This window comes from Streptomyces sp. NPDC034099 (assembly GCF_055575415.1).
In genome coordinates this window covers 55848-112349 of sequence record NZ_JBVISR010000019.1, presented here as the reverse complement: position 1 = coordinate 112349, position 56502 = coordinate 55848, and the positions used below count along the sequence as shown (strand labels likewise).

The 56502-nt window shown below is 72.3% G+C and carries 48 protein-coding genes and 1 pseudogene; 21 read left to right on the top strand and 28 right to left on the bottom strand.

Going from position 1 to position 56502, the window contains the following annotated elements:
- Positions 1-85: 85 nt before the first annotated feature.
- Both ACZ56V_RS35975 and map read right to left on the bottom strand, forming a co-directional pair.
- Positions 86-733, bottom strand: a complete 648-nt coding sequence (locus tag ACZ56V_RS35975; protein WP_468947812.1) for a biliverdin-producing heme oxygenase — start codon at positions 731-733, stop codon at positions 86-88.
- A gap of 130 nt (positions 734-863) precedes the next feature.
- Positions 864-1721 carry a type I methionyl aminopeptidase gene (gene map / locus ACZ56V_RS35970; protein ID WP_361007197.1) on the bottom strand — a complete coding sequence of 286 codons (858 nt, stop codon included), beginning with the start codon at positions 1719-1721 and terminating at the stop codon, positions 864-866.
- Positions 1722-1778: 57 nt separating this feature from the next.
- Here map and ACZ56V_RS35965 point away from each other — a divergent pair, with 57 nt between their 5' ends.
- Positions 1779-2021, top strand: a complete 243-nt coding sequence (locus ACZ56V_RS35965) for a hypothetical protein (protein ID WP_356362179.1) — start codon at positions 1779-1781, stop codon at positions 2019-2021.
- 69 nt (positions 2022-2090) lie between these two features.
- On the opposite strand, the gene ACZ56V_RS35960 is transcribed toward ACZ56V_RS35965, so the two are convergent.
- On the bottom strand, positions 2091-2705 hold the full coding sequence (locus tag ACZ56V_RS35960; RefSeq protein ID WP_467383228.1) for a hypothetical protein: 615 nt from the start codon (positions 2703-2705) through the stop codon (positions 2091-2093).
- Positions 2706-2836: 131 nt separating this feature from the next.
- Between ACZ56V_RS35960 and npdG the strand changes: the two genes are divergently transcribed.
- Together npdG and ACZ56V_RS35950 are read left to right on the top strand one after the other, a co-directional pair.
- On the top strand, positions 2837-3556 hold the full coding sequence (gene npdG / locus ACZ56V_RS35955; RefSeq protein WP_003976550.1) for an NADPH-dependent F420 reductase: 720 nt from the start codon (positions 2837-2839) through the stop codon (positions 3554-3556).
- A gap of 53 nt (positions 3557-3609) precedes the next feature.
- A complete protein-coding gene (locus ACZ56V_RS35950) occupies positions 3610-3810 on the top strand; it encodes a hypothetical protein (RefSeq protein ID WP_356362185.1) in 201 nt (66 codons plus the stop codon).
- 6 nt (positions 3811-3816) lie between these two features.
- On the opposite strand, the gene ACZ56V_RS35945 is transcribed toward ACZ56V_RS35950, so the two are convergent.
- On the bottom strand, positions 3817-4614 hold the full coding sequence (locus tag ACZ56V_RS35945) for a site-2 protease family protein (RefSeq protein ID WP_104630896.1): 798 nt from the start codon (positions 4612-4614) through the stop codon (positions 3817-3819).
- Between the two features lie 189 nt (positions 4615-4803).
- Here ACZ56V_RS35945 and ACZ56V_RS35940 point away from each other — a divergent pair, with 189 nt between their 5' ends.
- Positions 4804-8475, top strand: a complete 3672-nt coding sequence (locus ACZ56V_RS35940) for an AfsR/SARP family transcriptional regulator (protein WP_468947809.1) — start codon at positions 4804-4806, stop codon at positions 8473-8475.
- 12 nt (positions 8476-8487) lie between these two features.
- Here ACZ56V_RS35940 and ACZ56V_RS35935 read toward each other — a convergent pair whose 3' ends face one another.
- From ACZ56V_RS35935 to panB, 3 genes are all read right to left on the bottom strand, one after another.
- The gene (locus tag ACZ56V_RS35935; protein ID WP_356362191.1) at positions 8488-9312 is read right to left on the bottom strand and encodes an ABC transporter permease; all 825 of its coding nucleotides are present in this window, start codon (positions 9310-9312) and stop codon (positions 8488-8490) included.
- Positions 9309-10340 carry an ATP-binding cassette domain-containing protein gene (locus tag ACZ56V_RS35930; RefSeq protein WP_398914002.1) on the bottom strand — a complete coding sequence of 344 codons (1032 nt, stop codon included), beginning with the start codon at positions 10338-10340 and terminating at the stop codon, positions 9309-9311. Before ACZ56V_RS35930 ends, ACZ56V_RS35935 begins: the two co-directional genes overlap by 4 nt.
- Positions 10341-10585: 245 nt before the next feature.
- Positions 10586-11461 (bottom strand): 3-methyl-2-oxobutanoate hydroxymethyltransferase, encoded by an 876-nt coding sequence (gene panB, locus ACZ56V_RS35925; RefSeq protein ID WP_356362195.1) that lies wholly within the window; start codon positions 11459-11461, stop codon positions 10586-10588.
- A gap of 319 nt (positions 11462-11780) precedes the next feature.
- Here panB and ACZ56V_RS35920 point away from each other — a divergent pair, with 319 nt between their 5' ends.
- The 4 genes and pseudogenes from ACZ56V_RS35920 to ACZ56V_RS35905 all read left to right on the top strand — a co-directional run bounded on the left by ACZ56V_RS35920 (position 11781) and on the right by ACZ56V_RS35905 (position 15335).
- On the top strand, positions 11781-12833 hold the full coding sequence (locus tag ACZ56V_RS35920) for an endonuclease/exonuclease/phosphatase family protein (RefSeq protein ID WP_398914000.1): 1053 nt from the start codon (positions 11781-11783) through the stop codon (positions 12831-12833).
- A gap of 115 nt (positions 12834-12948) precedes the next feature.
- On the top strand, positions 12949-14190 hold the full coding sequence (locus ACZ56V_RS35915) for an MFS transporter (RefSeq protein ID WP_467383236.1): 1242 nt from the start codon (positions 12949-12951) through the stop codon (positions 14188-14190).
- Between the two features lie 79 nt (positions 14191-14269).
- A pseudogene (locus ACZ56V_RS35910) lies at positions 14270-15123 on the top strand (helix-turn-helix domain-containing protein).
- Positions 15120-15335, top strand: coding sequence for a DUF397 domain-containing protein (locus tag ACZ56V_RS35905; RefSeq protein WP_059302831.1), 216 nt, complete (start codon positions 15120-15122; stop codon positions 15333-15335). Before ACZ56V_RS35910 ends, ACZ56V_RS35905 begins: the two are co-directional and overlap by 4 nt.
- Before the next feature lie 6 nt (positions 15336-15341).
- On the opposite strand, the gene ACZ56V_RS35900 is transcribed toward ACZ56V_RS35905, so the two are convergent.
- The 4 genes from ACZ56V_RS35900 to ACZ56V_RS35885 all read right to left on the bottom strand — a co-directional run bounded on the left by ACZ56V_RS35900 (position 15342) and on the right by ACZ56V_RS35885 (position 18958).
- Positions 15342-15566: a hypothetical protein gene (locus ACZ56V_RS35900; RefSeq protein ID WP_121701701.1), complete on the bottom strand. Its 225-nt coding sequence runs from the start codon at positions 15564-15566 to the stop codon at positions 15342-15344.
- A 330-nt stretch (positions 15567-15896) separates the two neighbouring features.
- Positions 15897-16394, bottom strand: coding sequence for an FBP domain-containing protein (locus ACZ56V_RS35895; RefSeq protein WP_467383239.1), 498 nt, complete (start codon positions 16392-16394; stop codon positions 15897-15899).
- The gene (locus ACZ56V_RS35890; protein WP_467383241.1) at positions 16391-17929 is read right to left on the bottom strand and encodes an MFS transporter; all 1539 of its coding nucleotides are present in this window, start codon (positions 17927-17929) and stop codon (positions 16391-16393) included. The genes ACZ56V_RS35895 and ACZ56V_RS35890 overlap by 4 nt, the downstream gene beginning before the upstream one ends.
- Before the next feature lie 447 nt (positions 17930-18376).
- Entirely contained in the window at positions 18377-18958 is a 582-nt protein-coding gene (locus tag ACZ56V_RS35885) for a TetR/AcrR family transcriptional regulator (RefSeq protein ID WP_468947804.1), read from the bottom strand.
- A 128-nt stretch (positions 18959-19086) separates the two neighbouring features.
- On the opposite strand from ACZ56V_RS35885, the gene ACZ56V_RS35880 reads away from it, so the two are divergent.
- Entirely contained in the window at positions 19087-19923 is an 837-nt protein-coding gene (locus ACZ56V_RS35880; protein ID WP_468947830.1) for an SCO6745 family protein, read from the top strand.
- Between the two features lie 65 nt (positions 19924-19988).
- Here ACZ56V_RS35880 and glnA read toward each other — a convergent pair whose 3' ends face one another.
- The gene (gene glnA / locus ACZ56V_RS35875) at positions 19989-21350 is read right to left on the bottom strand and encodes a type I glutamate--ammonia ligase (protein ID WP_104631010.1); all 1362 of its coding nucleotides are present in this window, start codon (positions 21348-21350) and stop codon (positions 19989-19991) included.
- 289 nt (positions 21351-21639) lie between these two features.
- On the opposite strand from glnA, the gene ACZ56V_RS35870 reads away from it, so the two are divergent.
- The 3 genes from ACZ56V_RS35870 (at position 21640) to ACZ56V_RS35860 (ending at position 24790) form a co-directional block, all read left to right on the top strand.
- Complete coding sequence (locus ACZ56V_RS35870; protein ID WP_398913976.1) at positions 21640-22308, top strand: DUF3105 domain-containing protein; 669 nt, start codon at positions 21640-21642, stop codon at positions 22306-22308.
- Positions 22305-22931, top strand: a complete 627-nt coding sequence (locus ACZ56V_RS35865) for a DUF305 domain-containing protein (RefSeq protein WP_398913974.1) — start codon at positions 22305-22307, stop codon at positions 22929-22931. The genes ACZ56V_RS35870 and ACZ56V_RS35865 overlap by 4 nt, the downstream gene beginning before the upstream one ends.
- A gap of 98 nt (positions 22932-23029) precedes the next feature.
- Positions 23030-24790, top strand: a complete 1761-nt coding sequence (locus ACZ56V_RS35860) for an NAD+ synthase (RefSeq protein ID WP_467383246.1) — start codon at positions 23030-23032, stop codon at positions 24788-24790.
- A 27-nt stretch (positions 24791-24817) separates the two neighbouring features.
- Here the strand turns inward: ACZ56V_RS35860 and ACZ56V_RS35855 are convergent, their stop codons facing one another.
- From ACZ56V_RS35855 to ACZ56V_RS35845, 3 genes are all read right to left on the bottom strand, one after another.
- On the bottom strand, positions 24818-25264 hold the full coding sequence (locus ACZ56V_RS35855; protein ID WP_059302823.1) for a VOC family protein: 447 nt from the start codon (positions 25262-25264) through the stop codon (positions 24818-24820).
- A gap of 71 nt (positions 25265-25335) precedes the next feature.
- Positions 25336-25590 carry a Txe/YoeB family addiction module toxin gene (locus ACZ56V_RS35850; RefSeq protein ID WP_030189135.1) on the bottom strand — a complete coding sequence of 85 codons (255 nt, stop codon included), beginning with the start codon at positions 25588-25590 and terminating at the stop codon, positions 25336-25338.
- Positions 25587-25850 (bottom strand): type II toxin-antitoxin system Phd/YefM family antitoxin, encoded by a 264-nt coding sequence (locus ACZ56V_RS35845; RefSeq protein WP_052839935.1) that lies wholly within the window; start codon positions 25848-25850, stop codon positions 25587-25589. Before ACZ56V_RS35845 ends, ACZ56V_RS35850 begins: the two co-directional genes overlap by 4 nt.
- 173 nt (positions 25851-26023) lie before the next feature.
- On the opposite strand from ACZ56V_RS35845, the gene ACZ56V_RS35840 reads away from it, so the two are divergent.
- Complete coding sequence (locus ACZ56V_RS35840) at positions 26024-29020, top strand: bifunctional [glutamine synthetase] adenylyltransferase/[glutamine synthetase]-adenylyl-L-tyrosine phosphorylase (protein WP_467383248.1); 2997 nt, start codon at positions 26024-26026, stop codon at positions 29018-29020.
- Positions 29021-29201: 181 nt separating this feature from the next.
- On the opposite strand, the gene ACZ56V_RS35835 is transcribed toward ACZ56V_RS35840, so the two are convergent.
- Together ACZ56V_RS35835 and ACZ56V_RS35830 are read right to left on the bottom strand one after the other, a co-directional pair.
- Complete coding sequence (locus ACZ56V_RS35835; protein WP_468947800.1) at positions 29202-30065, bottom strand: phosphatase PAP2 family protein; 864 nt, start codon at positions 30063-30065, stop codon at positions 29202-29204.
- A 93-nt stretch (positions 30066-30158) separates the two neighbouring features.
- On the bottom strand, positions 30159-31193 hold the full coding sequence (locus tag ACZ56V_RS35830) for a LacI family DNA-binding transcriptional regulator (RefSeq protein ID WP_398913965.1): 1035 nt from the start codon (positions 31191-31193) through the stop codon (positions 30159-30161).
- A 390-nt stretch (positions 31194-31583) separates the two neighbouring features.
- On the opposite strand from ACZ56V_RS35830, the gene ACZ56V_RS35825 reads away from it, so the two are divergent.
- From ACZ56V_RS35825 to ACZ56V_RS35795, 7 genes are all read left to right on the top strand, one after another.
- A complete protein-coding gene (locus tag ACZ56V_RS35825; RefSeq protein ID WP_356362230.1) occupies positions 31584-32855 on the top strand; it encodes an extracellular solute-binding protein in 1272 nt (423 codons plus the stop codon).
- 115 nt (positions 32856-32970) lie between these two features.
- The gene (locus ACZ56V_RS35820; protein WP_104630878.1) at positions 32971-33975 is read left to right on the top strand and encodes a carbohydrate ABC transporter permease; all 1005 of its coding nucleotides are present in this window, start codon (positions 32971-32973) and stop codon (positions 33973-33975) included.
- A gap of 13 nt (positions 33976-33988) precedes the next feature.
- Entirely contained in the window at positions 33989-34900 is a 912-nt protein-coding gene (locus tag ACZ56V_RS35815; protein ID WP_398913962.1) for a sugar ABC transporter permease, read from the top strand.
- Between the two features lie 113 nt (positions 34901-35013).
- On the top strand, positions 35014-36696 hold the full coding sequence (locus tag ACZ56V_RS35810; protein WP_467383253.1) for a glycoside hydrolase family 13 protein: 1683 nt from the start codon (positions 35014-35016) through the stop codon (positions 36694-36696).
- 88 nt (positions 36697-36784) lie between these two features.
- A complete protein-coding gene (locus ACZ56V_RS35805) occupies positions 36785-37345 on the top strand; it encodes a GNAT family N-acetyltransferase (protein ID WP_398913958.1) in 561 nt (186 codons plus the stop codon).
- Between the two features lie 107 nt (positions 37346-37452).
- A complete protein-coding gene (gene pulA, locus ACZ56V_RS35800) occupies positions 37453-42897 on the top strand; it encodes a pullulanase-type alpha-1,6-glucosidase (protein WP_468947796.1) in 5445 nt (1814 codons plus the stop codon).
- A 55-nt stretch (positions 42898-42952) separates the two neighbouring features.
- Positions 42953-43309, top strand: coding sequence for a 5-carboxymethyl-2-hydroxymuconate Delta-isomerase (locus tag ACZ56V_RS35795; protein WP_398913955.1), 357 nt, complete (start codon positions 42953-42955; stop codon positions 43307-43309).
- A 221-nt stretch (positions 43310-43530) separates the two neighbouring features.
- Here the strand turns inward: ACZ56V_RS35795 and ACZ56V_RS35790 are convergent, their stop codons facing one another.
- From ACZ56V_RS35790 to ACZ56V_RS35775, 4 genes are all read right to left on the bottom strand, one after another.
- Positions 43531-44196, bottom strand: coding sequence for a TetR/AcrR family transcriptional regulator (locus ACZ56V_RS35790; protein ID WP_468947829.1), 666 nt, complete (start codon positions 44194-44196; stop codon positions 43531-43533).
- Positions 44197-44276: 80 nt separating this feature from the next.
- Positions 44277-45404 carry a PDR/VanB family oxidoreductase gene (locus tag ACZ56V_RS35785; RefSeq protein ID WP_467383257.1) on the bottom strand — a complete coding sequence of 376 codons (1128 nt, stop codon included), beginning with the start codon at positions 45402-45404 and terminating at the stop codon, positions 44277-44279.
- Positions 45405-45505: 101 nt separating this feature from the next.
- Positions 45506-47437, bottom strand: coding sequence for a hypothetical protein (locus ACZ56V_RS35780; RefSeq protein ID WP_468947793.1), 1932 nt, complete (start codon positions 47435-47437; stop codon positions 45506-45508).
- A 61-nt stretch (positions 47438-47498) separates the two neighbouring features.
- Positions 47499-48008, bottom strand: a complete 510-nt coding sequence (locus ACZ56V_RS35775) for a tetratricopeptide repeat protein (protein ID WP_398913949.1) — start codon at positions 48006-48008, stop codon at positions 47499-47501.
- Positions 48009-48140: 132 nt separating this feature from the next.
- On the opposite strand from ACZ56V_RS35775, the gene ACZ56V_RS35770 reads away from it, so the two are divergent.
- Positions 48141-48587, top strand: a complete 447-nt coding sequence (locus tag ACZ56V_RS35770) for a hypothetical protein (RefSeq protein WP_356362246.1) — start codon at positions 48141-48143, stop codon at positions 48585-48587.
- A 76-nt stretch (positions 48588-48663) separates the two neighbouring features.
- Here the strand turns inward: ACZ56V_RS35770 and ACZ56V_RS35765 are convergent, their stop codons facing one another.
- From ACZ56V_RS35765 to glnII, 7 genes are all read right to left on the bottom strand, one after another.
- Complete coding sequence (locus tag ACZ56V_RS35765; protein WP_398913946.1) at positions 48664-50196, bottom strand: DUF1996 domain-containing protein; 1533 nt, start codon at positions 50194-50196, stop codon at positions 48664-48666.
- A gap of 159 nt (positions 50197-50355) precedes the next feature.
- Complete coding sequence (locus ACZ56V_RS35760; protein ID WP_356362250.1) at positions 50356-51009, bottom strand: response regulator transcription factor; 654 nt, start codon at positions 51007-51009, stop codon at positions 50356-50358.
- Positions 50994-52271, bottom strand: a complete 1278-nt coding sequence (locus ACZ56V_RS35755; RefSeq protein WP_468947790.1) for a sensor histidine kinase — start codon at positions 52269-52271, stop codon at positions 50994-50996. The genes ACZ56V_RS35760 and ACZ56V_RS35755 overlap by 16 nt, the downstream gene beginning before the upstream one ends.
- Before the next feature lie 53 nt (positions 52272-52324).
- The gene (locus tag ACZ56V_RS35750; protein WP_467383262.1) at positions 52325-53353 is read right to left on the bottom strand and encodes an SDR family oxidoreductase; all 1029 of its coding nucleotides are present in this window, start codon (positions 53351-53353) and stop codon (positions 52325-52327) included.
- 70 nt (positions 53354-53423) lie between these two features.
- The gene (locus ACZ56V_RS35745) at positions 53424-54011 is read right to left on the bottom strand and encodes a winged helix-turn-helix domain-containing protein (protein WP_398913941.1); all 588 of its coding nucleotides are present in this window, start codon (positions 54009-54011) and stop codon (positions 53424-53426) included.
- A 340-nt stretch (positions 54012-54351) separates the two neighbouring features.
- A complete protein-coding gene (locus tag ACZ56V_RS35740; protein WP_468947787.1) occupies positions 54352-55281 on the bottom strand; it encodes a DUF6891 domain-containing protein in 930 nt (309 codons plus the stop codon).
- A gap of 56 nt (positions 55282-55337) precedes the next feature.
- The gene (gene glnII, locus ACZ56V_RS35735) at positions 55338-56369 is read right to left on the bottom strand and encodes a glutamine synthetase (protein ID WP_356362262.1); all 1032 of its coding nucleotides are present in this window, start codon (positions 56367-56369) and stop codon (positions 55338-55340) included.
- Positions 56370-56502: the final 133 nt, after the last annotated feature.

Genomic DNA, 56502 nt, shown 5'->3' with positions numbered 1-56502 from the left:
TCCGGCCGTTCGCTCTACCGGTCCCCCTCGGCCCAGGCGGCCGAGGGGGACCGGTGTGTCCGCGGGACAGCGGCGCCGGCGTCGCTCAGGCGGAGAGCGGGAACTCCTCGCCCAGCGCCCGGAAGACCGCCGTGTTCAGGTCGAAGGCGCGCTTGCACTCCGCGACGACCCGCTGCTTCTCCAGGTCGTCCGCGCGGATGCCGTCCAGCAGTTCGCGGTACTCCCGCTTGAAGGCGGCCGGGTTGGAGATCTCCTCGAAGACGTAGAAGCGGACCCCGTCGCCCTTCCTGGCGAAGCCCCACGTCCGCTCGGCCTTGTCGCGGATGATCTGACCCCCCGACAGGTCGCCGAGGTAGCGCGTGTAGTGGTGGGCGACGTACCCCGCCGGCCAGTCCTCGGCGCACTCGCGCACCCGGGCCGCGTACGCCTCGGTCGCGGGCAGGGCGGTCAGCCCCGCGCGCCAGCCGGCGCCGCGCAGGTGCGCCAGGTCCCGCTCCAGGGAGGCCAGCCGCAGCAGCTCCGGCCGGACGAACGGCCCGGCCACCGGGTCCGCCGCCAGCCGTCCGGCGGGCGCCTCCAGGGCTTCGTAGACGAACCACAGCTGCTCGGTGTAGCGCGCGTACGCCTCCACGCCGAGCCGGCCCCCCAGCAGGTCGCTCATGAAGGTGGAGGTCTCCGCCTCCACGTGCTGCTCGTGGGACGCCGTGCGGATGAGGGTCGAGAAGGAGTCCATGGCGTGATTTTCTATGGTTAGGCTTACCTAAGTCAATAGGTTGCCGACGGGCTGTCGGTAAAAGCCTACCCACTGGGACGCGAAACGGCCCGCCCTCCGAGGAGAGCGGGCCGTCCGGCGGCGTGCGAGGTCAGGGAAGCGTGAGGATCTCCGCGCCCGAGTCCGTCACCACCAGCGTGTGCTCGAACTGCGCCGTCCGCCTGCGGTCCTTCGTCACGACCGTCCAGCCGTCGTCCCACATGTCGTACTCGTGGGTCCCGAGCGTCAGCATCGGCTCGATCGTGAAGGTCATCCCGGGCTGGATGACCGTCGTCGCGTGCGGGCTGTCGTAGTGCGGGACGATGAGCCCCGAGTGGAACGACGAGTTGATGCCGTGGCCGGTGAAGTCCCGCACCACCCCGTACCCGAACCGCTTGGCGTACGACTCGATGACCCGGCCGATGATGTTGATCTGCCGACCCGGCTTGACCGCCTTGATCGCGCGGGCCAGCGACTCCCGGGTCCGCTCGACCAGCAGGCGGCTCTCCTCGTCCACGTCGCCGACCAGGTAGGTCGCGTTGTTGTCGCCGTGCACCCCGCCGATGTACGCCGTCACGTCGAGGTTCACGATGTCGCCGTCGCGCAGCACCGTGGAGTCGGGGATGCCGTGGCAGATGACCTCGTTGACCGAGCTGCACAGGGACTTCGGGTAGCCGCGGTAGCCGAGCGTCGAGGGGTAGGCCCCGTGGTCGCACATGTACTCGTGCGCCACCCGGTCCAGCTCGTCCGTCGTCACGCCGGGCGCGATGTGCTTCGCGGCCTCCTCCATCGCCCGCGCCGCGATCCGCCCGGCAACGCGCATCGCCTCGATCGTCTCGGGCGTCTGCACCTCCGGCCCGGTGTACGGCGTCGGCGCGGGTTTGCCGACGTACTCGGGCCGGCGGATGTTTCCGGGCACGGAACGGGTGGGAGACAGCTCCCCTGGTACGAGCAGCGACTGGCCAGACATGCAGCGAGTCTAACCAGCACGCATGGGGGAACATGTCGGTGGCGAGAGGAGCTGCCCATGGCCCTGTTCAAGAAGCGCACGGTCGGCAAGCCGGGCGAGTGGTACTACTGCCTGGAACACCAGAAGGTCGAGGAGGGCCCGGACTGCCCGGGCAGGGACCGCTTCGGGCCGTACGCCTCCCGCACCGAGGCCGAGCACGCGATGCAGACCGCCCGCGAGCGCAACCTGGAGTGGGAGAACGACCCCAAGTGGCACGACGCCTCCGCCCCGGGAAGCCCCGACGGCGACCGGGACGACTGATCAGCCGCCCGCGGCGGCCGCGGGCCGGGTCGTGGTGGGCGCGGCGGTCAGCGGGCGGGTGCCGGGGCGTTACCAGCCGGACGGCGGGGGTGCCGTCAGGTGGTCGGCGAGGCGGGAGAGGCGGTCACGGAAGCGGCGGCGGCCCCGGGGCGGCGGCACCGCGTTCTCCCCGGCCGACGCGCTGACCAGGTGCTGCACCGTGTCCAGGTCCAGCTCGGCGCCGTCCGGGACGGTCAGCGCCTCGTGCGCCATCGCCGTCAGCTCCCGCTCGCCCGGTGCGCGGTCGGTGCCCAGCGCCAGCACCGTCGCACCGGCCCGGCGGGCGTCGTGCACCCGCTCGAGCAGCGGAGCACCGGGGTCGTCGGGCGTGACCACCAGCAGCGTCTCCCCGCGCCGGGCCGCCGCCAGCCGCCCCAGGCCGACCGCGAGGTGCGCCGGGTCCGACGGGCGCGCGCCGTGCCGCACCAGCGTCGGCGCCAGCTCCGGTGTCCCCGACCAGGCGGCCTCGTCCACCAGGTGTGCCGCCAGGTGCCAGGGCTCGAACCCGGGGGTGCCCACCAGCAGCAGGCCGCCCCCGTGCGGGACCACCGACCCCCGCAGCGCCCCCGCGAACCTCCGGGTGGCCCCCAGCCACTCCGTCCCGGCGAGCACTTCCCGCAGCAGCGCGACCCGTACGGCGTCCATGCGGCCGCATCCTGCCGCAACCCCGTGCGCGCGGTCCGGCGTTCGCCCCGGATTCACCCGGCCCGGGGACCGTCTCCCGCCGGGCGGGACCCGTCCCCGTGGGCCGGCCCCCGCGGACGTAGGGTCGGCCCATGACCTCTACCGACAGTGCTGCACAGAAGGCCCCCGCCAAGGCTCCGGCCAAGGACCCCTGGGACCTGCCCGACGTGTCCGGGCTGGTCGTCGGCGTGCTCGGCGGCACCGGGCCCCAGGGCAAGGGCCTCGCGTACCGCCTCGCCAAGGCCGGCCAGAAGGTGATCGTCGGCTCCCGCGCCGCCGAGCGCGCCGCGGCCGCCGCCGAGGAGATCGGACACGGCGTCGAGGGCGCCGACAACGCCGAGACCGCGCGCCGCAGCGACGTCGTGATCGTCGCCGTGCCGTGGGACGGACACGGCAAGACCCTCGAATCCCTGCGCGCGGAACTGTCCGGCAAGCTCGTCGTCGACTGCGTCAACCCGCTCGGCTTCGACAAGAAGGGCGCCTACGCGCTCAAGCCCGAGGAGGGCAGCGCCGCCGAGCAGGCCGCCGCCCTGCTGCCGGACAGCCGGGTCGCCGCCGCCTTCCACCACCTCTCGGCGGTCCTCCTCCAGGACCCGGAGATCGACGAGATCGACACCGACGTGATGGTGCTCGGCGAGGAGCGCGCCGACGTCGAGATCGTGCAGGCCCTGGCCGGGCGCATCCCCGGCATGCGCGGCGTCTTCGCCGGACGGCTCCGCAACGCCCACCAGGTCGAGTCGCTGGTCGCCAACCTGATCTCCGTCAACCGCCGCTACAAGGCACACGCCGGGCTCCGCGTCACGGACGTATGAGGCGATGGGGGACACTGGTCGGTACCAGTGTCCCCCCGACAGGAGCCGTTCCCATGCCCCGCCTCGCCCTCTACGCCCTGGTCGTCTGCGTGCTCGCCGTGGCCGCCGCCGTCGTCTCCTTCGTGCGGGGCGGCATCGCGATCGGCGTCGTGTGGGTGCTGCTGTCGGGGCTGTCGTCCAACATGTGCTGGTACTACGTCAAGCGCGGCCGGGACGCCCGCCGCGCCGGCTCGTCCACCTCCGTCACCGGCTGAGCGGTCTCATCCGCCCGGCGTGCACAGCGGGTCGGTCTGCCAGAAGCGGTACAGCTCGAAGCCGCAGTACGTGTCCGTCTCGCCGATCCCCAGGCCGCGCAGCAGCGCGTCGATCGCGTCGAAGAACACGCCGTTGAGCGCCGGGATCCACAGCAGCGCGAACACGATCAGCAGCCCGAACGGCGCGAGCGGCTCCACCTGCCGCCGCACGTTGTACGACAGCCAGGGCTCGATCACGCCGTAGCCGTCCAGGCCGGGCACCGGCAGGAAGTTCAGGATCGCGGCCGTGACCTGGAGCAGCGCGAGGAACGCCAGCGCCAGCCGGAAGTCGCGCGGCACGCCGTCCAGCGCGTCCAGCCAGAACGGCGCCGTGCACACGACGGCGAACAGCACGTTCGTCAGCGGGCCCGCCGCCGAGATCAGACTGTGCCGCCAGCGCCCCCGGATCCGCCCGCGCTCGATGAAGACCGCGCCGCCGGGCAGGCCGATGCCGCCCATGATGACGAACAGCACCGGGAGCACGATGCTCAGCAGCGCATGGGTGTACTTCACCGGGTTCAGCGTGAGGTAGCCCTTCGCGCCGACCGAGATGTCGCCGCTGTGCAGCGCGGTGCGGGCGTGCGCGTACTCGTGCAGGCACAGCGACACGACCCACGCGGCCGTGACGAAGAGGAACACGGCGAGACCCGGCTGCTCGGCGAAGCCGGTCCAGGTGGCCCAGCCCGTGACCGCGGCGACGGCGACGATCCCGAGGAAGACGGGGCTGATCCTCCGGTCGCTGGGGCGGGCGGTGGCGGTGGACATGGAACTCCCTGACTGTCGGGCACGCGTGACGGGCACCCGCGGGGTGCGGGACTGCCCGACCGTACCGGGCGCACGGGGAGAACGTCTCGTGCGGGGCGGACGGTTCCGGGGAGGGCGGCGGAGGCGTCGGCCGCGCCGTGCGGCCAAAACCTCGTGACCGGCTCCGACGGCAGCGGGGACAATGGTCCCGTGCGCTATCGCATCCTCGGCACCACACAGGCACTCCGTCCCGACGGCACGGCCGTCCCGCTCGGCGGGGCGCGGCTGCGTGCCCTGCTGACCGTGCTCGCCCTCCGGACCGGCCGCGCCGTCCCCGCGGGGCTGCTGGTGGAGGAGGTCTGGGACGGGGACCGGCCCGCCGACGCGCCGGGCGCCCTGCAGGCGCTGGTGGGGCGGCTGCGCCGGGCGCTGGGCGCGGACGCGGTCGCCTCCGCCGACGGCGGCTACCGGCTGGCCGCCGCCCCCGACGACGTCGACCTGCACCGCTTCGACCGGCTCGCGGGGGAGGGCACCCGCGCCCTCGCCGACGGCGACCCGGCCAAGGCCGCCGTCGTGCTCGACGACGCCCTCGGCCTGTGGCGCGACCCCGTCCTGCCCGACCTGCCCGACCGCACCGCCGAGGCGGCCCGCTGGACGACCCGGCGCCTGGACGCCCTGCGCGCCCGCCACACCGCCGCCCTGGACCTCGGGCAGGCGGAGCACTCGCTGCCCGAGCTGACCGCGCTGTGCGACGGCCACCCCCTGGACGAGCCCCTCCAGGCGCTGCGGCTGCGCGCCCTGCGCGACACCGGCCGCAGCGCCGAGGCACTGGCCGCCTACGAGGCCGTACGCCGCCTCCTGGCCGACCGCCTCGGCGCCGACCCGGGCCCCGAACTCCGCGCCCTCCACACGGAACTCCTCAGCCCCTCACCCGGCCCGGCGTCCCGCCCCGGCCGGGTGTCCGGCCCGGGTGCGGCATCCGGTCCGGCCCCGGGTACCGCTCCGGCATCCGGTCCGGCCCCGCTACCCGCCGTCGCGCCCGGCTCCGGTACGGGGCCTGCCTCAGGGGGGTGGCCTGCCTCCGGCGCGGGGCCTGCCTCCGGTACGGGGCCCGGGTCGGGTTCCGGGGCTGCTTCACGGGGATGGCCTGCCTCCGGCACGGGACCCGAATCTTCCGCCGCGCCGTTCCACGGCACGGCACCCGCCACCGGCCCGCAGCCGACCAGCGACCCAGCTGCCGGCACGGCTCCCGCCCACGCGCCCGGCACGGCCCCCGCACCTGGTACCGCGCCCACGTCCGCAACGCCGCCGGAAGCCGTCGCCGTGCCCGTCCCGGAGGGATTCCGACCCCGGGGCAACCTGCGGGCCCGGCTCACCTCCTTCGTCGGGCGGGACGGTGACGTGGAGGCGTTGCGCGCCGATCTGGCGGCCACCCGGCTCGTCACCCTCCTCGGTCCCGGCGGTGCCGGGAAGACCCGGCTGTCGCAGGAGGCCGCCGAGGGGGCAGGGGACACGGCGCGGGACGGGGTGTGGCTGGCCGAGCTGGCCCCCGTCGACGACCCCGCCGACGTACCGGAGGCCGTGCTGACCGCCGTAGGCGCCCGCGAGACGGTGCTCTACCGCGCCGGTGCCGAGGAGATGCGGGCCGTCACCGGTGCCGACGGGCAGGCCGGCGCCGTCGAGCGGCTCGTCGAGCACTGCGGCCGGCGCCGCATGCTGATCGTCCTCGACAACTGCGAGCACGTCGTCGACGCCGCCGCCCGCCTCACCGAGGAACTCCTCGCCCGCTGCCCCCACCTGACCGTCCTCGCCACCAGCCGCGAACCCCTCGGCGTGCCGGGAGAGTCGCTGCGCCCCGTGGAGCCGCTGCCCGAGCCCGCAGCGCTGCGGCTGCTCGCGGACCGGGGTGCCGCCGCACGGCCCGGCTTCCGCGTCGACGCCGACGAGGAGACCGCCGCCGCCTGCGCCGAGATCTGCCGCCGTCTCGACGGCCTGCCGCTGGCCATCGAACTGGCCGCCGCCCGGCTGCGCATGCTCACCCCGCGCCAGATCGCCGACCGGCTCGACGACCGCTTCCGCCTGCTCACCTCCGGCAGCCGCACCGTCCTGCCCCGCCAGCAGACGCTGCGCGCGGTCGTCGACTGGTCCTGGGACCTGCTCGACGAGGACGAGCGCGAGGTGCTGGGGCGGCTGTCGGTCTTCGCGGGCGGCTGCGACCTCGCCGCCGCCGAGGCCGTGTGCGGCCCCGCCGCGCTGGACGCCCTCGGCTCCCTCGTCGACAAGTCCCTCGTCGTGGCCACGCCCGTGACGGACCGCCTGTCCGGCGACGGCATGCGCTACCGGCTCCTGGAGACCGTCGCCGAATACGCCGGCGAACGCCTCGACGAGTCCGGCGCCCGCCCCGCCGCCGCCCGCGCCCACCTCACGTACTACCGCGAACTGGCCCGCACCACCGACCCGTTGCTCCGCGGCCCGCGGCAGCTCGCCGCCATCGAGCGGCTGGAGCGCGAGTACGAGAACCTGCGCACCGCCCTGCGGCACGCCGTCGCCGAGCGCGACGAGCAGGAGGCCCTGTGCCTGTCGCTGTCGCTGGTCTGGTACTGGCAGATGCGCGACCTGCGGGTGGAGGCGCGGAACTGGTTCGCCGAGGTGATGGCGCTCGGCCCGGACCCCTTCGCCGAACCGGTCAGCCCCGCCCGGCCGGTGTGGGAGCGGTGCACCTCCGCCCCGCCCCCGATGACCGGCGAACTCCTCGCCGAGGCCCGGCGCGGGGTGCACCTGGCCCACCTGGCCTGCATGGACACGGAGCTGCACGCCTGGCAGAACCCGGCGGCCCGGCGCAAGCTGCGCACCATCGCGGAGACGTACGAGCCGGGCATGCCGCAGACCTGTTCCAGCCCCGGCCTGCTCTGGTTCTTCGCCGTGATGCTCACCGGTGACATGGAACGGCTGCGCGAGATCATGGACGCCACCGTGCGCACCTGCCGCGAGACCCCGGGCTACGAGTGGGAGCTGGCCGGCGGCCTGCAGATGCGCGCCAACATGCTCGCCAACCGCACCGCCTGGGCGGGGGACGCGGCCCGCGACGCCGACGAGGCGCTGGAGATCTACCGCCGCCTCGGCGACGCCTGGGGCATGGCCGAGGCACTCTCCGGACGGGCCGAGGCCCGCGAGCGCGTCGGCGAGTACGAACTCGCCGCCGCCGACTACCGGGCCGCCGCGGAACACGCCGAGCGGCTCGGCGCCCACGCCCAGGTGGACATCCTCGACGCCCGCCTCGGCAGCGTGCTCATCGAGGCGGGCGACACGGAGCGGGGCGAGCGCGTCCTGCGCGAGGTGCTCGACCGCACGGCGGGCACGGGCCACAACGGCGCGATGCCCGCCGCCCGGCTGTACCTCGCCGGGTACCTGGGCATGACCGGCCGCCGGAACGAGGCCGGCGAGCAGCTGCGGCTGCTGCGCGAGGAGTTCTCCATCGCCCACTTCGTGGTCTTCGACGCCTTCATCCTCGCCGCCGAGGCCTGGCTGGCCACGCTGGAGGACCGGCACGAGGAGTGTCTGAGCCGGATCCGCAAGGCGCTGCTGAAGGCCGAGGACCCGCTGTCCACGGCCATCGCCCCGCACATGCGCTCCGCGTACCTGACCATCGCCGCGATGGCCCTGGCCCGCCTGGACGGCGGACAGCGCGCCGCGGACGGCGCCCGGTGCCTCGGGGCGGCCGACGCGATGCTGCCGCCGGGGCACGTGTCGACGGGCATGGAGCGGGACGCGCGCGGGCGGGCCGTCGAGCGGGTCCGCGAGGCGCTCGGCACCGAGGCGTACGACACCGCGTACGCCGAGGGCGGCCGGCTCTCCGCGGAGGAGGCCGTCGCCCTCGTCTGACGCGTGCGCGGTTCAGCTCTTCGTGCGGAACTTGTGGACGGCGATCGGCGCCATCACCGCCGTCAGCACGGCGGACCAGGCCAGCGTCACCCACAGGTCGTGCGCGATGGGACCGCCCACCATCAGGCCGCGCGCGGTGTCGGCCAGCGAGGACAGCGGGTTGTAGTCCGTGAACGCCCGCAGCCATCCCGGCATCGAGTCGGTCGGCGCGAAGATCGACGAGCCGAACTGCAGCGGCATCAGCACCAGGAACCCCATCGCCTGCACGGACTGCGCGTTCTTCATGATCACGCCGAGGGTCAGGAACACCCACATCAGCGCCGAGCCGAACACCGCGGACAGCCCCACCGAGGCCAGGAGCCCCGCCCAGTCGGTGATGTCGAAACCGACCAGGACGGCGACGACCATCAGCACCGCGGTCGCGAACAGCATCCGCAGCAACTCCACCGCGATCTTCGCGAACAGCACCGAGCCGCGGCCGATCGGCAGCGACCGGAAGCGGTCCATGACACCGGAGTTGAAGTCCTGGTTGAAGCCGGTCCCGACCCCCTGGGCCATGTTCATGCCCATCATGGCCATCAGGCCGGGGATGACGTACTGCACGTACGCCTGCTGACCGCCGCCCAGGGACTGCCCGATGGAGCCGCCGAACACGTAGACGAACAGCAGCGTGAAGACGATCGGGAAGAGGATGGCGTCGAACATCGACTCCGGGTCCTGCCGGATCCACAGCAGGTTGCGGCGGATCAGCGCGCCGGTGTGCCGGAGGTGGGCGCGCGGGGTGATCCGCGCGTCCGGGGTGATCGTGGTGTCGGGGGTGTACGTGGTGGCGCTCATACGGCGACCTCCTCGCGGGTGTCGTCGGTGGCGGGAGCGGGGTCCTGCGGGGCACTGGCGCGGTGGCCGGTGAGGGACAGGAAGACCTCGTCCAGGCTGGGGAGTTCGGTGGTGACGGAAGAGACGGTGATGCCGCGCGCGGTGACCGCGCCGACCACGGCCGTCAGCTGCTCGTCGCTGAGGATCGGCACCAGGACGGTCCCGCGCTCGGTGTCCACCGTGGAACTGGCGAGCCCGGTGATGCCCAGCTCGTCCAGGTAGGCGGCGAGCGGACGCAGTTGCAGCGGGTCGGCCGGGCGGACCCGCAGGGTGCGGCCGCCGACCTTGGCCTTCAGCTCCTCGATGCCGCCGTTCGCGATGACCTTGCCGCGGTCCACGACGGTCAGTTCGGAGGCGAGCTGCTCGGCCTCCTCCATGTACTGGGTGGTGAGCAGCACGGTGACGCCGTCGCCGACCATGCGCTTGACCTCGTCCCACACCTCGTTGCGGGTACGCGGGTCCAGGCCGGTGGTGGGCTCGTCCAGGAACAGCACGGCCGGGTGCCCGATCATGGAGGCGGCCAGGTCGAGGCGGCGCCGCATGCCGCCGGAGTACGTGGCGGCGGGCCGCTTGCCGGCCTCGGTGAGCGAGAACCGCTCGAGCAGCTCGTCGGCGCGGGCGCGCGCGTCCCGACGGGACAGGTCGAGCAGCCGGCCGATCATGTAGAGGTTCTCCCAGCCGGGGAGCTTCTCGTCCACGGACGCGTACTGCCCGGTCAGCCCTATGACCCGGCGCAGCTGCCGCGGCTGCCGTACGACGTCGTACCCGGCGACGTGCGCCCGGCCGGAGTCGGGGGTGATGAGGGTGGACAGGATGCGTACGAGGGTGGTCTTGCCGGCGCCGTTCGGCCCGAGCACGCCCATCACGGTGCCCTCGCGCACATCCACGTCGACGCCGTCCAGCGCCTTGGTCTCGCCGTAGTGCTTGACCAGCCCCCGCACGGTGACCGCGCTGTCCGCGGCCCGGGGGGTGTCGTCGATTCGCTTCATGCCCCAGACGATGGCAGGCCCCACCGACAAACCGCCGACATCCCACCGACAGTACGGCCGACGGCGCCGACATCTCGCCGATGGGCACCGCAACCGTCAATTGAGGAACCACGACGGCGAGCAACCAGCTCCGCGAGAGCGGCGCCGGTTCAGGCGCAAAGAGGGGCCCCGCCGACGGGGGAAGATCGGCGGGGCCGGTGGTCGTACCGCGATGGCCTACTGGTGGGCGGAGCTGGTGGACGGAGCTAGTGGACGGAGTGCTCGTCCGCGGGGAACGTTCCGCCGACGACGTCCTCGGCGTACGCCTTCGCCGCGTCGCCCATGACCTTGCGCAGGTCGGCGTACTGCTTGACGAACTTCGGCACCCGGCCGCCGGTCAGCCCGAGCATGTCGGTCCACACCAGCACCTGCGCGTCGGTGTCCGGGCCCGCGCCGATCCCGACCGTCGGGATGTGCAGGGTCCGAGTGACCTCGGCGGCCAGCTCGGCCGGCACCAGCTCCAGGACGACCGCGAAGGCGCCCGCGTCCTGCACCGACTTGGCGTCGCGCAGCAGCTGCTGGGCCGCCTCCTCGCCCCGGCCCTGGACCCGGTAGCCCATGGAGTTGACGGACTGCGGGGTGAGGCCGATGTGCGCCATCACCGGGATGCCGGACTCCACCAGCAGCTCGATCTGCCGGTGCGAGCGCTCACCGCCCTCCAGCTTGACCGCCCCGACCCCGGCCTCCTTGACCAGCCGGGTCGCCGAGCGCAGCGCCTGCACCGGGCCCTCCTGGTAGGAACCGAACGGCAGGTCGCCCACGATCAGGGCGCGGCTGGTGCCCCGCACGACCGCCGCCGAGAGCATCGTCATCTCGTCCAGCGTGACGGGCACGGTGGTCTCGTAGCCGAGGTGGCAGTTGCCCGCGGAGTCGCCGACGAGCATCACCGGGATGCCGGACTCGTCGAAGACGGAGGCGGTCATGGCGTCGTACGCGGTGAGCATGGGCCACTTCTCGCCGCGCTCCTTGGCGGCGGTGATGTCCCGGACGGTGATACGGCGGTTGATCTTGCCCCCGTACAGCGCCCTGCTCCCGTCGGCGGGGGTGCGCTGCGGCGTCTGGGCAGCCGAAAGCTGCGTCATGGCAACGGCTCCTTCATGTCATCTCGAGGCGCCCTGACGGCGTCCCCGGATCCCTTCCATGGTGGCACTGGTGGCGCCCCGACCGCTAGGGGACCCCCGTCGCGTACCCCGTCATGGGGCAGAGCGTGGCTCATGGGGTCGAATGTGCCCGTTCTGTCACAGAGCCGCCCGTCCCGGTGCGGCGCGGAACTCCGCGGGGCTGCCCGTACGTCCTCGTGCCGTACGGCCGTCCAGGGACGGCGGGATCGGAACCGATCATCCCCTATGGTGCTGAGTCACAGGGGGCGACGGTGTGCACAGCAGGCAGTGAGGCAACGGTATGGCGCAGCAGGCGTACGTGACGGAGACGGACGGCGGCGGCTCGGACTCCGAGCGCCGGGGAACCCGGATTCGGCGCCTGTTCGACCGGGCGGTCAGCGGCTGGCGCGGCGACCGGCGGATCTGGCGCCGTGGCCTGGTCACGGCCGTGGTCGCGCTGCTCCTGGCGGCGGTCATGGCGGCCCACTCGCACATCCCGAACGCCATCGGCAACCTCGGCAGCCTCACCGAGACCTTCCTGCCGTGGTTCGGCCTGCTGATCCCGGTCCTGCTGGTGATCGCCCTGGTCCGCAAGTCGGCGACGGCGCTGATCGCGCTGGTGCTGCCGGTGAGCGTGTGGCTCAACCTCTTCGGCGGCCTGCTCTTCGACAAGACCGGCTCCGGCGGCGACCTCACCGTGGCCACCCACAACGTCAACGCCGACAACGCCGACCCGGAGGGCACCGCCCGCGCGGTGGCCGCCGCCGGCGCGGACGTGATGGCCCTGGAGGAACTGAAGGCGTCCGCCGTCCCGACGTACGAGAAGGCGCTGGCGGCGAAGTACCCGCACCACGCGGTCGTCGGCACCGTCGGGCTGTGGAGCAAGTACCCGGTCAGCGACGTGAGGCCGGTCGACATCGAGCTGGGCTGGAAGCGCGCGATGCGCGCCACCGTCGCCACGCCGTCCGGACCGGTCGCGGTGTACGTCGCCCACCTGCCCTCCGTACGGGTGAAGCTGGAGGCCGGTTTCACCGCCCGGCAGCGGGACAAGAGCGCCCAGGCCCTCGGCGAGGCCATCGGCCACGAGAAGCTGCCCCGCAAGATCCTCCTCGGCGACCTCAACGGCACCATGAACGACCGGTCGCTCACTGCGATCACCTCCCAGCTGCGGTCCCCGCAGGGCGCGGTGGGCGACGGCTTCGGCTTCAGCTGGCCGGCGTCCTTCCCGATGGCCCGGATCGACCAGATCCTGGTCACCGGCGTGGAACCCATGACCAGCTGGACCCTCCCGGCGACCGGCAGCGACCATCTGCCGATCGCCGCGCGTGTGAAGGTCGACACAACGGCTTCCTAGAATTCGTCTGCGGAATACCCGCCCTGAGAGTCTTTGTTCCGTACGGGAACATACAGTCGTCCCCCTGTGCCCCGTCCTCCCGTACGGACCCCGCTCTCGAAAGGCGAGACCCTTCATGCCCCTGGCCCTGCTCGCCCTTGCCGTGGGCGCCTTCGGCATCGGCACCACCGAGTTCGTGATGATGGGCCTGCTGCCCGACGTCGCGGACGACCTGGACATCTCCATCCCCACCGCCGGACACCTCGTCTCCGCCTACGCGCTGGGCGTCGTCATCGGCGCCCCGCTGCTCGCGGCGGCGACGACCCGGATGTCCCGCCGCGCCGTCCTGATCGCCCTGATGGCGCTGTTCGTGGTGGGCAACGCCCTGTCGGCCGTCGCCCCCGGCGAGATCTCCCTGCTGGCCGCCCGCTTCGTCAGCGGCCTGCCGCACGGCGCCTTCTTCGGCGTCGGTGCGGTCGTCGCCACCGGCATGGTCGCGCCGGAACGCAAGGCCCGCTCCGTCTCCCTGATGTTCCTCGGCCTCACCGTCGCCAACATCGTCGGCGTCCCGGCCGCCACGGCCATGGGCCAGCAGCTCGGCTGGCGGGCCACCTTCCTCGGCGTGAGCGCGATCGGCGTGGCGGCGATAGCGGCGCTGGCCCTGCTGATCCCGCGCGACAGCGCCCCCGCCCCCGCCACGGGCCTGCGCGGCGAACTGGCCGCCCTGCGTTCCCTGCCCGTCTGGCTGGCGCTGGGCACGACGGTCGCGGGCTTCGGCGCGCTCTTCGCGGCGTACAGCTACATCACGCCGATGCTGACCGACGCCGCCGGCTTCGCCGAGACCAGCGTGACGCTGCTGCTCGCACTGTTCGGCGTCGGCGCCACCGCGGGCAACCTGCTGGGCGGCCGCCTGGCCGACCACTCCCTGCGCGGCACCCTCTTCGGCGGCCTGGCCTCTCTCGTCGTCGTCCTGGCACTGTTCCCCCTCCTCATGCGTACGCCGGTCACGGCGGCCGCGTCGGTGGCCCTGCTCGGCATGGCCGCCTTCGTCACCGGCTCGCCCCTCCAGCTCATGGTCATGGAGAAGGCCGCCGCGGCCCCCTCCCTGGCCTCCTCCGCCAACCAGGCCGCCTTCAACCTGGCCAACGCGGGCGGCGCCTGGATCGGCGGCCTCGCCCTGGCCGCGGGCCTCGGTACCACGTCCCCGGCGACGGCGGGCGCGGCCCTGGCGGTCCTCGGCCTCGCGGTCGCGGGAGCGGCGTGGGCGGTGGACCGGCGGCACGCGGCCCTCGCCCCGGCTCCCGGGCGCGAGCGCGTGGTCGCGGCACACGTGCCGGAGGCCGACAGGACCGCGTCCCACGCCGGAGTGACGGAGTGACCGTTTCCCCTCACGCAGCGTAGACGTCCCCTCTATCGTGTCGCGGACGCGATGCGACGCGTACGGCGGAGGGGTGCGGATGCCGGTGAACGGCGAGGCGGAAGAGCCGGGTTGGGAGGTCGACCCGGACGACGAGTGGGGTGTGGCCGTCCTCACCACCGTGGGGAGGCAGCTGAAGCTGCGCCGCGAGGCGGTGGGCATGCGGGCGGGCGACTTCGGGGTGGCGGTCGGCTACGGCGAGGACCTCGTCTACAAGGTCGAGGGCGGGAAGCGGATCCCTCGCCGGGAGTACCTGGAGAGGGCGGACCAGGTCCTTGAGGCGGGCGGCCTCATCGCCGCGGCCTGGGAGGATGTGAAGAGGGTTCGGTATCCCAAGCACGTGCGGGAGCTCGCGAAGCTGGAAGCCACAGCCGCCGAGATCTCGCTGTCGCGAACCACAACGTCCACGGCCTACTGCAGACCGAGGAACACATGCGGTCGCTCTTCGACACGTGGTTGCCCGCGTACACCGAGGAGGACACCGATCGCATGGTGGCGGCACGGTTGGCCCGGCGGTCGGTGTTCGAGCGTTCACCGGCGCCGACTCTCAGCTTCGTACAGGAGGAAGCGACCCTCCGCCGCCCGGTCGGAGGCAGAATGGTGTGGCGTCGGCAGCTCGAACGACTCCTGGAGCTGGGTGAGTTGCGAAACGTCTCGATCCAGGTCATGCCGATCGACTCGGAGGAGCACTTCGGTACGGGCGGGTTGATCGAGGTGCTGAAGTTCGCGGACGGCACGTCGGTGGGGCGCTCCGAAGGAGCGTTCGCCGGACGGCCGGTGTCCGACCCGAAACAGCTCCGGATCCTTGAGCTGCGCTATGGCATGATCCGGGCCCAGGCTCTCACGCCCCGAGAGTCGCGGGCCGTCATCGAGCAGATGCTTGGAGAGTCATGAGCCGCATCACCGCAACGCCGGACGCACCCGCCCTGGACTGGTTCAAGAGCAGCTACAGCAGCAGCGGAGACGGCAACGACTGCGTCGAGGTCGCGATAGCCTCCGCCACCGTCCACGTCCGCGACTCCAAGCGCCCCCACGGCTCCCGCCTCGCCGTCACCAGGACGGCGTGGACGGGGTTCGTGGGGGCGGCGAGGGCTCTGGCGCCCTGACCTGGCTCAGACGCTCGTCGTGTGGGCGTTGGCCGCCGCGCCGCCGAAGGGTGCGGAAGCGCCGAGGCCGGTGGTGACGGCGAACGGGCCGGACTCCGCGTGGAGGCCGGCACCGAGGCCGCCGTCGCCCGCGAAGAGGGCCGTGCTCGCGGTGAGGCCGATGCCGCCGGACACCTGGTCCAGGTCAGCGTCGGAGATCTCGGCCGTCTGGACCTGGGGGACAGTGTTCATGGCAGGTCTGTTCCTTTCGTGGGGAAGGGGAGCGGTGCGGCCGCGCACCGATCAAAGCACGGAGCTGAACGGCCCACCATCGGCGAGCCGTTGAACGCCGCCGCCCGGCGCCGCGGACTTCACCGGTGTGTGCGTGCGGTCAGGGAAAGCGCCCGGATCTTCACCTCATCCCCGGGAGCACGGCCCGGTGCGGTGCCGCGAGAGGCTCGGGCCGCCCCGCGCGGTTCCACCGCACCCCGGCCGTGCGGCCGAGCGAGGAACGCTGTGGAGATTCACGGCTTTTCCCGGACCGATCCGGGGCCGGGTTCTGGCGTATCCGCCCCGTCGGCCTCAGTGGAGGACCCGCTCCAGGAACGCGTCGAGGTTGCCGCGCAGGCGCTCGATCTGCTGCTCGACAGTGAGGGACTCCTCGATACGCCCGCCCGGTGCCGCCTTCTTCCGGCCCCGTACGTACAACGAGCAGTCCAGGTCGGCACAGATGTAGAGCCCCACCGAGTTGCCCTCGCGGCCGGCCCGGCCCGCCTTGGCGGCGGTCGTGAGGGAGACGCCGTTGCCGGGATGCGTGGTCAGGCACAGGGAGCACATGCTGCGACGCAGGAAGCCGCGGTTGCCGTAGGCGGAGCGCAGGGACAGGCCGACGAGTCCGGCGTCGCGCTCGACGACGAGATAGCTGCGATCGGGCGCGGACAGATCGGACCAGCCCAGGAAGTCCAGGTCGTCCCAGTGGTCGAGGTCCGCCAGGTTTTTGGGCAGGGGGAGGCGTTTGGCCGCGCCCTTCGAGCAGTTGACGAACGAGGTGCGGATGTCGTGCTCGGTCAGGGGTTTCATGAAGGATCCTTGGAGGGTCGTACGGTGAGGCCCGCCACCAGGGCGGCGAGCAGCAGGACGCCCGCTGAGCACCAGTAGGCGACGGAGAAGCCGTGCACCATGCCCGCGTCGAGGGTCGCGCCGTCGTGGGCCGGACCGCGCTCGTGCGCGTCGACGTAACGGCCGGTGGCGCTGGTGGCGACGGTGTTGAGCAGTACGGTGCCCAGCGAAGCGCCCATCTGCTGCACGGTGTTGAGGACGGCCGAGGCCACACCGGCGTCCTGCGCGGGCACCCCGGCGGTGGCCGTCGCGTAGACCGGCATGAAGGTCAGGCCCATGCCCACACCGAGCAGCAGCAGGGCGGGCAGCACGTGTGGGACGTACTGCGCGTGCACGGTCAGGCGGCTGAGCAGCACCATGCCGACGGCGGCCAGCACCATGCCGGACGACATCAAGATGCGCGGCGCCGTGCGGGGCAGCAGGCGGACCGCGATCTGGGTCGCGCCGATGACGATACCGGCCGAGATCGGCACGAAGGCCAGACCGGTCCGCACCGGCGGGTAGCCGAGGACGACCTGCAGGTAGTACGTCAGGAACAGGAAGACGCCGAACATGCCGATGGTGGCCAGGCCCATCGTCGCGAGCGATCCGGCCCGGACCCGGTCCTTGACGATGCGCAGCGGCAGCAGCGGGCTTCCCGCACGGCTCTGCCACCACACGAAGGCGGCGAGCAGGAGCACCCCGGCCACGAGCAGCGTGAGCACGAACGGGCTGGACCAGCCGCGAGGTTCGGCCTCGCTGAAGCCGTACACGAGAGCGACGAGCCCGCCGCAGCCCAGCAGCGCGCCCGGCACGTCCAGGTGCCCGCCCCGGCGGCCGGAGCGGTCGCGCAGGAAGACCGGTGCGCCGAGCAGGGCGGCCAGCGCGATGGGCACGTTGACGTACAGGGACCAGCGCCAGTTCAGGTACTCGGTCAGCAGGCCGCCCACGATCAGCCCGACCGCGCTGCCGCCGCCGGCCAGCGCACCGTAGACGCCGAACGCCCTGGCCCGTTCCTTGGGGTCGGTGAACGTCGTCGCCAGCAGTGACAGGGCCGAGGGCGCCAGGACCGCCGCGAAGGCGCCTTGCAGGGCCCGCGCCGCGAACAGCATCCCGGGGCCGGCCGCCGCGCCGCCCAGCGCGGAGGCCGCGGCGAACCCGGCCAGGCCGATGACGAAGGCGCGCCTGCGGCCCACCAGGTCGGCGATCCGTCCGCCGAGCAGCAGCAGCCCGCCGAAGGCCAGCGTGTAGGCGGTGATCACCCACTGCCGGTCGGCGTCCGACATGCCGAGGGCGTGCTGGGCGGAGGGCAGCGCGATGTTCACGACGGTGCCGTCGAGGATCACCATCAGCTGGGCGAGGGCGATGACGGTCAGCGCCCACCAGCGCTTCGGATCAGGGGCCGGTGCCGGTGCCGGTACCTCGGTCGCGGCGGGAACCTCGCGGTCCGGGGAACGGCCGGTGGCCGGGGAACGGGCGGACGGGAGGGATTTCCCTCCGGGACGTTTCTTGCTCATGGCGATCACGCACGTTTCGTGTCGAAGTGCTGTCGAGAGAGCCGGCCGGGAACGGTCGCGGTGATGACGACGGGCCGGGCTGCGGAGCACGGGGACACGCCCCCGCGGCCTGCGCGGCGAAGAACCGCACAGGCCGGGACGTCTCGAGACGCGACACCTCAGGAAGATGCCGAAGACAAGAAACCAAAAGGGGGAAGAGCTACCGCGCGCCGCAGAGGAGGGAGGGCACACGGCCGGAGGCAACTATGGCCGCAACGCATTGTGCACGGTCCATGTCTCTCGCCTCCTTCCAGGCAGGGCACGCGATGCGTGTCGACGCCGAGCGTGCCGAGCGGGGCGGCAGAGAACCTGCCACACGAAATCCCGGCCAGAGTAACCCATCGGCACCACCGCGCGACCGGAATTACCGGGGCTGCCCAGCGCCCCGCGGCGTGACCTCATTGACCCTCATCCGGCTGAGGGGGACCGTGGGACCGGCCCGAACATCACGCCCGCCAGCGCCCCGAAGGCGGCTTCCGGATCCCGCCCGTCCAGCAGACCGTCGAGGCTGTGGGAGAGCAGCAGCGTCGCGAAGCCGTGGGCCATCGACCAGGCCGCCATGAAGCCGACGGCGGGATCGTCGTCGTAGCCCTCCACGGCCGTACGGAGCATGCTCCGTGTTCGCTCGCGCGCCGCGAGGAGTTCGGAGTCGTCCGGGCGCAGCAGGTCGGGGCGGAACATGATCTGGAAATGGGCCGGGTGCGCGGCGGCGAAGCGCACGTACCGGACACCCAGGTCACGCAGGTCGTCCGCCTCGCCGAGTGCGGCGGACAGGAGGCTGTGGCCCTCGGTGGCGATGGCGGTGAGAAGTCCCGCCCGATCCTTGAAGTGATGCGCGGGTGCCGCATGGGAGACGCCCGCGCGGCGGGCCAGGTCGCGCAGGGACAGTGAGGCCGGCCCTTCGGCGGCGATGACGTCGAGGGCCGCGTCGAGCACGGCCCGCCGCAGGTCCCCGTGGTGGTACGGGCGTTCGGGGCGTTCGGTGGGCATGAAGGCAGCCTAGCGTCATCTAGTCATTGACAAGATGCGGTGGTGAAGGAAGTCTGAGCCCGGACTAGCCGTGCGGGCCGAGGGCAAGGGGAGCCGTCTTGAGCAACGACCACGGACGTGTGAGGCAGATGTGGCACCTCTTGGAGTCCCTGCACGCCGTCGTCTACTTCGCGCCACAGGTCTTCGAGGAGGTCGAGTCGCTCGGCTACCGCACCGGCGAACGCTGGCCGAGCTACTTCGCCCTGCGGGCGGCGCCGCTCGGAGCGCCCGGAGCCCGGCAGGTGGCTTCCGCGTTCTACAGCTTCAGCCCGCGCACGGTCGCCGAGCACATCCCCGCCGCCTGGGACGTCGCGGCGCCGGGCAAGGTGCTCGACGTCCGGACACGCGGCATCGACCGGGCCTACCGCGCGCTCTTCGGGGCGCTCGCGGACGGCCCCGAAGTCGCCGAGGCCGCGGTACTCGCCCGCCGGGCGGCGGAGGCCGCACCCACCGAGGGCCGCCCGCTCGCCGCCGCCAATGCCGCGTTGCCCTGGCCTTCGGAGCCGCACCTCGTGCTGTGGCAGGCCGCGACGATCCTGCGCGAGCACCGCGGTGACGGTCATCTCGCCGCGCTGCTGACCGCGAACCTCGACTCGGTCGAGGCGCTGGTGTCGTTCGCCGCGATCGGCGCCGCGCCGACCGACGTCTTCGCGAGCCGCGGCTGGACCGAGCACGAGTGGGCGGACGCCCGCGAGCGCCTCTCCGTACGGGGGCTGCTGCACGCCGACGGCTCCGCGACCGACGCGGGCCGCACCCTGCGTGCCGAGGTCGAGCGCCGCACCGACGAACTGGCCGCCGCCCCCTGGCGGACCCTCGGCGACAAGGGCACCGCCAGGCTCGCCGAACTCCTGGGCCCCCTCTGGCTGGAGGTCCTGGGCTCAGGCCTGCTGCCTCGCGACACCACACTCGGCATCGGAAAGGTCTGACATCTCGCGCCGGGACGGTGATCACGTCCCGGCGCCCGTGCGGGCCAGGACGGCGGTCAGGAGCGCTACAGCACAGGCAACGACTTCCGCAGCTCGAACGCCGTCACCTGGGACCGGTACTCCTCCCACTCCTGCCGCTTGTTGCGGAGGAAGAAGTCGAAGACGTGTTCGCCCAGGGTCTCGGCGACCAGGTCGCTGCGTTCCATCAGGGCGAGGGCCTCGCCCAGGTTCTGGGGGAGGGGCTCGATGCCCAGGGCCCGGCGTTCCGCGTCCGAGAGGGCCCAGACGTCGTCCTCGGCGCCCGGCGGGAGCTCGTAGCCCTCCTCGATGCCCTTGAGGCCGGCGGCGAGGAGGACGGCGTAGGTCAGGTACGGGTTGGCGCCGGCGTCGATGGAGCGGACCTCGACGCGGGCCGAGCCGGTCTTGCCGGGCTTGTACATCGGCACCCGGACCAGGGCCGAGCGGTTGTTGTGGCCCCAGCAGATGTAGGAGGGGGCCTCGCCGCCGGCGCCCGCCGTGCGCTCGGTGCCGCCCCAGATGCGCTTGTAGGAGTTCACCCACTGGTTGGTGACCGCGGAGATCTCGGCGGCGTGGCGGAGCAGGCCCGCGATGAAGGAGCGGCCGACCTTGGAGAGCTGGTACTCCGCGCCGGACTCGTAGAACGCGTTGCGGTCGCCCTCGAAGAGCGAGAGGTGGGTGTGCATGCCCGAGCCGGGGTACTCCGAGAACGGCTTCGGCATGAAGGTGGCCTGGAGGCCCTGCTCCAGCGCGACCTGCTTCATGACCAGGCGGAAGGTCATGACGTTGTCGGCCGTGGAGAGCGCGTCCGCGTAGCGCAGGTCGATCTCCTGCTGGCCGGGGGCGCCCTCGTGGTGGGAGAACTCCACCGAGATGCCCATCGACTCCAGCATGGTGATCGCCTGGCGGCGGAAGTCCATGCCGATGTTCTGCGGGGTGTGGTCGAAGTAGCCGGAGTTGTCGGCGGGGGTCGGGACCGAGCCGTCGACCGGCTTGTCCTTCAGCAGGAAGAACTCGATCTCCGGGTGGGTGTAGAAGGTGAAGCCCAGGTCGGAGGTGCGGGCCAGGGCCCGCTTGAGGACGTACCGGGGGTCCGCGAAGGACGGCGAGCCGTCCGGCATGAGGATGTCGCAGAACATGCGGGCCGTGCCGGGAGCCTCCGCGCGCCACGGCAGGACCTGGAACGTCGACGGGTCCGGCTTGGCGATCATGTCGGACTCGTAGACCCGGGCGAAGCCCTCGATCGCGGAGCCGTCGAAACCGATGCCCTCGTCGAAGGCCTGCTCCAGCTCGGCCGGGGCCACGGCGACGGACTTGAGGAAGCCCAGAACGTCCGTGAACCACAGGCGTACGAACCGGATGTCGCGCTCCTCCAGCGTCCGGATCACGAACTCCTGCTGCTTGTCCATCTTCCGCTTCCCCATCCTTGCTGGTCAGGCCGCCTGTCTCCGGTACGGCGGGAGGCGGTCGGGCACCTGAGCATCACACCACAGCGCCGTTACGTACGCGTTGCGGACCTCCTCGGCCGGTCCACCCCGTGACCGCAGCGTAGAGGCCACCTGTTCGATCGGGCCATTCCGGGGATCCGGCCGGGACGGATCCTGTGCCCGCCCTACGAAGGACGGGCCCCACGCCATTACGATCAGCGGACCTCACGCTCGTCCGTCTCCAGTTTCCTTCCCAGAAGGGCAACACCCCATGGGTTCCGCCAAGAAGAGCAGCAACACGGCGCGACAGGCCCGCATAGCCGAGATGCGGCGCGCCGAGGAGGCCCGCGACCGCCGGAACCGGATCCTCGCGATCACGCTGAGCACCGTGGTCGTCGCCGGTCTCGTCGTCGGCGGCGTCTTCCTCGTCCGGTCGCAGTCCGACGACTCCTCCGGCGACACGGCCTCCGACGGCAAGACCTCCGGCAAGTTCGCCACCGGGGCGGACGGCGTGCGGGCCTGGAAGGGCGACCTGGGGCGCAACCACGTCACGAAGAAGGTCACCTACCCCGTCGAGCCCCCCGTCGGCGGCGACCACAACCAGGTCTGGATGAACTGCAACGGCGACGTCTACACCAAGCCGCTGAACAACGAGAACGCCGTGCACTCGCTGGAGCACGGCGCCGTCTGGGTGACGTACACCGACGACGCCCCCGAGGCCGACGTCGAGAAGCTGGCCGACAAGGTCAAGAAGACGCCGTACTCGCTGATGAGCCCCGACGACAAGCAGAAGGACCCGATCGTGCTGTCCGCGTGGGGGCACCAGCGCACGGTGACCGGTGCCGACGACCCGAACGTGGACAAGTTCTTCGAGAAGTTCGTCCAGGGCGAGCAGACCCCCGAGCCGGGGGCCGCGTGCACCAACGGGCTGTCCCAGTGACCCCGAAACGGGCCGGCTGGGTCGCGGGGGCCGCGGCCGCGGTGCTCGTCGCGGCCGGCGGGATCACCTACGCGGTCGCCGGGGACGACGGCGGCACCGAGGTCCCGGCCGCCGGCTCCGCGGACGCCGGGTTCGCGCGGGACATGTCGGTCCACCACCAGCAGGCCGTGGAGATGTCGTACATCGTGCGCGACCGCACCGACGACGAGGAGGTGCGGCGGCTCGCGTACGACATCGCGCAGACCCAGGCCAACCAGCGCGGCATGATGATCGGCTGGCTCGACCTGTGGGAGCTGCCCAAGGTGTCGTCGGACCCGCCGATGGCCTGGATGGGCATGGGCGACGCGCCCTCCGCCGGTGCGGGCTCGCTGATGCCCGGGATGGCCACCGACGCCGAGATGAAGAAGCTCGGGACGCTGGACGGGAAGCGGGCCGAGGTCTACTACCTCCAGCTGATGACCGAGCACCACAAGGGCGGCGTCCACATGGCGAAGGGCTGCGTCGAGCGGTGCACGGTCGGCGTGGAGAAGCGGCTGGCCCGGGGGATGGTGGAGTCGCAGGAGTCGGAGATCCGGCTGATGGCCGACCTGCTGGCCGAGCGGGGCGCGAAACCCCGGCCGTAAGGGCGTGAGGCCGTGAGACGAGGTGTGTGAGGGCCCGGACATCACGCGGTAACACGTCCGCCGCCCCATCGCGTCGTTCTGACGATTACAGTGGACGCGTGCCTCGACTACGACTCGCCCTGAACCAGATCGACTCCACCGTCGGCGACATCGACGGCAACGCCGAGTCGGTCCTGCGCTGGACCCGGCACGCGGCCGGGCAGGGAGCGCACCTGGTGGCGTTCCCGGAGATGATGCTCACCGGATATCCGGTGGAGGACCTGGCCCTCAGGTCGTCCTTCGTCGAGGCCTCCCGTGCCGCCCTGCGCTCCCTCGCGGTACGGCTGGCGGACGACGGCCTCGGCGGGGTCCCCGTGGTCGTCGGCTACCTCGACCGTTCGGCGACGGCCCAGCCGAGGTACGGCCAGCCCGCGGGCGCCCCGCAGAACGCCGCGGCCGTGCTGCACGGCGGCGAGGTGGCGCTGAGCTTCGCCAAGCACCACCTGCCGAACTACGGCGTCTTCGACGAGTTCCGCTACTTCGTGCCCGGCGACACCCTGCCCGTGGTGCGGGTGCGCGGCGTGGACGTGGCGCTGGCCATCTGCGAGGACCTGTGGCAGGACGGCGGCCGGGTGCCGGCCGCCCGCTCGGCGCGTGCCGGGCTGCTGCTCTCCGTCAACGCCTCCCCGTACGAGCGGGACAAGGACGACACCCGGCTGGAGCTGGTGGGCAAGCGGGCCCAGGAGGCCGGGTGCACCACCGCCTACCTCGCCATGACCGGCGGACAGGACGAGCTGGTCTTCGACGGCGACTCGATCGTCGTCGACCGGGACGGGACGGTCCTGGCCCGGGCGCCGCAGTTCACCGAGGGCTGCGTGGTGCTGGACCTCGACCTGCCCGCCGCCGGGACGGAGCCGCCCACCGGCGTGGTGGACGACGGACTGCGCATCGACCGGGTGGTGCTCTCCGAGCAGCCGGCGCCCGAACCCGCCGCCGGGCCGTGGCTGTCCGGCGGCCACGCCGAGCCGCTGGACGACGACGAGGAGGTCTACTCGGCGCTCGTCGCGGGCCTGCGCGCGTACGTCGGGAAGAACGGATTCCGCTCGGTGCTGATCGGGCTGTCCGGCGGCATCGACTCCGCGCTGGTCGCGTCGATCGCCTGCGACGCGCTCGGCGCCCGGCACGTGTACGGCGTCTCCATGCCGTCCAAGTACTCCTCCGGGCACTCCCGGGACGACGCGGCCGAGCTGGCCCGGCGCACCGGCCTGAACTACCGCACCGTGCCCATCGAGCCGATGTTCGACGCGTACACGGGCGCGCTGGAGCTGACCGGCCTGGCGGAGGAGAACCTCCAGTCCCGGCTGCGCGGGACGCTGCTGATGGCGCTCTCCAACCAGGAGGGCCACCTGGTCCTGGCCCCCGGCAACAAGTCGGAGCTGGCGGTCGGCTACTCGACGCTCTACGGCGACTCGGTGGGCGCGTACGGGCCGATCAAGGACGTGTACAAGACCTCGGTCTTCCGTCTCGCCGAGTGGCGCAACCGCGCGGCGGCCGCCCGGGGACAGACCCCGCCCGTCCCCGAGAACTCGATCACCAAGCCGCCGAGCGCGGAGCTGCGCCCGGGTCAGGTCGACACCGACTCGCTGCCGGACTACCCGGTGCTGGACGCGATCCTCGCCCTGTACGTCGACGGGGACCGCGGCGCGGACGAGATCGTGGCCGCCGGGTACGACCGGGAGCTGGTGACGCGGACGCTGCGCATGGTCGACACCGCGGAGTACAAGCGGCGGCAGTACCCGCCGGGCACCAAGATCTCGTCCAAGGGCTTCGGCAAGGACCGCCGCCTGCCGGTCACCAACCGCTGGCGGGAGAGCGGCTGAGGAGACCGGCGCGGGCGGCGGGGCCGGTCAGCCCTCGCGCTTGAGGTCGGCCAGCACCTTGTGCAGCGGCTCCGCCACCCGGCGCCGGTACTCCTGGATCGCCCAGCCGTTGCCGTCCGGGTCCTTGAAGTACATGAAGGTGGCGCCGTCGTCCGGGGCGTACTGCACCGGCTCCGAGACCTCCAGGCCGCGCGCGGTCAGCTCCGCGTGCGCCGCCTTGATGTCGGCGACGCAGAGCTGGAGGCCCTGGTACGAGCCCGGTTCCGGCCGGGTCTGTCCCTGCGCCATGTCCCAGATGGCGTCGCCGAGGGCGACCGAACAGCCGGAGCCCGGGGGCGTCAGCTGGACGATCCGCATGCCCGGCATGACCTCCTGGTCGATGTCGACGTGGAAGCCGACCTTGTCCCGGTAGAAGTCCCGGGCGCGGTCGATGTCGGTGACGGGGAGCGGGATGACTTCGAGCGTGAAGTCCATGGCATGACTCCTTGGGCTTTCGTCGGTCGCGGTGTCAGTGGTCGCGTCGCGGTGTCAGTGGTCGCAGGGTGTCAGTAGTGGTAGCGCGCCTGGACGATGACCAGCAGGTCATCGGTGGGCTTGTACACAAGACGGTGCGTGTCGTCGATGCGCCGGGACCAGTAGCCGGACAGGTCGCCCTTGAGCGGCTCCGGCTTGCCGATGCCCTTGAAGGGGTCACGGGCGATGTCGGCGATCAGTCTGTTGATCCGCTTGGTCACCTTCCGGTCGCTCTCGGCCCAGTGGACGTAGTCCTCCCAGCCGTGGGACGTGAAAGTGATCCTCACGCCCGCTCCGCGTCCGGGTCGATCAGCTCACGCTGCCGTGCGTCGCCCGCCTCGGCCTCCGCGATGGAGTCGAGCAGCCGGCGGGCGTTCCTCGGCGAGCGCAGGAGGTGCACCGTCTCCGTCCACGCCGTGAAGTCCTCCTCGGACATCAGCACGGCGTTCCCCTTGCGGGAGGTGATGTGCACCGGGGCGTGGTCCTCGTTGACCTGCTCTATCAGCGGGAACAGATTCTGACGGGCTTCGCTGGCGGTGATGGACATACCAGTGCCTCCCTTCCTCGGCTTGTACAAGATATCGTACGAGTCCGGAGCGGGCCACCGGAAAGCGGGAGCGGTACGTCCCGGCGCCCGCACGCCGTTCCCCGGCTACGCTCAGCCCGTACGACCTTGATCCGACCCGGGCCCACGCGCCCCAAGTCCGACAGGAGGCCGAGATGACGGCGCCGGGGCGCAGGAGCAGTACCTTCACGCGGCTGCTGCGGCACGGCTTCACCGATCCCTCCGCCGCCGAACGGCTGCTGGACGGGGCCGAGCTGGCCGAGCTGCGCGCCGACCCCGTCCTGCTGGAGGCGCTGGGCGCCACCGCCGACCCGGACCTCGCCCTGCTCGGGCTGGTACGGCTCCTGGAGGCGCAGCCCGACCCCACCGCCCGCCAGGAGCTGCTGGACACCCTGATAGCGGCCAAGCCGCTGCGCGACCGCCTCCTCGGTGTCCTCGGCGCCTCCGAGGCGCTCGCCGACCACCTCGCCCGGCACGCGGGGGACTGGCAGACCCTCGTGACGTACGAGCCGCGCGACCTGCACCGCGGGGTCGAGGAGTTCGAGCAGGGACTCGCCGAGGCCACCGACCCGGTGTCCCTGCGCGTCGCCTACCGGCGCTGCCTGCTGTCCATCGCCGCCCGCGACGTGTGCGGCACCATCGACGTCGCCGAGACCGCCGCCGAGCTGGCCGACCTCGCCACCGCCACGCTGCGCGCCGCCCTGGCCCTCGCCGAGGCCGCCGCCCCCGAGGACGCCGCGCGGTGCCGGCTGGCGGTGATCGCGATGGGCAAGTGCGGCGGCCACGAGCTGAACTACGTCTCCGACGTCGACGTGATCTTCGTGGGCGAGCCCTCCGACGCGGACGCCGACGAGACCAAGGCGCTGCGCGCCGCGACCTCGCTGGCCTCGCACATGATGCGGATCTGCTCCGAGACCACCGTCGAGGGCTCCATCTGGCCCGTCGACGCCAACCTCCGCCCCGAGGGCCGCAACGGCCCCCTGGTGCGCACCCTCAGCAGCCACCTCGCCTACTACCAGCGCTGGGCCAAGACCTGGGAGTTCCAGGCGCTGCTCAAGGCCCGCCCGGTGGCCGGCGACCCCGGACTCGGCGCCGAGTACGTCGCCGCCCTCCAGCCCCTGGTGTGGCAGGCCGCCGACCGCGAGAACTTCGTCCCGGACGTGCAGAAGATGCGCCGCCGGGTGGTCGAGAACATCCCGGTCGCCGAGGTCGACCGGCAGCTCAAGCTCGGACCGGGCGGCCTCAGGGACGTCGAGTTCGCCGTGCAGCTCCTCCAGCTGGTGCACGGGCGGGCGGACACCTCCCTGCACAGCGGCACCACGCTGGACGCGCTGGCGGCCCTCGCCGCGGGCGGCTACGTCGGCCGCGCCGACGCCGCCCAGCTCGACGAGGCGTACCGCTTCCTGCGCTCCATGGAGCACCGCATCCAGCTGCACCGGCTGCGCCGCACCCACCTCGTGCCCGAGGACGAGGCCGACCTGCGCCGCCTCGGCCGCTCCCTGGGCCTGCGCACCGACCCGGTGAGCGGGCTGCTGCGCGCGTGGAAGCGGCACGCCTCCGTCGTACGCCGGCTGCACGAGAAGCTGTTCTACCGGCCCCTGCTCGACGCCGTCGCCCAGCTCGCGCCCGGCGAGGCCCGGCTGAGCCCCGAGGCCGCCCGGGAGCGCCTGGTCGCCCTCGGGTACGCCGACCCGGCCGCCGCGCTCAGGCACCTGGAGGCGCTCGCGTCCGGCGTCACCCGCAAGGCGGCCATCCAGCGCACCCTGCTGCCCGTGCTGCTCGGCTGGTTCGCCGACTCCGCCGACCCGGACACCGGCCTGCTGAACTTCCGCAAGGTCTCCGACGCGCTCGGCACCACGCCCTGGTACCTCAGACTGCTGCGCGACGAAGGCGCCGCCGCCGAGAACCTCGCCCGGGTGCTCTCGGCCGGGCGGCTCGCCCCCGACCTGCTGATGCGGGCCCCGGAGGCCGTCGCGCTGCTCGGCGACGGTGTCGCCGGGGGACTGCGGCCGCGCGGCCGGGCCCAGCTGGAGCAGGAGACCCTCGCCGCGGTCCGGCGTGCCGACGACGCCGTACAGGCCGTCACCGCGGTGCGCGGCGTACGGCGCCGGGAGCTGTTCCGCACGGCCGCCGCGGACATCGTCGGCTCCTACGGCACCGAGGCCCAGCCCGTCGCGGCCGACCAGGGCGCCCTGGTGGACCTGGTCGGCGACGCCGTGTCCGACCTGACGGCGGCGACGCTGGCGGGGACGCTGCGGGCGGTCGTGCGGGAGAAGTGGGGCGACGTCCTGCCGACCCGGTTCGCGATCATCGGCATGGGCCGCTTCGGCGGACACGAGCTGGGCTACGGCTCGGACGCGGACCTGCTGTTCGTGCACGAGCCCCGCGACGGGGTGGACGAACGGGAGGCGGGCGACGCCGCCAACAAGGTCGTCTCCGAGATGCGGCGCCTGCTCCAGGTGCCGAGCGCCGACCCGCCGCTGCTGATCGACGCCGACCTGCGGCCCGAGGGCAGGTCCGGGCCGCTGGTGCGGACCCTGAAGTCGTACGAGGCCTACTACCGGCGCTGGTCGCTGGGGTGGGAGTCGCACGCCCTGCTGCGGGCCGAGTTCGTCGCCGGGGACGAGGAGCTGGGGCGGCGCTTCATCGAGCTGATCGACCCCCTGCGCTACCCGGCGGGCGGACTCGGGGAGGACGCCGTACGGGAGATCCGGCGGCTCAAGGCCCGCATGGAGTCCGAGCGGCTGCCGCGCGGGGCCGACCCCAAGCTGCACGCCAAACTGGGGCCGGGCGGGCTCTCCGACGTGGAGTGGACCGTGCAGCTCTTCCAGCTCCGGCACGGGCACGAGGTCGCCGGGCTGCGGACCACCGGGACGCGTGCGGCGCTTTCCGCCGCCCGGGACGCCGGGCTGGTCTCGGCGGAGCACACCGAGATCCTCGACGAGGCGTGGGTGCTGGCGACGCGGGTGCGCAACGCGGTGATGCTGGTGCGGGGACGGGCCGGCGACACCTTCCCGACGGACCCGCGCGAGCTGGCGGCCGTGGGCCGCTACCTGGGCCACGGCCCGGGCCACGCGGGCGACATGCTCGACGAATACCGCCGCACGGCGCGCCGGGCCCGAACGGTGGTGGAGGACCTGTTCTACACGTGAGGCCGCCCATAGCTGCGGGCAGTGTGCCTCCCCCAGTGCCTGAACGGCCTGGGAGGTACCCCCAGGCGGCACGGGTGGGCGGTGGGGGTACCTCCCGCTCGAGCGAAGCCGAGAGTGGGGGAGGCACCCCGCTACGCCGGGCTGCGCACCCACCCCCGGCCACGCTCGCGCCGGGCACCCCTCACGCCCGCCCCGGCAACCACACCCTCCGCCGCCGCGCAGCGTCCGGCACCAGACGGGGCAACGCGTAAGGCAGCTTCCCGTACCACGCGGCAGCGACCCCGTACCCGAAGGCCAGGCACAGCACACCCCCCACCGCGTCCAGCCAGAAGTGGTTCGCCGTCGCCACGATCACCACCAGCGTGAGCGCCGGATACACCAGCCCCAGCACCCGCACCCACGGCACCGACGCCAACGCGAAGATCGTCAGGCCGCACCACACCGACCACCCGATGTGCATCGACGGCATCGCGGCGTACTGGTTGGACATGTTCTTCAGGTCACCGGACGCCATCGACCCCCACGTCTGGTGGACCATCACCGTGTCGATGAAGTGCCCGCCGTTCATCAGCCGGGGCGGCGCGAGCGGATACAGGTAGTAGCCGACCAGAGCGACACCCGTGGTCGCGAAGAGCACCAGCCGGGTCGCCGCGTAACGGCCGGGGTGGCTGCGGAAGAGCCACACCAGGACACCCAGGGTCACCACGAAGTGCAGTGTGGCGTAGTAGTAGTTCATGCCGACGACGAGCCAAGTCACCGAGTTCACGGCGTGGTTGACGGACTCCTCGACGGCGATGCCCAGTTGCTGCTCGACCCGCCAGATCCAGTCGGCGTTGCGCAGGGCCGCCGTCCGCTGTTCCGGCACCGCGTTGCGGATGAGGGAGTACGTCCAGTAACTGAGCGCGATCAGCAGGATCTCGAACCAGAGGCGGGGCCGGCGCGGGGCGCGGAGCCGACGCAGGAGCCCTCTCCCCGTCGTCTCAGTGACGGGGTGCTGAACGCCGTCCTCCTGGCGTTCCCGAGTCCTCACGGTCGCGTCACCCATAGGCATGAAGTCTGCCAGAAAAGCCTTCTTCCACCGATCATCCCCCAGGTGGATCCGACCCGCATCCCGCCCGGAGCCGCCGCCCCCGAGGGGTCAGGGGCGGCCGCGCTCACCGGGTGCCGACGCCGTCGAGCCGCGCACCACCAGCTCCGGCATGAACACGAACTCGCTGTGCGGCGCGGGCGTCCCGCCGATCTCCTCGAGCAGCGTGCGCACCGCGGCCTGCCCCATCGCGGGCACCGGCTTGCGGACCGTCGTCAGCGGCGGGTCGGTGAAGGCGATCAGTGGCGAGTCGTCGAAGCCGACCACCGAGACGTCCTTGGGCACGTCCAGGCCCAGCTGCCGGGCCGCGCGTATCGCGCCCAGCGCCATCATGTCGCTGGCGCAGACCACCGCCGTGCAGTCCCGTCCGATGAGCGCGGAGGCCGCCGCCTGGCCGCCCTCCAGGGTGTACAGCGAGTGCTGGACCAGCTCCTTCTCCACCGTCTCGGCGCTCAGGCCCAACTGCTCCTGGACGGTGCGCACGAAGCCCTCGATCTTGCGCTGCACCGGCACGAACCGCTTCGGCCCGAGGGCCAGCCCGATCCGGGTGTGGCCGAGCGAGACGAGGTGGGTGACCGCGAGGCTCATCGCGGCCCGGTCGTCGGGGGAGATGAACGGCGCCTGCACCTGCGAGGAGAAGCCGTCGACGAGGACGAACGGCACGCCCTGCGCGCGCAGCCGCTCGTAGCGCTGCATGTCGGCGGTGGTGTCGGCGTGCAGCCCCGAGACGTAGATGATGCCGGCGACCCCGCGGTCGACCAGCATCTCGGTCAGCTCGTCCTCCGTGGAGCCGCCCGGCGTCTGGGTGGCGAGGACCGGCGTGTAGCCCTGGCGGGTCAGCGCCTGGCCGATGACCTGGGCCAGCGCCGGGAATATCGGGTTCTCCAGCTCCGGGGTGATCAGGCCCACCAGGCCCTCGCTGCGCTGCCGCAGCCGCACGGGGCGCTCGTAGCCCAGCACGTCGAGGGCGGCGAGCACGGACTGGCGGGTGGTGGCGGCGACGCCCGGCTTCCCGTTCAGGACGCGGCTGACGGTCGCTTCGCTCACCCCCGCCTGGGCGGCGATGTCGGCAAGCCGTGTGGTCACAGGGGTGGACTGTACCGGTCGGCCGCCGCCTTGCACACCGATCGGGCGCCGTGGGCGGCCTGGTGGACGGCCCGTCGGACGGCCCGGCGCGGGCTGCTGCGTCATCGCGCTCCCTCGAGAAAGTGGCGGCAAGAGCTTGCAGAGTCTTGCACAACCGGCCCGATACCGCTCGGGCCCCGTAAACAAGCGTCTCATGACGGTCGCTGAGAGGTCACGCCCGGATAACTTCGGAGATCTCTTGCATATTTTTGCTGCAAGACCTTTCGCCAGGCTTTCAACGCTGTTACGTTCACGTCGCCCGACGGCGGCGATGACGCGGTCGGTGACGGCAGGAGCGGCGGACGGGCCCGCACCCTGCACCACACGGGCTTTCACCCTCAAGGAGAACTCATGCGGCGTGGCATAGCGGCCACCGCGCTGGTGGCGTCCCTCGCCCTGGCGGCGACGGCGTGCGGCGGAGACGACGGCGGCGACAGCGAGTCGGGCGGACCGGTCACCATCACTTACTGGGACACCTCCAACGCGACCAACGAGGCGCCGACCTACAAGGCCCTGGTCAAGGAGTTCGAGGCCGCCAACAAGGGCGTCAAGGTCAACTTCGTCAACGTGCCGTTCGACCAGGCGCAGAACAAGTTCGACACCGCCGCGGGATCCAAGGGCGCCCCCGACGTGCTGCGCTCCGAGGTCGGCTGGACGCCCGCCTTCGCCAAGAAGGGCTTCTTCCTGCCGCTGGACGGCACCGAGGCCCTCGCCGAGCAGGACAAGTTCCAGCCCAACCTGATCGAGCAGGCCAAGTACGAGGGCAAGACCTACGGCGTCCCGCTGGTCACCGACACCCTCGCCTTCGTCTACAACAAGGAACTGTTCAAGAAGGCCGGCGTCGAGGCCCCCAAGACCTGGGACGACCTGAAGAAGGCCGCCGCCACCATCAAGGACAAGGCCGGCGTCGACGGCTACTGGGCCTCCACGGCCGGCTACTACGCGCAGCCGTTCCTGTACGGCGAGGGCACCGACACGGTCGACGCCGACGCCAAGAAGGTCACCGTCGACTCCGCCGAGGCGAAGAAGGGCTACGGCACCTGGCTGAGCCTCTTCAACGGCAAGGGCCTGCACAAGGCCGACACCACCGCGGACGCCTACGCCCACATCCAGGAGGCGTTCGTCAGCGGCAAGGTCGCCTCGATCATCCAGGGCCCGTGGGAGATCACCAACTTCTACAAGGGCTCGGCCTTCAAGGACAAGAACAACCTCGGCATCGCCACCGTCCCGGCCGGCTCCACCGGCAAGGCGGGCGCCCCGACCGGCGGCCACAACCTCTCGGTCTACGCCGGTTCGGACAAGGCCCACCAGGAGGCCGCGCTGAAGTTCGTGAAGTTCATGACCTCGGCGAAGTCCCAGGAGACCGTCGCCCTGAAGAACTCCACGCTGCCGACCCGCGACGACGCCTACACCGAGAAGGTCAAGGCCGACCCGGGCATCGCCGGCTTCCAGACGGTCCTGCCCGCCGCCCAGCCGCGCCCGGCGCTGCCCGAGTACAGCTCCCTGTGGACGCCGCTGGACGACGAGCTGCCCCAGATCGCCGGCGGCAAGAAGTCCCTGGACGAGGGTCTGGGCGACGTCGAGACCGCGATCGCCAAGCTGGTGCCGGACTTCAGCAAGTAGGTCCACCCGACCGCCGGGCCCCCGCACCGGGGGAGGGGCCCGGCGGTCACCGGCCGTGCGCCCCGCCCCGACCGCTCACCCCTGACCTTCCCGATGCTCCCGAAGGTGTCGAACCATGACAGTCGCCATCGACCGCGCGACCGGCAAGCGCCGCGGTGACCGCACCCCGCGGCCCGGCCTCGGCCGGCGTCTGAAAGACGGGTACCAGAAGCACTGGTACGCCTACGCCATGATCGCGCCGGTGGCCGTCGTGATCGGCGTCCTCGTGCTGTACCCGCTGGGCTACGGCCTCTACCTCACCCTCACCGACGCCAACAGCCTCAACAGCGCGCGCACCATCGGCGTCAACGAGATCGAGGCCACCTACAAGTTCGTCGGCCTGGACAACTACGCCGACATCCTGTGGGGCCCCACGGCGTACGACCGCTTCTGGTCGCACTTCATCTGGACCGTCGTGTGGACGGCGGTCTGCGTCGGCCTGCACTTCTTCATCGGCCTCGGGCTCGCCCTGCTGCTCAACCAGAAGCTGCGCGGCCGCACCTTCTACCGGCTGATCCTGGTCCTGCCCTGGGCCGTGCCCACCTTCGTCACCGTCTTCGGCTGGCGCTTCATGCTCGCCGACCAGGGCATCATCAACTCCGCCCTGGACTGGCTGCACCTGCCGACGCCGGCATGGCTGGAGGACACCTTCTGGCAGCGCTTCTCCGCGATCATGGTCAACACCTGGTGCGGTGTGCCGTTCATGATGGTCTCGCTCCTCGGCGGCCTGCAGTCCATCGACAACAGCCTCTACGAGGCCTCCGAGATGGACGGCGCCAACGCCTGGCAGCGCTTCCGCTACGTCACCCTGCCCGGCCTGCGGTCCGTCAGCTCCACGGTCGTCCTGCTCGGCATCATCTGGACCTTCAACCAGTTCGCCGTGATCTTCCTGCTGTTCGGCAACACCGCCCCCGACGCGCAGATCCTCGTCACCTGGGCGTACCAGCTCGGCTTCGGGCAGCAGCCGCGCGACTTCGCGCAGTCCGCGGCCTACGGCATCCTGCTGCTGGCCATCCTGATCGTCTTCACCTCCTTCTACCGCCGCTGGCTGAACCGCAATGAGCAGCAGCTCGCGAACTGAGGCAGGAGCCGCCATGAGTACAAGCACCGCGCCCACCCAGGCCCCCGCCGAGCAGATCACCGCGCCCGCCGCGCCGCCGCGCAAGGTGCGCCGCCGCGGCGAACGCAGCCGCGCCGCGTCCCTCGCCTCCCACGGCGTGCTGACCCTCGCGAGCCTCGTCGCGCTCTTCCCGGTCGCCTGGCTGGTCTACCTGTCCCTCGGCCCGGACAAGAACGACTACCTGCACCCCGGACGCATCTGGTCGAAGATGACCTTCGACAACTACGCGTTCGTGCTCCAGGACACCAACTTCTTCGACTGGCTGAAGAGTTCGCTGATCGTCTCGCTGGGCACCACCGTCATCGGCGTGCTGGTCGCCGCGACGACCGGCTACGCGGTCTCGCGGATGCGCTTCCCGGGCTACAGGAAGCTCATGTGGGTCCTGCTGGTCACCCAGATGTTCCCCATCGCGGTCCTGATCGTGCCGATGTACCAGATCCTGTCGAAGCTCCAGCTCATCGACAACTACTTCGGCCTGATCCTCGTCTACTGCTCCACCGCGGTGCCGTACTGCGCCTGGCTGCTCAAGGGCTACTTCGACACCATCCCGTTCGAGATCGACGAGGCCGGGCGGGTGGACGGGCTGAGCCCGTTCGGCACCTTCTTCCGGCTGATCCTGCCGCTGGCCCGGCCGGGCCTCGCGGTCGCCGGCTTCTACAGCTTCATCACGGCCTTCGGCGAGGTCGCCTTCGCCTCGACGTTCATGCTGAGCGACACGAAGTACACCTTCGCCGTCGGACTGCAGAGCTTCGTCAGCGAGCACGACGCGCAGCGCAACCTGATGGCGGCCACCGCCGTGCTCGTCGCGATACCCGTCTCCGCGTTCTTCTACCTCGTGCAGAAGAACCTGGTGACCGGCCTCACCGCGGGCGGCACGAAGGGCTGATCGCCGCCCGACCCGGAAAACGTCCGGCCGCGGTGCCCATCCGACCCCGCTGCACCGCGGCCGGCCGCCTCTCGCGCCACCACGCCTCCACTCCGTTACGTACCAAGGACGACATGAGCCAGCAGCCTTCCGCCGCACCGGCCCCCACCTCCGCCGTCGCCACCGTCTCCGAGCGCCACGACTGGTGGCGGGACGCGGTCATCTACCAGGTGTACCCGCGCAGCTTCGCCGACAGCAACGGCGACGGCATGGGCGACCTGGAGGGTGTCCGCACCCGCCTGCCGTACCTGCGCGACCTGGGCGTGGACGCCGTGTGGCTCAGCCCCTTCTACGCCTCCCCGCAGGCCGACGCCGGCTACGACGTCGCCGACTACCGGGCCGTCGACCCCATGTTCGGCACCCTCCTGGACGCCGACGCGCTGATCCGCGACGCCCACGCGCTGGGCCTGCGCATCATCGTCGACCTGGTGCCCAACCACTCCTCCGACCAGTACGAGTGGTTCAAGCGCGCCCTGGCCGAGGGCCCCGGCTCCCCCTCCCGGGACCGCTACCACTTCCGCCCCGGCAAGGGGAAGAACGGCGAACTCCCGCCCAACGACTGGGAGTCCATCTTCGGCGGCCCCGCCTGGACCCGGGTCACCGAGCCCGACGGCACGCCGGGGGAGTGGTACCTGCACCTGTTCGCCCCCGAGCAGCCCGACTTCAACTGGGAGCACCCGGCCGTCGGCGACGAGTTCCGCTCCATCCTGCGGTTCTGGCTGGACATGGGCGTGGACGGCTTCCGCATCGACGTCGCGCACGGCATGGTGAAGGCCGAGGGCCTGCCCGACCTCGGCTCCCACGAGCAGCTGAAGCTGCTGGGCAACGATGTCATGCCGTTCTTTGACCAGGACGGTGTGCACGAGATCTACCGCCAGTGGCGGCGCATCCTCGACGAGTACAGCGGGGAGCGGATCTTCGTCGCGGAGGCGTGGACGCCGACCGTCGAGCGCACCGCCAACTACGTCCGCCCCGACGAACTGCACCAGGCGTTCAACTTCCAGTACCTGGGCACCCACTGGGACGCCGAGGAGCTGCGCACGGTCATCGACCGCACGCTGGACGCCATGCGCCCGGTCGGCGCCCCCGCCACCTGGGTCCTGTCCAACCACGACGTCACCCGGCACGCCACCCGCTTCGCCAACCCGGCGGGCCTCGGCACCCAGATCCGCCTGGCCGGCGACCGCGCACTGGGCCTGCGCAGGGCCCGCGCCGCGACCCTCCTGATGCTGGCCCTGCCCGGCTCGGCCTACGTCTACCAGGGCGAGGAGCTGGGGCTCCCGGACGTCGTCGACCTGCCCGACGAGGTACGCCAGGACCCGGCGTACTTCCGCGGCGCCGGCCAGGACGGCTTCCGCGACGGCTGCCGGGTGCCGATCCCGTGGACCCGTGAGGGCTCCTCCTACGGCTTCGGCGACGGCGGCAGCTGGCTGCCGCAGCCGGCGGGCTGGGGCGAGCTGAGCGTCGAGGCGCAGACCGGGGTGCCCGGTTCGACCCTGGAGCTGTACCGCGAGGCCCTGGCCGTCCGCCGCTCCACCGCCGACCTCGGCGCGGGCGACGCGGTCGAGTGGCTGCGTGCCCCCGAGGGCGTCGTCGCCTTCCGCCGCGGCGACTTCGTGTGCGTCGCCAACACCACCGGCGAGTCCGTGGCGATGCCCGCGTACGGGCGCGTCCTGCTGGCCAGCGGGGAGATCACCGAGGCGGCCGGCGAGGCGAAGGTACCGGCGGACACCACGGTGTGGTGGACCAGGGCCTGACGCCACCCCCGGACCGCCCAAGGGCCCGCCACGTGCCGGACGAGGAAGTGGCGGGCCCTCGGCGACCGGTGTGCGGTAGACAGCTCCCATGTCCGAGACGTATTCCTGGCCGGCCCCCGCCCCGCTGCGGGGAGCCCGCGTGCAGCTGGAGCCCCTGACGGTCGCACACTCCCGTGAAGCGGTGGACTTCCTCGACGACGTGCGTCTGCACCGGTGGATCGGCGGTTCTCCGCCCACCGGAGAGGAGTTGGAGCGGCGCTACCGACGGCAGGCCGTGGGCCAGTCGCCCGACGGCCGGCAGGGCTGGCTGAACTGGATGCTGCGTCGGCACACCGACGGCAGGCTGGTCGGCACGGTGCAGGCAACGCTCCACCGGCCCGGTCCAGACCGGGTCGAGGCCGAGCTGGCCTGGGTCGTCGGTCACGACTTCCAGGGCGAGGGCTACGGCAAGGAGGGCGCCGCCACCATGGCGCTGTGGCTGCGCGAGCGGGGAGTGTCGCGCTTCGTGGCCCATGTGCATCCGGAGCACCGGGCGTCGGCCGGGATCGCCCGGTCGCTGGGCATGCAACCGAGCGGTGAGGTACACGACTTCGAGCAGTTGTGGACTACCGCTCCGGACGCCGAGCGGCGGCACGGCCGACGGGTGTGAAAGTTCTTTCCGATGCTTTCAAGACTCTTGCCGCAAGACTTGCGGCAGCGCTACGGTCTCGCCGGGGTCGGACCCGAACGAGCCGTACTCGCAAGGAGCTCACGCCTGTGATACCGAGATGGCCGGTGCCCGCCACGCGCCGCACCGCACGAGTGAGACGGGTCGCGGCCGTCACCGTGACCGCGCTCGCCGCCGCCCTGCTTCCCCCGCTCGCCGCGCGGGCGGACGCCCCGCCCGCGCCCCCGTCCGACGCGAAGCTGGCGAAGACCGCCGCACGCCACGACCTGACGCGTGAGCAGTTCTACTTCGTCCTGCCGGACCGCTTCGCCAACGGAGATGCCAAGAACGACCGCGGCGGCCTGACCGGCACCCGGCTCACCACCGGCTACGACCCCACCGACAAGGGCTTCCACCAGGGCGGCGACCTCAAGGGCCTGACCGGGAGGCTCGACTACATCAAGGGCCTGGGCACCACGTCCATCTGGATGGCGCCGATCTTCAAGAACCAGCCCGTGCAGGGGACCGGTGAGAACGCCTCGGCCGGCTACCACGGGTACTGGATCACCGACTTCACCCAGGTCGACCCGCACTTCGGCACCAACCAGGACCTGAAGAACCTCATCTCCAAGGCCCACGCCAAGGGCATGAAGGTCTTCTTCGACGTCATCACCAACCACACCGCCGACGTCGTCGACTACGAGGAGAAGTCCTACGACTACCTCTCCAAGGGTGCCTTCCCCTACCTGACCAAGGACGGGCAGCCCTTCGACGACGCCGACCACGCCGACGGCTCGGGCCGCTTCCCGCGCGTGGACGCCGGTTCCTTCCCGCGCACGCCGGTCGTCCCGGCCGCCAAGAAGAACCTCAAGGTCCCCTCCTGGCTCAACGACCCGGCGATGTACCACAACCGGGGCGACTCCACCTGGGCCGGCGAGTCGGCCACCTACGGCGACTTCAACGGCCTCGACGACCTGTGGACCGAACGGCCCGAGGTCGTCAGCGGCATGGAGAAGATCTACCAGCGGTGGGTGAAGGACTTCGCCATCGACGGCTTCCGGATCGACACCGTGAAGCACGTGAACATGGACTTCTGGACCCAGTGGGCGACCGCGCTGGACGCCTACGCCGCCAAGAAGGGCCGTGACGACTTCTTCATGTTCGGCGAGGTCTACTCCGCCGACACCTCCGTCACCGCGCCCTACGTCACCGAGGGCCGCCTGGACTCCACCCTGGACTTCCCCTTCCAGGACGCGGCCCGCGCCTACGCCTCCCAGGGCGGCAGCGCCCGGAAGCTCGCCTCGGTCTTCGGCGACGACTACAAGTACACGACCGGCAAGGCCAACGCGTACGAGCAGGTCACCTTCCTCGGCAACCACGACATGGGCCGCATCGGGACCTTCCTCGAGCAGGACGACCCGAAGGCCACCGACGCCGAGCTGCTGAAGAAGGACAGGCTCGCCAACGAGCTGATGTTCCTCAGCCGCGGCAACCCGGTGATCTACTACGGCGACGAGCAGGGCTTCACCGGCGCCGGCGGCGACAAGGACGCCCGCCAGCCCATGTTCGCCTCCCGCACCGCCGACTACCTCGACGACGACCAGCTCGGCACCGACCGCACCCACGCCGAGGCCGCCTACGACACGAGCGCACCGCTCTACCGGCAGATCAGCGCCCTCGCCAAGCTGCGCAAGGCCCACCCCGCCCTCGCCGACGGCGTCCAGACCGAGCGGTACGCCGCCGACGGCCCCGGCGTCTACGCCTTCTCCCGCACCGACGCGAAGACCGGCACCGAGTACGTCGTCGCCTTCAACAACGCCGACGCCGCGAAGACCGCCACCTTCGCCACCGGCACGCCCGGCATGACCTTCCACGGCCTCTACGGCACCGACGCCACCGTGAGGTCGAGCCCCGACACCAAGGTCACGGTCACCGTCCCGGCCGGGTCGGCCGTCGTCTTCAAGGCCGCGGGTCCGCTCTCCGGGCCCGCCACCGAGCCGACCGTCACCCTCCGGGCTCCCGCCGCAGGCGCCACCGGCACCGTGGAGCTGACCGCCGACGTCGACGGCGGACAGCTCAACCGCGTCGTCTTCGCCGCCCAGACCGGCAACGGGAAGTGGCGCACCCTCGGCACCGCCGACCACGCGCCCTACAAGGTCACCCACACCATCGACGCGGACACCCCCGCCGGCACCGCCCTGCGCTACAAGGCGGTCGTGGTGGACTCGGCGGGCCGCACCGCGAGCGCCACCGCCGCCTCCACCACCGGCACCCCGCCCGCCGAGGAGGTGCCCACCGCCGCCTCCCGGGACTACGCGGTCGTCCACTACAAGCGCGCTGGGGGTACCTCCCAGGCTTCCGGCTCTGGGGGAGGGGACTACGACGACTGGGGCCTGTACGCCTGGGGCGACCTCGCCGACGGCGAGGCGACCACCTGGCCGGACAGCCACCCCTTCACCGGCCGGGACGCCTACGGCGCCTTCGCCTACGTCAAGCTCAAGCCGGGCGCGTCGAACGTCGGCTTCCTCGTCATCGACAAGGACGGCGACAAGGACGTCGCCGCCGACCGCACCATCGACGTCACGCGGACCGGCGAGGTGTGGATCGAGCAGGGCAAGGAGCAGGTCGCCACGGAGCGGCCCGAATACCCCGCCCAGGACACCACCAAGGCCGTACTGCACTACCACCGCGCCGACGGCGACTACGACGGCTGGGGCCTGCACGTCTGGGGCGACGCCGCCAATCCCACCGACTGGGCGAAGCCGCTCCAGCTGGTCAGGACCGACGCCTACGGCGCGGTCTTCGAGGTGCCCCTCACCGAGGGCGCGAGCAGCCTCAGCTACATCGTCCACCAGGGCGACGAGAAGGACCTCCCCACCGACCAGGCCCTCGACCTCAAGGCCGACGGCCACGAGGTGTGGCTGCTCAGCGGCCAGGAGCAGTACCTGCTGCCGCAGCCCGCGGGCTCCGCGGCGGCCGTCGACCTCACCACCTCCAAGGCGGTCTGGATCGACCGGAACACCGTGGCCTGGAACGGCTCCGAAGGCGCCGCCTCCACCCAGCTGCTAGCCTCCCGCACCGGCTCCGTCGCCGCCGCCGACGGCAGGCTCACCGGCGACGACCAGCGGTGGCTCCGCCTCACGAGGAGCGCCCTCACGGACGCCCAGAAGGCGAAGTTCCCGCACCTGAAGGAGTACACCGCCTGGTCGGTCGACCCGCGCGACCGCGACCGGGCCCGCGAGGCCCTGCGCGGCCAGGTCGTCGCCTCCCAGCGCACCGCCACCGGCGCCCTGCTCGCGGCGACGGGCGTGCAGACCGCGGGCGCCCTGGACGACCTGTACGCGGACCGGGCGACCGGGGCCGACCTCGGCCCGGTCTTCCGGCACGGCAGGCCCACCCTCTCCGTGTGGGCGCCGACCGCGCAGGACGTCTCCCTGGAGATCGGCGACCGCACCGTGCGGATGCGGCGCGACGACGCCACCGGCGTCTGGTCCGTCACCGGCCCGAAGTCCTGGAAGGGCAAGCCCTACCGGTACGCCGTCAAGGTCTGGGCGCCCACCGCGGGCAAGGTCGTCACCAACAAGGTCACCGACCCGTACTCGCTCGCCCTGACCACCGACTCCGAGCGCAGCCTCGTCGTCGACCTGGACGACCGCTCCCTCGCCCCGCGCGGCTGGGCCGGCTACGACAAGCCCGAGGCGGTGCCGCTCAGGGACGCCCAGATCCAGGAGCTGCACATCCGCGACTTCTCCGTCGCCGACCCGACGGCGGACGCGGACCACCGGGGCACCTACCTCGCCTTCACCGACGAGAAGAGCGACGGCTCGAAGCACCTGCGCGAGCTGGCCCGGGCCGGCACGTCCTACGTGCACCTGCTGCCCGCCTTCGACATCGCCACCGTCCCCGAGAGGAAGTCCGAGCAGACGACGCCCGACTGCGACCTCGCCGCCCACCCGGCCGACTCCGAGAAGCAGCAGGAGTGCGTGACGAAGACCGCCGCGAAGGACGCCTTCAACTGGGGCTACGACCCGTACCACTACACGGTCCCCGAGGGCTCCTACGCCACCGACCCGGACGGCACCGGGCGCACCGTCGAGTTCCGGAAGATGGTCAAGGCCCTCAACGACGACGGCCTGCGCGTCGTCATGGACGTCGTCTACAACCACACGGCCGCGAGCGGACAGGCGGAGACCAGCGTCCTCGACCGGATCGTCCCCGGCTACTACCAGCGGCTGCTCCCCGACGGCTCCGTGGCCAACAGCACCTGCTGCGCCAACACGGCCACCGAGAACGCCATGATGGGCAAGCTCGTCGTCGACTCGATCGTCACCTGGGCCAAGGAGTACAAGGTCGACGGCTTCCGCTTCGACCTCATGGGCCACCACCCGAAGGCCAACATCCTCGCGGTCAGGAAGGCCCTGGACGAGCTGACCCTCGCGAAGGACGGCGTCGACGGCAAGAAGATCATCCTGTACGGCGAGGGCTGGAACTTCGGCGAGGTCGCCGACGACGCCCGCTTCGTCCAGGCCACCCAGAAGAACATGGCCGGCACCGGCATCGCCACCTTCTCCGACCGGGCCCGCGACGCCGTGCGCGGCGGCGGCCCCTTCGACGAGGACCCCGGCGTCCAGGGCTTCGCCTCCGGCCTCTACACCGACCCGAACTCCTCGACGGCCAACGGCACCGAGGCCGAGCAGAAGGCCCGCCTGCTGCACTACCAGGACCTGATCAAGGTCGGGCTGACCGGCAACCTCGCCGACTACGCCTTCACCGACACCGACGGCAAGGAGGTCAAGGGCTCCGAGGTCGACTACAACGGCGCCCCCGCCGGATACGCGGCGGCACCCGGCGACGCCCTCGCCTACGCCGACGCCCACGACAACGAGTCCCTGTTCGACGCGCTCGCCTTCAAGCTGCCGAAGGACACGTCCGCCGACGACCGGGCCCGCATGCAGGTCCTCGCCCTGGCCACCGCCGCCCTCTCGCAGGGCCCGGCGCTCTCCCAGGCGGGCACCGACCTGCTGCGCTCCAAGTCGCTGGACCGCAACTCCTACGACAGCGGCGACTGGTTCAACGCCCTGCACTGGAACTGCGCCGACGGCAACGGCTTCGGCCGGGGCCTGCCGCCGGCCGCCGACAACCAGGACAAGTGGCCTTACGCCAAGCCCCTGCTGGGCTCGGTGCGGGTCGGCTGCCCGCAGATCACCGGCGCCTCGGCGGCGTACCGGGACCTGCTGAAGATCCGTACGGGCGAGAGGGACTTCTCCCTCGCCACGGCCGGGCAGGTCCAGTCCCGGCTCTCCTTCCCGCTCGCCGGCGAGGACGAGACGCCCGGCGTGATCACCATGCGCCTCGGCGACCTGGTCGTGGTCTTCAACGCGACGCCCGAGCGGCAGGACCAGCGCGTCGACGCGGCGGCCGGGACCGGCTACCGGCTGCACCCGGTGCAGGCGGCGGGCGCGGACCCGGTGGTGAAGGAGTCGGCGTACACGGCGAAGACCGGCACCTTCACCGTGCCGGCCCGTACGGTCGCCGTGTTCCAGCGGGCCGGCTGAGGGCAGGAGGACTGCGGTTAGGGTGAGCCCTGCTGTTGACGCAACGGGAGGGCTCATGCCGCAGATCACCGTCGACTACTCCGACCGGCTCGCCGACGACTTCGACCGGCCCGCCTTCGCGCGGGCCCTGCACGAGGCGGTCGTCGAGATCGCGGCCGCGAAGCCGCCGGCCTGCAAGACGCAGTTCCGCCGCACCCAGGACACCGTGGTCGGCCCGGACACCGAGGGGCACGCCGTCGTGCACGTCACGCTCGGGCTGCTCGCCGGGCGCACCGACGAGACCAAGGTGCGGCTGACCGAGGCCGTGCTGGAACTGCTGCGGCAGTACGCCAAGCCGGGCGACGGCCTTGCCCTGCACGCCTCCGCCGAGGTCCGCGACCTGGACCCCTCGTACCGGAAGTTCGAGGGCTAGGGCCCAGGGGGTGTCGTTTGGATCAGGCCGGCTCCGGGCGACGGTGCCTTGTGGCCGACCCGAGCGGGGTCTGGTGCGTGCAGCTGCAAGGCGGAGGAGCGAGTCGACGCGGAGCGTCGGCGAGTGACGACAACGCCGCTGGGGGCACCTCCCACGCCCTTCAGGCAGTGGGGGAGTGCGTGCCAGGCCCCGCGACCCCGGCAAGATCCAAACGACACCCCCTAACCGGCCAGGGCGATCAGCCGGCCGACCAGGTTCCCGAAGGGGCCGTCGGCCGGCTCCTCCGCGATGACGCGGCGCAGGAGGGCGCCCATCTCCTCGTCGTAGGCGGCGCTCACCGCCAGCAGCGCGGCGAAGTCGTGCACGAGCTGCGCCTCCAGCTCCGCGCGCGGGATGCGACGCCCGTCCAGCCAGATCAGCGCCGTCGACTCGGCGAGCGAGATCCAGGAGCGGACGACCAGTTCCAGCCGCGCGGGCGGCTCGGTGACGTCCAGGTGCGAAAGGATCTGGACATACGCGGCCTGCCGTACGGAGTCCACGAGTGCGTTGGTCGTCGAGGAACCGACGGCCGGGCCGCCGCGCATCAGGGCCGAGAAACCCGGGCCGTGCTCGTCGACGAAGTCGAAGTAGCGTCCCATCACGCGCAGCAGCCGCGCGCCCAGCGGGCCCTCGCGCGGCTCCACGAACCGGGCCGCCAGGTCGTCCGAGGCACGCTGCAACGCGGCCTCGTACAGGCTGAGTTTGCCGGGGAAGTAGTGGTAGACCAGCGGGCGCGAGATGCCCGCCGCCGACGCTATCTCGTCGATGGAGACCTCGTCGGGCGAGCGGCGGCTGAACAGATCGAGCGCGACGCCGATCAACTGCTGCCGCCGCTCCTCGACGCCCATTCTGCGGCGTACCCCGGTAGTCATACGAACACCTTACCGATCGAATCCGGCCCCGAACGGGCCGGACCGGACATCGGCGTTCACATGTCGAGTACGAGCCGGGTACCGAGGCACCGGGAGACACAGATGAGCATCGAGTCGCCGCGTTCCGAGTCGGTCAGCAGCTCGTCCCGGTGATCGATCTCGCCCTCCAGCACCTTCTGTTGGCAGGTCCCGCACCAGCCCTGCTCGCAGGAGTACGGGGTGTTCGGCAGCTCGGCGCGCACGGCGGCCAGCACCGAGGAGTCGCCGGGCACGGTCAGCGTGCGCCCGCTGCGGCGCAGCTCCACCTCGAACTCCCCGTCGCCGTCGGCCGTCGTACGCGGCGCGAACCGCTCCAGGTGCAGTGCGGCGCCCGCCGGGAGGCGTTCGGTGACGGCCGCCATCAGGCCCTCCGGGCCGCAGCAGTACACGGCCGCGCCCTCGGGGAGGTCCGCCAGGAAGGCGTCGAGATCGGGCCGCCCGTCCTCGTCCTCGGCGACGACGGTGACCATCCCCCGGCCTCCGGCCGGGGGGACCCCCATCTCGCTTCGCCCGCCGTCCGCGTCCAGCTTCTCGATCTCCTCCAGGAACGGCATCGACGCCCGCGTCCGCCCGCCGTACAGCAGCCGCCGGTCGGTGCCCTCCGGCAGCGCCCGCAGCATCGGCAGCAGGGGCGTGATGCCGATGCCCCCGGCGACGAACGCGTAGGCGGGCGCCTCGACCAGCGGGAAGCGGTTGCGCGGCCCGCGCACCTCCAGCTCCGTGCCCTCCTGCACCTGCTCGTGCACCTCGCGCGAGCCGCCCCGCCCGTCCTCGACCAGCCGCGCGGCGACGGTGTACGACGAGGTGTCCTCCGGGTCGCCGCACAGCGAGTACTGCCGTACGAGACCCGAGGGCAGCACCAGGTCCAGGTGGGCGCCCGGCTCCCAGCGCGGCAGGTCGGTCCCCTCCAGGCGCAGCCGCACCACCCCGTCGGCCAGCCGCTCGTGCGCGGTCACCAGCAGGGTCAGCGCACGGGAGCGGGGCCGCCCCGAGACCGGCGGCTCCAGCGCGGGCAGCGGCCACAGCGGCGATCCCTGGACCCGGCGCCGCAGCGCCCGGCGCACGACCAGCGCCGCACCGGCCGCGAGGAGCAGAGCCGTCGGCTTCCGCAGCCGTGCCATGAGGGGGACAGGCTTGTTAGACATGGCGTCAATGTACTGACGGGTACGGTCCGGCGGAACCCTCCTGCCGGTACTTGTTGACGCCAGTGTCAACTAGGCCGGTGTGCCGGCCAGGCGGGCACCGGTCAGCGCAGGCCGCCGATCGTCCGCCCGCCGTCCAGCGTGCCCTTCAGCTCGGCCCGCGCGCCCTGCTCGGCCTTGGCCGTCAGCAGGTTGCCGTCGACGGCGTCCTCGATGCCGCCCGTCGCCTCGATCGACTCGGTCTCCGGGCCGCCCGCCGCGAGCAGGTACCAGTGGCCGCCCTCCGACTTCCACAGCACCCCGGCCAGCACCTGCGGATCACGCTCGCCGCAGGCCGGCACGTCCTGCGCCTTCGCCGCCACCGCGCCCTGCGCCCCGCCCGGCGTCCGGAACTGCGCCAGCACCCGGGCCCCTTCCCCGCGCCAGGTCTCGGCGCGGGTGCACACCCAGTCTCCCGACCCCGTCCCGTCGGGCAGCGGCTGCCTCGCGAACTCCCAGGCGTTCACCGACCGCACCCCCTGCCCGCGCACCGTGCCCAGCGAGCACGCGTACGGCGCCCAGGCACCCAGCGCCTTCCCGCCCGAGGCGTCCTTCGCGGAACCGGGGCGCCCCGTGGTGAGCCGGGCCGGCACCAGCTCGCCCAGGTCGGTCACCACCCGGGTGTCCGGACCGTCGGTCAGCTCCAGCACGTTCCACGACGTGCACGCCCCGGACCGCTGCTGCACCGGGCTGGCCAGCGGGGACGTCACGCCGTCGGTGAGCGTCAGCTCCTTGGGTCCGGAGGCCGGCCCGGCGAGATCGCGCCCGGCCGCCTCCGTCACCCACGGGGCCGTCAGATAGCGGACGTTGCCGTCGGACCGGCCCAGGACCACCGCGGTCGCCGTGGCCCGCCCGGCCCCGTCGGTCCGCGCGAAGTCCAGGGCGGCACCGGCGGAACCGTCCTTCGGCTCGGCGTACCGGACCAGGCGCAGACCGTCGTGCAGGATCACCACTCGCGCGTTGTCCACGTTCCCGGCGTACAGCAGCTGCGGCGGACCGGCCGGACCGCCGGTCTGGGTCCCCGGCGTCGCGGACACCCCCACGCTCTCGCCGGGCCGGGCCCACACGGCCAGGGCGCGGCGCAGCAGCTCCTCGTCGCCGGTGAGGTCACCGCGCGCCGGCCACACCGAGAAGTCCGTGCGCGCGGACGTCTCCCACGCGGCGGGTGCGGCCTTCGTCAGCCTGGCCGGATCGAGCGCGGCCTCCGCCGCCGGGTTCCGCGCGTACGGCGGCGCGGCGGCACCGTCCGGCCCCCAGCCGTCCCCGGGCAGGCCGAGGAGCGCCGCGCACACCACCAGCGCCGCCCCGGCGACCAGCGCGGCCTTCATGTGCTGCCGCCGACGCAGCAGATCGGTCGGCCGGGCCTGCAACGAGCAGGGGTCGAACTCGGGCGAGCCGAGCAGCGCGTACTGCCCTGGCACCCCGTCGGCCTCCCGCAGCGCGGCGTCCACGTCGGCGACCCCGGCGGCCGCCAGCACCTGCCGCACCCCGTCGTCGGGGAGCCGCTCCAGACCGCGCAGCACGTACGCCGCCCGGCCGGGACCGGAGAGGGCGGACAGCCTCTGGTCCAGGGCGAGTTCGTCCGCGCCGCCCGAGCGCGGGAAGAGCTTGAGGCCCCGCACGTGGGGCAGCACCGGCGGCAACTGCGACCGCCTGGGCCACGCCCGCCGCCGCAGCGGAAGTCCCGCCTCCAGCGCCGTACGCACCACCCGCAGCCGGACCAGCGCGTATCCGGGGTCGACCTCGCGGCCGGTCGCCTGGGCCGGGATCACCGGGGTCGTCGTCCGGTTGCGGGGCAGGGCGCGCTGGGTGAGCGCGTGGGCGGTCAGGACCCGGCGGCCCCGGCCGAGACCCGGCGGCAGCACCAGGTAGGCCAGCCGGGCCAGGCGCGGATAGTGCTCGACGAGCGCGGCCTCGGCCTGCTCGACATCGACGACCGGGTCGGCCGAGGAGGCGGCGGACGGTGCGGGGCGCGGGGCGACATCCTGTGGCTGCACGTTCAGCAGAACGAGCGAACGGGGCGATGGTCACCGTACGGCCGGCCCGCGCACGGCGACGCTACTCCTCCGGTTCCACCAGCAGCCGCGCGTAGTTGGCCATCGAGCGCTGGTAGCGCGGCAGATGGGGCGCGAGGGCGCCGAGCACCAGGGCCAGGCCCTCGCGGTCGCGGCCCATGCTGGACAGACAGAGCGCGAGCGTGGCCCGCACGGCGTCGTCCAACTCGTCCGAATGGGCCACCAGTTCCGGCGAGAGCAGCTTCACGCCCTCCTCCGGGTGCCCGGTGTTCCGCAGGGAGCTGGAGAGCTGGATCTTCGCCCGGCGCCCCTTGTAGGCGCTGACCTCGCCGAGCCCGCGCTCCAGCGCCTCGCGGTACAGCGGCACCGCCCGGCCGGAGTGGCCCGTCGAGTCCCAGGCGCAGGCCCGCTCGAACAGGCCGAGGGGGCTGTCGGCGGGCAACTCGTCGGCGAGGGCGTCGATGACGGCCCGGAAGTCGGCGGCGTCCTCCTCGGCGTAGTCGTCGAATGCCGCCCAGGCGGCCGTCACGCGCTCTTCCCAGTCCTGGTCCACGGTGCCACTCTCGCACGCCGTCCGCACAACGGCACCCGAGCTCCTGAGTACTTCGCGCCCCGCGCCCGTATCGATGACGAGAGCCCCCAGGGGCTCCGTGCGGCATGTCGCCACAGCGGACCGGAGGAACACATGAGGCTGACCCGACCGATGCTCGCGCCGGCCGCCCTGGCGGCGGCCCTGGCACTGACGGGCTGCGGCGCCGACGGGGACGGTGCGGACGCCGTGCCCGCGACGGCGAGCGGCAGCCTGGAACACCTGGCCGCCGAGGCCGAGTGCGCCCCGGACATGCAGACCGACGCGGACACCATCCGCCAGGCCCTGTGCGGCAAGGGCGACGGGAAGTACGTCCTCGCCACCTTCTCCACCGACCGCGGCCAGCGCGAGTGGATCAACACCGCCAAGGACTACGGCGGCTACTACCTCGTCGGCCGCAAATGGGTCGCCGTCGGCCACGAGGACGTGGTGGCGGACCTGCGCGGCCGGCTCGGCGGGACCCTGGAGCAGGGCGTCCAGCACGGGGGCGGCGGCGGTGGGCACTCGGCCGGGCACGGCGAGCACGCCGGGCACGGCGGCTGACCGGGCGCGGACGCGCGAAGAGGGCCGGTGACGGAAGTCCGTCACCGGCCCTCTCCCCCTACCGGGCCGGGTACCGCTACTGGCAGTCCTCGCCGCGGTTGATGCAGTCGACCACCTCGTTCATCAGGTCCTCGTCCATGACGTTGATGAAGTCGTTGTGATCCGTGATCGGCTTGTGCAGCTGCTCCGGGAAGCTGTCCACCGCGTACGGGTTCCGCACCTGGCCGTTCTCGACGGTCGGGGTGGGGATGTCGTACGCGAGACGGACCTGGAGCTGGGGAACGGCCTGGAAGCCGTTCGGGCAGCTGCCGTCCTCCTGGACGAACGCCATGTGGTCCCGGTGGTTGGCGCTGTCGATGTTCTGACCGTCCCAGCAGCTCTGGAAGTTGGTCGTCCGCAGCACCTGGCTGCCCTCGGGGCACAGCGGGTACTTGTCCGTCACCTGCCGGTCCTCGAAGCCCGAGCAGCTCCACGAGGTGTTGGCGTTCGCGTCGCCGTTGGTGAAGGACTTGGCGTCACCGGTGATGATGCGCAGGAACTTCGGCATCGCGACCACGTCGCCCTGCCGGCTGCCGACGAACTTCAGCTCGGCCTTGGCCGGTTTGAGGATCTTGCCGATGTTGCCCTCGGCGCCACCGCCCTGGTCGTTCGCGTCGAACTCCTGCGTACCGTCCTGGAGCCGCAGCACCGGCCAGTAGTACGTGGACTTGTCGCCCTGGTTCTGGCACGAGGTGTCCGCGTTCGCCAGGTCGTCGTCGCTGGAGAAGGCGTCGTTGTCCTGGTTGCCGACGTAGTCGTGCGTGTGGTGCGCGCCGTTGTCGACACCCGGGGCGGCGATCAGGTTGTCGCTGTTGAACAGGTTGTTCTCGTTGACGCCGCAGTCCGTGGTGAAGGTGCCGGCGGAACCGCCGTCGCCGTTGGCGGCCAGGCCGTTGCGGCTGTCGCGGGAGTTGGGCTGGACGTCGTTGATGTCGATGAAGTCGTCGGCGACCGGACCGGCGACGCCGTTGCCGTTGTCGTCCTGGTTCTGACCGCCGCCGTTCTGGCCGCCGTCGCCCTGGCCGTCACCGTTCTGACCGCCGCCGTCCTGACCGCCGCCCTCCTGGCCGCCGTTCTGGCCGTCGCCGTTCTGCTGCTGGTCCGCGGGACGTCCCTGGCATCCGGCCAGCTCGTCCAGGTTGTCGTCGGCCTTGCCGCCGGCCCGGTTGATCTCCAGCTGGATCCGGTCGATGAGCGCCTTCCGCCGGTCCTTGAGCGGCCCGAGAATGCTGTTCTGGACGAACTGCGCGTCACCCGCCTGCGCCCGCCGCGTGGTGGCCAGGCGCTGGTAGGCGTCGGTGATCTGGCTGTCCATCGAGGCCAGTTCGCCGTCCACCTCCCCGCGCGCCCGGTCCGGCACGTCACGGATCTGCTGACCGACGTCGGGGCAGTCGATCGTCGCGACCTGCGCGCCGGCCGACCTGGTGCGGTTCTGGCCCGAATGCTCCTCGTGCGCCGAAGCGTAGAAATTGGCCCAGACCAGCCCGCCCCCGCCGACCGCCAGGGCCGCCGCCCCGGCTACGATCTTGGTGGCCAGCGGCGTACGGCGTTTTCTTGTGTTGCGTCCCATGGAACTCCTCAAACTTCCTTGCGGGGGCATCGCTTGCGGGGCATCGGGGGCGCCCGACAGGAGTGAAGCGGCTCCCCTCCATACGGAAGCCGCTCCAGAGGTGTTCACCCGTGGGGGGAATTGCTGGGTCCCGTGGGACGCGTGGGACGCGCGTAAGGGTCAGCGGCCGCGGTCCAGATACGCCAGAACCGCCAGGACACGGCGGTTGTCGTCGTCCGAGACCTCAAGGCTCAGCTTCGCGAAGATGTTCGCCGTGTGCTTCGCGATCGCCCGCTCCGTGACGACGAGCTTGGCGGCGATCGCCGCGTTGGTCCTGCCCTGCGCCATCAGCTCCAGCACCTCCAGCTCGCGGGGGGTGAGCCGCTCCAGCGGCCGGTCCTCCGCCGCGCGCCGGCTGAGCAGCTGCTGGATGACCTGCGGGTCCATCGCCGTACCGCCCGACGCCACCCGCCGTACGGCGTCCACGAACTGCTCCGCGTCGAACACCCGGTCCTTGAGCAGGTACCCCACCCCGCCGCTCCCGTCGGCCAGCAACTCGCGGGCGTACAACTGCTCCACGTGCTGGGAGAGGACGAGGACCGGCATCCCGGGCCGGTCGCGGCGGGCCTGGAGCGCGCACTGCAGGCCCTCGTCGGTGAGCGTGGGCGGCAGCCGGACGTCGACCACGGCGACGTCCGGCTCCAGTTCGGCCAGCGCCCGGGACAGCTCGGGGCCCGTCTCGACGGCTGCGGCGATCTCGAAGTCGTGGGCCTCCAGGAGCCGGACCAGTCCGTCGCGCAGCAGGAACAGGTCTTCGGCTAGGACAACGCGCAAGGGATCTCCATGGTGACCATGGTGGGGCCGCCCGCGGGCGAGCCGACGGCCAGGACACCGTCGAATGTACCGAGTCGCCGCTCCACCCCGGCCAGGCCCGAACCCGCTCCGATCAGGGCGCCGCCCCTGCCGTTGTCGGTGACGGAGACGCGCAGCCTGCCCTCCTCGTGGTGCACGTCGATCCAGATCCGGTCGGCGCCCGAGTGCTTCACGGCGTTGGTGAGGATCTCGCTGACCGCGAAGTACGCGGCCGACTCCACGGGGGCCTCGGCGCGGCCGGGCAGGTCCACCTCGACCTCGACGGTGACGGGCAGCCGCAGGGCCAGGGCGCGTACCGCGTCCCCCAGGCCGCGCTCGGCGAGCACCGGGGGATGGATGCCGCGCACGAGGTCGCGCAGCTCGGTCAGGGCGTCGGCGGAGGACTGCCGGGTCCTCGCGAGCAGTTCCCTGGCCTTCGCCGGGTCCTTCTCCAGCAGCGCCTCGATGGTGCCCAGGTCCATGCCGACGGCGACCAGCCGGGCCTGCGCCCCGTCGTGCAGGTCGCGCTCGATGCGGCGCAGTTCGGCGGCGGAGGTGTCGACGGCGTCGCGCCGGGTCTCGGTCAGGACCCGTACCCGCTCGGCGAGTTCGCCCTGCCCCGACCCGAGCACCGCACGCGTGAGCCGGAAGTGGGCGCGCAGCACGAGCGGGGTGAGCCGGAGCGCGGCGAGGAGGAGCACGGCGCCCAGGCCGGCGGCGTAGAGGGCGGAGGTCTGGCCGGTGACCCGGACGAAGCCGTACCAGTACCCGTCGGGCAGCACCCGCCACAGCCCGGCCCCGATGGCGAGGCCCTCCAGCGGATAGAGCGGCAGGGCGAAGGCCAGCAGCGCGGTGACGAAGCCCGCGGTCATGTCGACGGGCAGCCAGCAGATGTCCCGCCAGGTCGCCGGGTCACGGAGCATCCCGAAGGTGCGGGCCCACGGATTGGCGTCCTCGGGCAGCGGCCGGTACACCCGCGGGATCCGCACCCCGCCCCACTCGGCGGCGAGCAGCCGCCGCCGGTCCGCGAACGCCCGTACCCCCGCCAGCACCCACGGCGTGGTGACGATGCCGACCCCGATCGGGACGAGGGCGACGGACACCGTCGTCAGGCAGAAGCAGATCACCGCGCCGGGCAGGGAGACGAGCGCCAGCGCCAGCCCCCGTACGGCCGACAGCGCCACGTCCCTGGCCCGCGCGGGGGTCCGTGGCCGCCGGGAGCCGCTCTTCGTCTCGATGCTCATGCCGTCAGTCTCGCCGAGGCGACGGGGGCGGGGCACGGGGTCGGGCACCCCGATCAGGGGGTGGTGTCAGATACACCTCCGCCCGGTCCGCCGGCGGCGAGCACCTTCGCCTCCGTCTCCGGGTCCAGGCCGACCGGTGGCCGGTCCGGGCGCCGGGGCGCCGTGCCGCCGAGGTCCCGCAGCCAGGTCCAGGTGTCGGCCACGGTGTCACCGGCGGGCCGGCAGACGAGGCCCGTCGCCAGGGCCCGGGAGACGTCCGCGGTGTGCAGCGCGTCGTGCAGGTCGCTGCCCGGGGGTGTCCACACCGGCAGCTGCACCCATGGCTCGATGCCGGCGGCGAGGACGGTCTCGGGATCGGTCCAGCGCAGCTCCGCGGTGCCGCCCGTGACCTTCGCGCAGGCGTCCAGCAGTTCGCCCGTCGTGGTGTGCCCCGGCGGGGAGACCAGGTTGTAAGGCCCGCTCAGCTCCCGTTCCACCGCGCCGAGCACCCAGCCGGCGAGGTCGCGCACGTCGATGTACTGCAGGGGCAGGTCCCGCGGGCCCGGCGCGAGGACCGGGCCGCCGCGGGCCACGCGGTTCAGCCACCACGGCAGCCGGCCGATGTTCTCGTAGGGGCCGAGGATCAGCCCGGCCCGCACGAGCACCGAGCGGTCCGCGCCGAAGGCGTCCAGGACGGCCAGCTCGGCGCCCCGCTTGTCCCGGGCGTAGTCGAGCTGCCCGGCGTCCGCCGAGGCGCCCTCGACCAGCGGGGCGTCCTCGGCGTACCCGGCGGGCGGGGCCCAGGCGTACACCGAGCAGCTCGACACGTACACGTACCGTCCGGCGCGGGCCCGCAGCAGCCGCGCCGCGTCCCGCACCGCGCGGGGCGCCGCCGACCAGGTGTCGACGACGGCGTCCCAGGTGCCCCCGGCCAGCGCGTCGAGCCCGTCGGGCGCGGTGCGGTCGCCGTGCAGCGCCCGCGCTCCCGGGGGCGGGGCGTGCCGTCCGCGGTGCAGAACGGTCACCTCCCAGCCGCGGCCGAGCGCCGCCTCGACCACGGTCCGCCCCACGAACTCCGTACCGCCCAGCACCAGTAGTCTCATGCCGCCACTGTGCCGGGCGCGGCGGCCGGAGGGAACGCCGCTCTGCCGTCGGCAGACGGGCGGTGGGGGTTCAGCGTCCCGTGGGCGGCGTGTACTTGTAGCCGACGCGCCGCACCGTCTGGATCGTGTGCCGGTGCTCCGCGCCGAGCTTCCGGCGCAGCCGGGCCACGTGCACGTCGACGGTACGGCCGTCACCGACGTGTCCGTAGCCCCACACCGTGGTGACCAGCTGGTCGCGGGTGTGCACCCGGTTGGGATGGGTGACGAGGTGGGCGAGCAGCTCGAACTCCAGGTAGGTGAGGTCGAGTTCGCGTCCGTCCACGGCGGCGGTGCGCCGGGCGGGATCGATCCGGACGAGCGGGTTCTCCGCCCGGCCCAGGCCGGGGCCCTGGGCCAGGGCATGGTCCGGGGCCCGGAACGGCGGCTGCTGGTCGGCCGGGACGAGGACGAGGTAGCCGACCATCGGCGGGTGCCCCGGCAGCGCAGGCAGGGTGTGCGCGGGTGCGGGCAGCCAGGTGGCGCCCGGTGGCAGCAGGTCCGCGACGTCCGCCACCTCGTCCGGGGCGACGGCGCGCAGCCGGTGGCGGGGGCCGCCGGAGTCGGGGCGGACGGTGGGGGAGTCGAGGGTGACGGTGGACAGGGAACGGGTGGTCGCCATGAGACGTCAGCTCTTTCGCGCGAGAGGTTCGTCGGGAGGGGCGACGGGCGCGAGTTCATGGTCGGGCGCGTCGCGGGACGTACGTCGTGCGCACCGGCGGCAGGCGTCGAAGGCCTGCGGGATACGGCTTCTAGCGGGCCGGCGCGATCGTCGCGCGGCAACACATCCGGTCGAAGTCGTCGTGCTGACGGGAAGGCCAGAAGGGCTCGAGGTCATGGCGACCCGTCGCTGCGTACTTCCGGAAGCTGGCCATGGCCTCATTGAAGCAGACGGCGGCGGGGGAGAGGAGAGTCCTCTCAGTGTGTGGACGCCGACTGGCCTGATTCAGTCGCCGGACCGGTCAACCCTCCAGCCGTTTACGCCAGTTCAGCGGGTCGACGGCGATCGCCCGGCCCGGATCGCCGTCCCACTCCGTGGACAGCCCGGCCCCCGCGAACGCCGCCACGACCTCGTGGCCGACGGCCGTCGTCGTCTCCTCCGAGCCGTCGAAACCGCCGTAGTGCAGCATGAGCCCGTGTCCCTCGGCGGCGGCCTCGGTGCTCTGCCGGTGGAAGAAGACGAAGCCCCGGGCGCCCTCGCGCTCCGCGCCCATCTCCGCGGTGCCGCAGCCGCGGCAGCAGGCGAAGTTCTCCCGGGCGGTGACACCGGCCGCGTCCAGGGCCTGGAAGACCCGGGTGAGGCGGTCCGGGTCGGTGGTCTCCTCGCCCCAGGTCTCCTGCTCGGCCAGCCGCTCCAGCCACAGCCGGTCCACCAGCTGCCGGGCCTGGGCCGGGGACACCGGCCGTTCGCCGTACTCGCCGCCGACGAGGTGGTCCTCGGCGATCCGGACCAGCGCCTTGCGGCTGTCGTATCCGCAGCGCAGCCGCTCCCGGATCAGTCGCTCGATCTGCTGCCGGACCTCGTCCGGCAGCTCCGGAACGTCCTCCTGGGGCCCCAGGTCGATCGGCTCCCAGGCGACGCCCGCGTCCCAGCCGGGCTCCTGGCGGGCCCAGCCGGTCAGGAGGTCGGCCACGCGGTGGCGGTCGCCGAGGTCGGCACCGAAGAACGCGTCCGCGGCGGCCCGGTACTCCAGCCGGTACTCCCCGCCCTCCTCGTGCCACACCTGGGCGAACACGTCGGGGATGTCCGGTATCCGCTGCACCACCAGGAAACGGTCGCCGGCGCCGCCGATGCGCCACACCAGCTCCCGCAGCTCCGCCGCCCGAATCCGGGTGTGCGTCTGCCCGTTCTCCGTCTCGGCCTTGAGGGCGAGGACACCGTCGATCTCCATGTCCCCACCCTCGCACGCGCCACCGACAGCGCGGCCCGGGGCCGGAGCCGGCGGGATCAGACCTGGCCGGCCTTCTCCAGCGCCGTGCAGCAGGTGTCGACGAGCAGGCGGGTCACCACGTACGGGTCGACGTTGGCGTTGGGACGGCGGTCCTCGATGTAGCCCTTGCCGTCCTTCTCGACCTGCCACGGGATGCGCACCGAGGCGCCGCGGTCGGAGACGCCGTAGGAGTACTCGTTCCACGGGGCGGTCTCGTGCAGGCCGGTGAGGCGGTCGTCGATGCCGGCGCCGTAGTTCTTGACGTGGTCCATGGGCTTGGAGCCCTCGCCGAGCGACTCTGCGGCGGTGATGATCGCGTCGTAGCCCTCGCGCATGGCCTTGGTGGAGAAGTTGGTGTGCGCGCCCGCGCCGTTCCAGTCGCCCTTGACCGGCTTGGGGTCGAGGGTGGCGGAGACCTCGAAGTCCTCCGCGGTGCGGTAGAGCAGCCAGCGGGCCACCCACAGCTGGTCGGAGACCTCCAGCGGCGCCAGCGGGCCGACCTGGAACTCCCACTGGCCGGGCATGACCTCGGCGTTGATGCCGGAGATGCCGAGACCGGCCTTCAGGCAGTTCTCCAGGTGGGCCTCGACGACGTCGCGGCCGAAGATCTCGTCCGAGCCGACACCGCAGTAGTAGCCGCCCTGCGCGGCCGGGAAGCCGCCCTCGGGGAAGCCGAGCGGGCGGGCGCCCTTGAAGAAGGTGTACTCCTGCTCGATGCCGAAGATCGGCTCCTGCGCGGCGAAGCGCTCGGACAGCTCGGCCAGCGCGGCGCGGGTGTTGCTCGGGTGCGGCGTCATGTCCGTGTCCAGGACCTCGCACAGCACCAGGATGTCCTCGCCGCCGCGGATCGGGTCGGGGCAGGAGAAGACCGGCCTGAGCACGCAGTCCGAGGAGCTGCCCTCGGCCTGGTTGGTGGAGGAGCCGTCGAAGCCCCAGATCGGCAGGGCCTCCAGGCCGGCGGGGGCGTCCGTGATGATCTTCGTCTTGGAACGGAGCTTGGCCGTCGGCTCGGTGCCGTCGATCCAGATGTACTCGGCCTTGAAGGTCACGGGGCCACATCCTTCGGGGTGGGTATCGGCGCACGTGCGGGTGCGGCGGCGCGGGGGCGGCAGGGGTGCCGCGTCTACTGCCGTGCAGCGTGCCAACGGGCGATTTCCCGACCGTTGCCCGTATGTGAACCCC

Bases quoted from the DNA above. Each gene is read 5' to 3' on its own strand.
- npdG (WP_003976550.1), top strand. From the start codon at position 2,837: ATGACCTCTACCGACAGTGCTGCACAGAAGGCCCCCGCCAAGGCTCCG.
- ACZ56V_RS35965 (WP_356362179.1), top strand. From the start codon at position 1,779: ATGGCCCTGTTCAAGAAGCGCACGGTCGGCAAGCCGGGCGAGTGGTAC.
- ACZ56V_RS35920 (WP_398914000.1), top strand. From the start codon at position 11,781: ATGGCGCAGCAGGCGTACGTGACGGAGACGGACGGCGGCGGCTCGGAC.
- ACZ56V_RS35900 (WP_121701701.1), bottom strand. From the start codon at position 15,566: ATGAACACTGTCCCCCAGGTCCAGACGGCCGAGATCTCCGACGCTGAC.
- ACZ56V_RS35915 (WP_467383236.1), top strand. From the start codon at position 12,949: ATGCCCCTGGCCCTGCTCGCCCTTGCCGTGGGCGCCTTCGGCATCGGC.
- ACZ56V_RS35870 (WP_398913976.1), top strand. From the start codon at position 21,640: ATGGGTTCCGCCAAGAAGAGCAGCAACACGGCGCGACAGGCCCGCATA.
- ACZ56V_RS35810 (WP_467383253.1), top strand. From the start codon at position 35,014: ATGAGCCAGCAGCCTTCCGCCGCACCGGCCCCCACCTCCGCCGTCGCC.
- ACZ56V_RS35960 (WP_467383228.1), bottom strand. From the start codon at position 2,705: ATGGACGCCGTACGGGTCGCGCTGCTGCGGGAAGTGCTCGCCGGGACG.
- ACZ56V_RS35935 (WP_356362191.1), bottom strand. From the start codon at position 9,312: ATGAGCGCCACCACGTACACCCCCGACACCACGATCACCCCGGACGCG.
- ACZ56V_RS35825 (WP_356362230.1), top strand. From the start codon at position 31,584: ATGCGGCGTGGCATAGCGGCCACCGCGCTGGTGGCGTCCCTCGCCCTG.
- ACZ56V_RS35880 (WP_468947830.1), top strand. From the start codon at position 19,087: ATGTGGCACCTCTTGGAGTCCCTGCACGCCGTCGTCTACTTCGCGCCA.
- ACZ56V_RS35885 (WP_468947804.1), bottom strand. From the start codon at position 18,958: ATGCCCACCGAACGCCCCGAACGCCCGTACCACCACGGGGACCTGCGG.
- ACZ56V_RS35745 (WP_398913941.1), bottom strand. From the start codon at position 54,011: ATGGCGACCACCCGTTCCCTGTCCACCGTCACCCTCGACTCCCCCACC.
- ACZ56V_RS35950 (WP_356362185.1), top strand. From the start codon at position 3,610: ATGCCCCGCCTCGCCCTCTACGCCCTGGTCGTCTGCGTGCTCGCCGTG.
- ACZ56V_RS35855 (WP_059302823.1), bottom strand. From the start codon at position 25,264: ATGGACTTCACGCTCGAAGTCATCCCGCTCCCCGTCACCGACATCGAC.
- ACZ56V_RS35945 (WP_104630896.1), bottom strand. From the start codon at position 4,614: ATGTCCACCGCCACCGCCCGCCCCAGCGACCGGAGGATCAGCCCCGTC.
- ACZ56V_RS35975 (WP_468947812.1), bottom strand. From the start codon at position 733: ATGGACTCCTTCTCGACCCTCATCCGCACGGCGTCCCACGAGCAGCAC.
- ACZ56V_RS35740 (WP_468947787.1), bottom strand. From the start codon at position 55,281: ATGGAGATCGACGGTGTCCTCGCCCTCAAGGCCGAGACGGAGAACGGG.
- ACZ56V_RS35845 (WP_052839935.1), bottom strand. From the start codon at position 25,850: ATGTCCATCACCGCCAGCGAAGCCCGTCAGAATCTGTTCCCGCTGATA.
- ACZ56V_RS35890 (WP_467383241.1), bottom strand. From the start codon at position 17,929: ATGAGCAAGAAACGTCCCGGAGGGAAATCCCTCCCGTCCGCCCGTTCC.
- ACZ56V_RS35770 (WP_356362246.1), top strand. From the start codon at position 48,141: ATGAGGCTGACCCGACCGATGCTCGCGCCGGCCGCCCTGGCGGCGGCC.
- glnA (WP_104631010.1), bottom strand. From the start codon at position 21,350: ATGGACAAGCAGCAGGAGTTCGTGATCCGGACGCTGGAGGAGCGCGAC.
- ACZ56V_RS35905 (WP_059302831.1), top strand. From the start codon at position 15,120: ATGAGCCGCATCACCGCAACGCCGGACGCACCCGCCCTGGACTGGTTC.
- ACZ56V_RS35820 (WP_104630878.1), top strand. From the start codon at position 32,971: ATGACAGTCGCCATCGACCGCGCGACCGGCAAGCGCCGCGGTGACCGC.
- ACZ56V_RS35895 (WP_467383239.1), bottom strand. From the start codon at position 16,394: ATGAAACCCCTGACCGAGCACGACATCCGCACCTCGTTCGTCAACTGC.
- ACZ56V_RS35835 (WP_468947800.1), bottom strand. From the start codon at position 30,065: ATGGGTGACGCGACCGTGAGGACTCGGGAACGCCAGGAGGACGGCGTT.
- ACZ56V_RS35765 (WP_398913946.1), bottom strand. From the start codon at position 50,196: ATGGGACGCAACACAAGAAAACGCCGTACGCCGCTGGCCACCAAGATC.
- ACZ56V_RS35840 (WP_467383248.1), top strand. From the start codon at position 26,024: ATGACGGCGCCGGGGCGCAGGAGCAGTACCTTCACGCGGCTGCTGCGG.
- ACZ56V_RS35755 (WP_468947790.1), bottom strand. From the start codon at position 52,271: ATGAGCATCGAGACGAAGAGCGGCTCCCGGCGGCCACGGACCCCCGCG.
- ACZ56V_RS35930 (WP_398914002.1), bottom strand. From the start codon at position 10,340: ATGAAGCGAATCGACGACACCCCCCGGGCCGCGGACAGCGCGGTCACC.
- ACZ56V_RS35790 (WP_468947829.1), bottom strand. From the start codon at position 44,196: ATGGGCGTCGAGGAGCGGCGGCAGCAGTTGATCGGCGTCGCGCTCGAT.
- panB (WP_356362195.1), bottom strand. From the start codon at position 11,461: ATGACGCAGCTTTCGGCTGCCCAGACGCCGCAGCGCACCCCCGCCGAC.
- ACZ56V_RS35795 (WP_398913955.1), top strand. From the start codon at position 42,953: ATGCCGCAGATCACCGTCGACTACTCCGACCGGCTCGCCGACGACTTC.
- ACZ56V_RS35750 (WP_467383262.1), bottom strand. From the start codon at position 53,353: ATGAGACTACTGGTGCTGGGCGGTACGGAGTTCGTGGGGCGGACCGTG.
- map (WP_361007197.1), bottom strand. From the start codon at position 1,721: ATGTCTGGCCAGTCGCTGCTCGTACCAGGGGAGCTGTCTCCCACCCGT.
- ACZ56V_RS35805 (WP_398913958.1), top strand. From the start codon at position 36,785: ATGTCCGAGACGTATTCCTGGCCGGCCCCCGCCCCGCTGCGGGGAGCC.
- ACZ56V_RS35785 (WP_467383257.1), bottom strand. From the start codon at position 45,404: ATGTCTAACAAGCCTGTCCCCCTCATGGCACGGCTGCGGAAGCCGACG.
- ACZ56V_RS35815 (WP_398913962.1), top strand. From the start codon at position 33,989: ATGAGTACAAGCACCGCGCCCACCCAGGCCCCCGCCGAGCAGATCACC.